The 49,190-nt window shown below is 71.6% G+C and carries 36 protein-coding genes and 1 pseudogene (1 of these 37 running past the window's edge); 12 read left to right on the top strand and 25 right to left on the bottom strand.

Annotated features, from left to right (window positions below; all coding sequences use genetic code 11):
• The 11 genes from ACFY3L_RS48645 to ACFY3L_RS48595 all read right to left on the bottom strand — a co-directional run.
• The coding region (locus tag ACFY3L_RS48645; RefSeq protein WP_389340690.1) for a carbohydrate-binding protein at positions 1-641 on the bottom strand (641 nt) is incomplete at its 3' end.
• Between the two features lie 122 nt (positions 642-763).
• Positions 764-1,606, bottom strand: coding sequence for a molybdate ABC transporter substrate-binding protein (modA, locus tag ACFY3L_RS48640; RefSeq protein WP_389340688.1), 843 nt, complete (start codon positions 1,604-1,606; stop codon positions 764-766).
• 91 nt (positions 1,607-1,697) lie between these two features.
• Positions 1,698-2,411, bottom strand: coding sequence for a lytic polysaccharide monooxygenase (locus ACFY3L_RS48635; RefSeq protein WP_389340686.1), 714 nt, complete (start codon positions 2,409-2,411; stop codon positions 1,698-1,700).
• 187 nt (positions 2,412-2,598) lie between these two features.
• Positions 2,599-3,258 (bottom strand): DivIVA domain-containing protein, encoded by a 660-nt coding sequence (locus ACFY3L_RS48630; RefSeq protein ID WP_389340684.1) that lies wholly within the window; start codon positions 3,256-3,258, stop codon positions 2,599-2,601.
• A complete protein-coding gene (locus ACFY3L_RS48625; protein ID WP_389340682.1) occupies positions 3,255-4,427 on the bottom strand; it encodes a globin domain-containing protein in 1,173 nt (390 codons plus the stop codon). Before ACFY3L_RS48625 ends, ACFY3L_RS48630 begins: the two co-directional genes overlap by 4 nt.
• Positions 4,427-4,588, bottom strand: a complete 162-nt coding sequence (locus ACFY3L_RS48620; RefSeq protein WP_389340680.1) for a hypothetical protein — start codon at positions 4,586-4,588, stop codon at positions 4,427-4,429. Before ACFY3L_RS48620 ends, ACFY3L_RS48625 begins: the two co-directional genes overlap by 1 nt.
• Positions 4,589-4,803: 215 nt before the next feature.
• Complete coding sequence (locus tag ACFY3L_RS48615; protein ID WP_389340678.1) at positions 4,804-9,471, bottom strand: diguanylate cyclase domain-containing protein; 4,668 nt, start codon at positions 9,469-9,471, stop codon at positions 4,804-4,806.
• Positions 9,468-10,628 carry a hypothetical protein gene (locus ACFY3L_RS48610; protein ID WP_389340676.1) on the bottom strand — a complete coding sequence of 387 codons (1,161 nt, stop codon included), beginning with the start codon at positions 10,626-10,628 and terminating at the stop codon, positions 9,468-9,470. The genes ACFY3L_RS48615 and ACFY3L_RS48610 overlap by 4 nt, the downstream gene beginning before the upstream one ends.
• Positions 10,629-10,636: 8 nt before the next feature.
• The gene (locus ACFY3L_RS48605; protein WP_389340674.1) at positions 10,637-11,596 is read right to left on the bottom strand and encodes an AAA family ATPase; all 960 of its coding nucleotides are present in this window, start codon (positions 11,594-11,596) and stop codon (positions 10,637-10,639) included.
• 1 nt (position 11,597) lies between these two features.
• On the bottom strand, positions 11,598-12,563 hold the full coding sequence (locus tag ACFY3L_RS48600) for an effector-associated domain EAD1-containing protein (RefSeq protein ID WP_389340672.1): 966 nt from the start codon (positions 12,561-12,563) through the stop codon (positions 11,598-11,600).
• 11 nt (positions 12,564-12,574) lie between these two features.
• The gene (locus ACFY3L_RS48595; protein WP_389340670.1) at positions 12,575-13,612 is read right to left on the bottom strand and encodes an effector-associated domain EAD1-containing protein; all 1,038 of its coding nucleotides are present in this window, start codon (positions 13,610-13,612) and stop codon (positions 12,575-12,577) included.
• A gap of 116 nt (positions 13,613-13,728) precedes the next feature.
• Here ACFY3L_RS48595 and ACFY3L_RS48590 point away from each other — a divergent pair, with 116 nt between their 5' ends.
• A complete protein-coding gene (locus ACFY3L_RS48590) occupies positions 13,729-14,670 on the top strand; it encodes a hypothetical protein (protein ID WP_389340668.1) in 942 nt (313 codons plus the stop codon).
• 63 nt (positions 14,671-14,733) lie between these two features.
• Here the strand turns inward: ACFY3L_RS48590 and ACFY3L_RS48585 are convergent, their stop codons facing one another.
• On the bottom strand, positions 14,734-14,958 hold the full coding sequence (locus tag ACFY3L_RS48585; protein ID WP_389340666.1) for a hypothetical protein: 225 nt from the start codon (positions 14,956-14,958) through the stop codon (positions 14,734-14,736).
• A gap of 255 nt (positions 14,959-15,213) precedes the next feature.
• Between ACFY3L_RS48585 and ACFY3L_RS48580 the strand changes: the two genes are divergently transcribed.
• Positions 15,214-16,743: a nucleoside hydrolase-like domain-containing protein gene (locus ACFY3L_RS48580; RefSeq protein WP_389340665.1), complete on the top strand. Its 1,530-nt coding sequence runs from the start codon at positions 15,214-15,216 to the stop codon at positions 16,741-16,743.
• A gap of 171 nt (positions 16,744-16,914) precedes the next feature.
• Here the strand turns inward: ACFY3L_RS48580 and ACFY3L_RS48575 are convergent, their stop codons facing one another.
• The 4 genes from ACFY3L_RS48575 to ACFY3L_RS48560 form a co-directional block, all read right to left on the bottom strand.
• Entirely contained in the window at positions 16,915-17,649 is a 735-nt protein-coding gene (locus ACFY3L_RS48575; RefSeq protein WP_389340663.1) for a phosphotransferase enzyme family protein, read from the bottom strand.
• Between the two features lie 56 nt (positions 17,650-17,705).
• Positions 17,706-18,635, bottom strand: coding sequence for a phosphotransferase family protein (locus ACFY3L_RS48570; protein ID WP_389340661.1), 930 nt, complete (start codon positions 18,633-18,635; stop codon positions 17,706-17,708).
• A 77-nt stretch (positions 18,636-18,712) separates the two neighbouring features.
• Positions 18,713-19,132 carry a PRC-barrel domain containing protein gene (locus ACFY3L_RS48565; protein WP_389340659.1) on the bottom strand — a complete coding sequence of 140 codons (420 nt, stop codon included), beginning with the start codon at positions 19,130-19,132 and terminating at the stop codon, positions 18,713-18,715.
• 179 nt (positions 19,133-19,311) lie between these two features.
• Complete coding sequence (locus ACFY3L_RS48560; RefSeq protein WP_389340657.1) at positions 19,312-19,563, bottom strand: hypothetical protein; 252 nt, start codon at positions 19,561-19,563, stop codon at positions 19,312-19,314.
• 226 nt (positions 19,564-19,789) lie between these two features.
• Here ACFY3L_RS48560 and ACFY3L_RS48555 point away from each other — a divergent pair, with 226 nt between their 5' ends.
• Positions 19,790-19,999, top strand: coding sequence for a hypothetical protein (locus ACFY3L_RS48555; protein WP_389340698.1), 210 nt, complete (start codon positions 19,790-19,792; stop codon positions 19,997-19,999).
• Positions 20,000-20,172: 173 nt separating this feature from the next.
• Here ACFY3L_RS48555 and ACFY3L_RS48550 read toward each other — a convergent pair.
• Positions 20,173-20,424: pseudogene (locus ACFY3L_RS48550) on the bottom strand (replication-relaxation family protein); the annotation flags it as partial.
• Between the two features lie 1,932 nt (positions 20,425-22,356).
• Between ACFY3L_RS48550 and ACFY3L_RS48545 the strand changes: the two are divergent.
• Together ACFY3L_RS48545 and ACFY3L_RS48540 are read left to right on the top strand one after the other, a co-directional pair.
• Positions 22,357-23,757, top strand: coding sequence for a glutamate decarboxylase (locus ACFY3L_RS48545; RefSeq protein ID WP_389340655.1), 1,401 nt, complete (start codon positions 22,357-22,359; stop codon positions 23,755-23,757).
• 97 nt (positions 23,758-23,854) lie between these two features.
• Positions 23,855-24,967 (top strand): hypothetical protein, encoded by a 1,113-nt coding sequence (locus ACFY3L_RS48540; protein WP_389340653.1) that lies wholly within the window; start codon positions 23,855-23,857, stop codon positions 24,965-24,967.
• A gap of 64 nt (positions 24,968-25,031) precedes the next feature.
• On the opposite strand, the gene ACFY3L_RS48535 is transcribed toward ACFY3L_RS48540, so the two are convergent.
• The 8 genes from ACFY3L_RS48535 to ACFY3L_RS48500 form a co-directional block, all read right to left on the bottom strand.
• Positions 25,032-30,527, bottom strand: a complete 5,496-nt coding sequence (locus ACFY3L_RS48535) for an AAA family ATPase (RefSeq protein ID WP_389340651.1) — start codon at positions 30,525-30,527, stop codon at positions 25,032-25,034.
• 119 nt (positions 30,528-30,646) lie between these two features.
• Positions 30,647-32,179 (bottom strand): GAF domain-containing sensor histidine kinase, encoded by a 1,533-nt coding sequence (locus ACFY3L_RS48530; protein WP_389340649.1) that lies wholly within the window; start codon positions 32,177-32,179, stop codon positions 30,647-30,649.
• A 306-nt stretch (positions 32,180-32,485) separates the two neighbouring features.
• A complete protein-coding gene (locus ACFY3L_RS48525) occupies positions 32,486-33,004 on the bottom strand; it encodes a GAF domain-containing protein (protein ID WP_389340647.1) in 519 nt (172 codons plus the stop codon).
• A gap of 306 nt (positions 33,005-33,310) precedes the next feature.
• Positions 33,311-34,249 (bottom strand): hypothetical protein, encoded by a 939-nt coding sequence (locus ACFY3L_RS48520; protein ID WP_389340645.1) that lies wholly within the window; start codon positions 34,247-34,249, stop codon positions 33,311-33,313.
• Positions 34,246-34,665, bottom strand: coding sequence for a hypothetical protein (locus tag ACFY3L_RS48515; protein WP_389340643.1), 420 nt, complete (start codon positions 34,663-34,665; stop codon positions 34,246-34,248). Before ACFY3L_RS48515 ends, ACFY3L_RS48520 begins: the two co-directional genes overlap by 4 nt.
• Positions 34,662-38,060: a CHAT domain-containing protein gene (locus tag ACFY3L_RS48510; protein ID WP_389340641.1), complete on the bottom strand. Its 3,399-nt coding sequence runs from the start codon at positions 38,058-38,060 to the stop codon at positions 34,662-34,664. The genes ACFY3L_RS48515 and ACFY3L_RS48510 overlap by 4 nt, the downstream gene beginning before the upstream one ends.
• Positions 38,061-38,200: 140 nt before the next feature.
• Entirely contained in the window at positions 38,201-39,337 is a 1,137-nt protein-coding gene (locus ACFY3L_RS48505; RefSeq protein ID WP_389340639.1) for an NAD(P)/FAD-dependent oxidoreductase, read from the bottom strand.
• Positions 39,337-40,479, bottom strand: a complete 1,143-nt coding sequence (locus tag ACFY3L_RS48500; RefSeq protein ID WP_389340637.1) for a LacI family DNA-binding transcriptional regulator — start codon at positions 40,477-40,479, stop codon at positions 39,337-39,339. Before ACFY3L_RS48500 ends, ACFY3L_RS48505 begins: the two co-directional genes overlap by 1 nt.
• A 215-nt stretch (positions 40,480-40,694) precedes the next feature.
• On the opposite strand from ACFY3L_RS48500, the gene ACFY3L_RS48495 reads away from it, so the two are divergent.
• The 7 genes in view from ACFY3L_RS48495 to ACFY3L_RS48465 are tightly spaced (at most 38 nt apart) and all read left to right on the top strand, a layout consistent with a single transcriptional unit that may run on beyond the window.
• Positions 40,695-41,723, top strand: coding sequence for an SIS domain-containing protein (locus ACFY3L_RS48495; protein ID WP_389340635.1), 1,029 nt, complete (start codon positions 40,695-40,697; stop codon positions 41,721-41,723).
• Positions 41,723-42,586 carry a PfkB family carbohydrate kinase gene (locus ACFY3L_RS48490; RefSeq protein ID WP_389340633.1) on the top strand — a complete coding sequence of 288 codons (864 nt, stop codon included), beginning with the start codon at positions 41,723-41,725 and terminating at the stop codon, positions 42,584-42,586. Before ACFY3L_RS48495 ends, ACFY3L_RS48490 begins: the two co-directional genes overlap by 1 nt.
• The gene (locus ACFY3L_RS48485) at positions 42,583-44,676 is read left to right on the top strand and encodes a hydantoinase/oxoprolinase family protein (protein ID WP_389340631.1); all 2,094 of its coding nucleotides are present in this window, start codon (positions 42,583-42,585) and stop codon (positions 44,674-44,676) included. Before ACFY3L_RS48490 ends, ACFY3L_RS48485 begins: the two co-directional genes overlap by 4 nt.
• A complete protein-coding gene (locus tag ACFY3L_RS48480) occupies positions 44,673-46,325 on the top strand; it encodes a hydantoinase B/oxoprolinase family protein (protein ID WP_389340629.1) in 1,653 nt (550 codons plus the stop codon). Before ACFY3L_RS48485 ends, ACFY3L_RS48480 begins: the two co-directional genes overlap by 4 nt.
• A gap of 32 nt (positions 46,326-46,357) precedes the next feature.
• Entirely contained in the window at positions 46,358-47,926 is a 1,569-nt protein-coding gene (locus tag ACFY3L_RS48475) for an ABC transporter substrate-binding protein (protein ID WP_389340627.1), read from the top strand.
• 38 nt (positions 47,927-47,964) lie between these two features.
• Entirely contained in the window at positions 47,965-48,915 is a 951-nt protein-coding gene (locus ACFY3L_RS48470) for an ABC transporter permease (RefSeq protein ID WP_389340625.1), read from the top strand.
• Positions 48,912-49,190, top strand: partial view of an ABC transporter permease gene (locus ACFY3L_RS48465; RefSeq protein ID WP_389340623.1) — the beginning only. The gene runs 612 nt beyond the window's last position; only the first 279 of its 891 coding nucleotides appear in the window; its start codon is at positions 48,912-48,914; the stop codon falls past the right edge of the window. The genes ACFY3L_RS48470 and ACFY3L_RS48465 overlap by 4 nt, the downstream gene beginning before the upstream one ends.

The following is a 49,190-nucleotide window of genomic DNA, read 5'->3' as shown; positions in this document are numbered from 1 at the left end:
TCGCCCCATTGGTAGAGGTACGGTGCGGCCTGCATCCCGGACGGGGTGGTGGTGCCGCCGGTCGTGGTGGCGGTGACGCTGTTGGACGCCGCGGACTCCCCGGCGTTGTTGTAGGCCTTCACGGTGTACGTGTGGGTGGAGCCGGCGGTCAGCCCGGACACGGTGGTGGAGGTGCCGGTGACGGTCGCGCGGACGGTGCTGCCCTCGTAGACGCGGTAGCCGGTGACGGTCCCGGTCGAGGCGTTCCAGGCGAGGGTGAAGCTGGTGTTGGTGGTCGCGGTGACCCGGAAGTTACCCGGCGCGGACGGCGTCCCGGCCGGCGTGGTCGGCGGGGGTGTGGTCGGGCCGCCGCCCCCGGTGCACGTGCCGAGATCCTTCCACAGCGACGGCGTGGTGGACGGGGTCCAGCCGGTCCCGGGATAGGCGGTGTGCGTCTGCAGCGCCTGGTAGGTGTGGCCCTGGTACGTGACCTGGGTGCCCACCGTGTAGGTGTTGCCCTCTGCCCAGACCGGGGCGGTGCAGGCGGCCTGGACGGCGGCGCTGCCGGCCTGTGCCTGGATCGTGGGCACGAGCACCATAGCCGTCATGACGGTGACGGCCACGCCCGCTGCCAGTGCGAACTTCCGACGTCGAGATCTCATTGGACTCCTCGTCATCGATGGACCGATGGGTCGGTGGGTCGATGGCGAGGAAACTATCAGTTAACACTGTTAATTGTAAGAGTCGGAAGCCTTTCTGGCTTTCCCGGTGGCCCGTCCGTGGGTCAGGTGGGTGACAAGCCGGCGTCGGCGAAGATGTGCCGGGCCAGGGCGGAGCCGAGAAACGCCACGAACGCGTCGGCGCCGACCGTGTTGGGGCCGGTCGAGACCTTGATGGCGGTGTACTGGTCGGCGATGAGCAGTGCCTGGGAGAAGTCGAGGGCGCGCAGGTCGTTGCCGGACGCGACGACGTCGGTGCGGTAGACCAGCGCGGCGTCGGCGGCCCCCGTGCGGACCCGGGTCAGCGCGGCGGCCGGGTCGGGCTCGACGGCAACGGGGCGCACGTCGACGGCGGCGGCGGTGAGCGCGGCGCGGCTCACCCGGCCGCACGGCGTGGTCTCGGCGCACAATGCCACCCGCCTGCCGGGAAGGTCGGCGACGCCGGCGATCCCGGTGCTCGACGGGACGGCGATGACGATCGGGTCGCGGGCGACGACACTGGGCGTGCCGCGGGCGTGTGCGGCCGTGACCTGGGTGGTGGCGACCGCGTCCGCGGACACGAACACGTCGACCGGTGCGCCGGCGAGGATGTGCCCGGCGTGGTCGGAGCCGCGGCCGTACTCCACCGCGACCCGGACACCCGGGAACGCCTCCTCGAACTTCGGCACGAGCTGGGTCAGCGTGGCGCGCAATTCGTCGGCGGCGTGCACGACGATGGTCCCGCTCGGCCCGCCGGACCCGACGGGCCCGCCGGCGGCGTGCTGGTGGTCGTGGCCGGCGGAGCTCGCCGCCGCGACAGGTGCCGGCCCGGGATCGGCCGCTGGGCCGGAACACGCCGCCAGGCCGAGACCGACGACAACCGCAGCCACCGCAACGACGGCCACGACGTTCTGGCTGCGCAAGTTCATCGGCGCGGCTCCGCTCGAATGGGTGCTCGGAACCGTCCGGCCCGGGATGCCCGGGCCGGACGGCCTGTTCGTGATCAGTAGGTCTGCCGGATCAGCAGGCGCCGTTGTCCTGCCAGGCGCCCCACTCACCGGTGGTGCCCGGCTCCTCGCCCTGGGTCCACCAGCGCGCGGTGTACTTGCGGCTCTTGTGCGAGACGGTCATGCCCCCGGTGTAGACGGCCGAGGCGCTCCACGCCGCGCCGCAGTTGCCGGTCGGCGGCGGCGGGGTGGTGGTGCCACCGCCACCGGTGCCACCCACGTTGACGTCGACGCAGGCGTAGAACGCCATCGCCGTGTCGTAGATGTTCCAGACGGCGAGGATCTTGTGCCGACCGCTGGGCAGCCCGGTGACGTTGTGGTTGACGATCTGCGGCGGCTGCGCGTTGCCGTTGGTGAACGTCTGGTGCAGGTTGCCGTCCACGTAGTACTGCCAGTTCAGCGTGCGGTGCATGGCGGTGTTGCGCCACGTGAACGTCTGCGAGCTGCTGATGTTCGTGACGCGCCAGCCCTTGTTGTCCTGGTCGAGCACCGTGTAGCTGCTGCCGCCGCTGCAGTTGCGGGAGCCTTTCGGAGCCTCGACGCTCTGCGGCTCGTACTGGATGGAGCCGCAGTTCGCCACGACACCGGTGGCGCACTGGTCCTGACGGCTCGGTGGACTCGTGACCCAGCCGTGAGCGCTGGCCGGCGAGGCCGAGAAGATCACGGTGAGCAGCGGGGCGGTGAGGAGGGCGGCCGCCAGGACCGCCAGTCTTCTTCGGAGGGTCATGTTGCTCCTTCGGCAGACGTGTCATCTGTTGACGACCGGTCCGCCCACCGGCGTCGACCTTCCCATCAGGGAACGTCAATCAGTAAGGTTTGTCAACAGTTAGGACGCCGCCGCGGGTCCGCGATCGCTCTGCCCAGCATGTGACCGTCGCGGTCACAGCTCTACTTGGCGACAGTCAGGCAACCGTTCATGGATGTCCGGCACGGGGGTTTCCGTCCCCAGGGTGAGACGCGCCGGTGCCGGTGTTGCCGGGGCCGAGGATGGGCGCGAGCCGGTCGAGGATGGAGGCCAGTTCCTGACGGGCTGCGTCATCGGTGGCATCGACCTGGGTGCGCAAGCCGGAGAATTGGCGGATCGCCCACTGCGCGAGGGTGGCCAGCCGCGCCAGTTCCTCCCGGTCGGGGCTGTAGCTGGTGCCCGACGTGGCGCGATAGTCGCGTGCGGCCTGCTCGGCTGCGGCGTGCGCGGCTCGGATGATCTCGTTGGCCTGCTGCCGGGACTGCGCCACGACGTGCGCAGCGTTGGTCTGGGCGGCAGCGACGATCTCGTCGACGTACTGCTGGGCCTGGATGCGCTCGGAGATGAGGGCTTCGTCCAGGCCGGCGGGAGCGTTGTCGGGCAGTTGGCCGTGGCGGCGTGCGTACACCTCCCGCTGGAGTCGTTCCACCTCGTTCAGCAAGGTGCTGATCTGCCCGTCGCGGGCGGCGGTCTCCTCGGCCACCCGCTGGAGCAGCGCATTGACCTCCGCGGGGTCGTAGCCCTTGCGGAAGCCGATCTGGCGCAGGCGTACGTTGCGGATCTCATGAGGCGAGAGCGGCCTACGCCGGGCGTTGGGTTCTGAGCTCATGGTCGGGTCACCTCCTCGAAAACCCGCTCCGGCGTCAGTGCGGCACGCAGCGGCGCATAGGTTTTGTCGTCGAACTGTTCCACGTGGACATTGGCCGAGGCGTAGCCCTCGTCGCGCAGCACCTGGCAGGTCCCGGCGACCATCGCCGGTGAACCGCATACGTAGATCTTGCGGTCGTGCCAGGAGCCGTTGCGCAGGGCGGCTTCGACCGCGGTGACCGGCGGTCCGGCGACGAAGTCGTCGGACAGGGCCGTGATGATCTGGACCCAGCGCAGATCGTCGGCGAGTTGGTTGAGGTCGGCCTGGTCGTACAGGTCCCACCGGCTCGCGGCGCCGACCACGAGGGTGACCTTGCGATCGTCCAGCCCGGCGGCCAACTGCTCGATGATGGCCTTCATGGGTGCGAGGCCGGTGCCACCCGCCAGCAACAACAGGTCGGGCCCGGGCCCGGCTGCCACGGTGAGGCGATTGCCGATGGGCGCCCCCAGGCGTAGCACGTCGCCTTCGCGGGACTGATACACCAGCGCAGGGGACAGCTGTCCAGCGGCCACGGCGCGGACATGGAAGTCGATCGTGCCATCCCGGCGGGGAGCATTGGCCGGTGTCATGTACCGCCACACCTTCGGGCGCAGGTGCGACTCCACGGCGAGGGACTGCCCGGCCCGGTAACGGATCTCGCCCTGCGGCCGCACGGTGAGCACAGCGATGTCACCGGCACGCCGTTCGTGGGACACGATCTCGGCATCCCACCAGGCCGGCTCGAACGGTTCGGCCGCCGCTGCGGCTTCGATCATCGCCTTCGACACGATGCCGTACGCCGCGGCCCAGTCCGCGGCCAACTGGTCGGTCCACGCGGGCCCCAGCCCGTGGGCCAAGGTGTGCAGCAGTGCCTGCCCGACAACGGGATAGTGCTGAGGCTGGACCTCGAACCGGCGGTGGTCGCGTCCCAACTGCTCCACGAAGGCGACCAGTGTGTCGGTGTCGTCGACATTGGACACGATGTGCCCGAGTGCGGTCAGCAGCCGATCGCGCTGGGCGCCCATGTAGGCGGGGAACATCGAACGCAGGCTGGGGTCGAGGCTGAACAGGGCGGCATAGAAGTAGGCAGCGGCCTGATCGCCCAGCGTCACGACCTGGGCCCAGCTCATCTTGAGCGCGGCGGTGTCCACTACTGCACGTCCTCCTCCGCACCGGCGACCACCGGCCGATGGACCGAGCGCAGGACGCCGTCTTCGGCCTGCAGGATGTCCATCGCGACGAACACCGAGGACGGATTCGCCTGCTGTGCTTCGGTGTCCAGCTGCCCCAGCAGGGCTGGTTCCTGCGTCATCGTCGAAATGGCCTTTCGTCGAGGGGAACCTGCCCATGGAGATCAGGGCTCTTCGCGGGCAGGCCGGTTTGACCGCCGAGAGCCTATAAGTCGCATATCCGATGGAGCGCCGGGCTTCCTGTGGACGCCGGATGGCCGAGTGCACTCCTCGCGCAACGACAATGTGCGGCTCCGGCGCCACCGCGTCCTCCTGGAGGCGCGCCCGTACCCTCGCGTCAGAGAACGTCGTCGATCGACTCGATGGCACGGAACTTTGCCGGCCCGAGCAACGGAGTGTGCAGATAGCGCCCTCGCCAGAGGACGGCCACGGGGGCCACCGTGGTGAACGACGCGGCGAGATCGCGGGCGCTGGAGATCCGCAGGCCGGCGTTGAGTTCCACCGCAGGTGTCGCCTGGCCCTCGGCAGTTCCTCGGAACCTCACCGTTGCCTCCGCGTCGGACGACGCTGATACGACGAGCAGGGCCGGGTGCCCGACCAGGACCTCCGTGACCACCACCCAGCGTGCCCCCCAGGACCGGCCGTTGCTGACGGCATGCAACATGCCCTCCTCGACGGCCGCCATGTCGGTGATCCGGTGCGGCTTCGCCGCCGCCACGTGGAGCACGAGCGCGCCGGATCGACTGAACTGGATCGAGAAGCTGGTCTCGCCGCTGCCCACGGCCGGCGCGCCGATCCGGCCGAGGAGCGAGCCGTCGACCACTGCGCCGTCGTGCGAGTGGTAGGTGAGAGTAGTCTCTGGGCCTACCTCGCTGTCGAAACCGATACCCAGCTCGGCCAGCGAGGTCTGTCGTCGCCAGCCGCCCTCCTCGATGACTCCGATGTCGCCGATTTGCATGGCCGTGCCCGGCGGCCAGACCGGAAGATGATGTCCGAGGCCGGTTCGGATCTCGTTCGACACCGTTTTGAGCAGGGCTTCGGTGGGCAGTCCGGCCGTCTCGGGTTCGAACAGCACCAGATCGAGGCCGCGGTGTTTGGCGCTGTACAGCGCTACGTCCGCCCGTCGCAGCAACTCCTGTACGTCCGCCGTATCACCGTTCACCGCGATGCCGGCCGCGGCGATGACGCTGCAGGTCCCGCCTTCGATCTGCACCGGACGGTCGAGCACCGCCAGCAACTCCCGTGCTCGCTGCACCGCCGCAACGGGCGGCACACCGGTCATCAGGACCGCGAACTCGTCCCCGCCGACCCGCATGACCCACTCCACGTCCGAGATCGACGCGGAGAGCCGCTGTGCGATGTCGCGCAGCACCTTGTCCCCGTTGTCGTGACCCAGTTGGTCGTTCACGAAACGGAAGCCGTTGAGGTCCAGCAGCATGACGGCCGCACGCCCGGGGCCGGAGGTGGCCAGCGCGGCGGCGCCGTGCTCCAGGAGCCAGGTGCGGTTGCGCAGTCCGGTGAGCGCGTCGAGGTGCTCGGGCGAGATCACGTCGGGGCCCAGCAGCGCCATCCATGCGAGCAGCGGTGACCGGTCCGCGCCGACATGCAGTGTGGCCGGTCGCAATGCCGCCCACGCGGCGCCGGATGCCGTGCCGGCGACGGCCGTGTGCAGGGCGTCGGAGACGACGACCGCGAGGTCGGCGGCGCTCGCGCCGCGCAGCGCCTGCCGGATCTCGGGCGCGTCGAGGACTGTCCGGTCGGCGAACAGGGCATCGTCCGTCAGGTACATCGCCGCGTGCAGTTGCAGCCGGCCCCCCGGCTGCGCGTTGTGGTTCGCCGCGGCGAGTCCGCTGGCGAGCGCGGTGAGCAACCCTGCGGCGCCGCCGGCGGTCGTGCGAAGCGTCAGGTCGCGCCCCTGGTCGCCGGTGATCCGCTCGATGTCGTACTCGCTCACGATCCGCTCGACGAAGGTGCGTTGCAGGCGTGCCTCCAGCTGCGTACGGTGATCGTCCTGCGCGATCCGCAGGTCCATCACCACGACGCGGGCGGAACCGGCGTCGGGTTCGTCCGGACCGGGCCGTTCGTCGCCGGGTGCGGAGGTGTCACCCGGCGTTCGCGACCGTACGATGGTCATCGATCCGGCCCCGGACGACTGGAACCTCGGTTTCGACTGGATGCCGGCTCGGGCCATTTCACGGTAGACGTATTCGTAGACGTCGCGGATGGTGATGACGCCATCGCCGTCGGCGTCCGCATCGCCCGTGGAGAGGCCCTTGACGACCGCCGCGGTGAAGGCTGACATCCCCGGTCTGCCGTCCTCGCCGACCGTCTCCCAGGCGTACTGCGTGCCCTGCGTCGCGGTGAGGATGGCTCGTCTGACATCCGACGCGAGGGCGCTTCTGCCGTCCGGGGCCGCGTCGCGCTTGTCCGTCATCGAGCCGCTGAAGCAGGTGTCGATGAGCACCACCTGCTGCCGTGCCCGGGAGTGGTCGAGCAGGTCCATGATCCATTGCGCGTCGATGGCGGTCGCCAGCAGCCTACTGCGATGGGTGTCGGTCGCTGCGAGGTACAGGCGATCTCGCGGATCCAGCATCCCGTGACCGGTGACATACACCAGGACCTGGTCGTCGGGCCCGCAGCCGGTGAGGACGTCGTCGAGGGTCCGCCTGATCGTCCGTTCGTCGCTGTCGTGGAGGACGGTGACGTCGTAGTTGCCGATGGACGGGCTTCGCAGCACCTCGGCGATGGCGGCGACATCGGCGGCCGCGCCAGGCAGCGGCGGCAGCCCCGGGTCGGCGTACGTGGACGTGCCGATGACGACGGCGAACCGGCGGCCGGTGGAGACCGGCCGCAGCGGGAGTTGCTGTCCGGCGCCGACGCCGGCCCAGCGGTCGCGGGCGGTCTGCCCGGTCCAGGAGGCGGCGATCCGCGACACCGACCGTTCAACGTGGTCGATGAGCGGGATGACGAACGGCACCCCGCCGGGGGCCAGGCCGTGACTCATGGAGCGCACCGTGTCGACGTACTGTCCGGGGTCGATGCGCGAATCGGCAGGATCGTCGAGGGTCGTTTCGAGCTCGATCTCGAATCGGTCGAGCGACTCCCAGGACGTCGCCGACACCAGCACCCGGATGCTCGACGTCGGTCCTGACCGGCGGATCTCCTCCACGAGCGGGAGGAGATCCGGGACGTCGTTCACGACCAGCACCGTGCTCGGCCCGCTCGGCAGCCGCCGGGCCTGCATGGCCCGCCGCACCCGGGCGATCAGGTCGGCGTCGGGCCGGGGAGCGTACTGCGCGACGTGCGGCAGCCCGGCGAGGTCGCCCAGGGGGTCGGCCGGGCCGACGATGAAGAACTCGAGCTGGTCGGGGCTCCGGCGTTGGGCGAGCGACAGGACCAGCGACAACAGGATGGTGCTCTTGCCCGAGTAGGTCCGGCCGACGACCGCGACATTGCCGGCGTCGAGGTCGACCGCGAACGGCTCGTGGTCTCTGTGGCTTGCCTCGTCGATGCCGCCGGCGACGCCGAGTGCCCGGCCGTCGGCCGGCAGCCGGGCGAGGAGCTCGTCCAGGGTCGGTCGATTGGCACGTGCCGGCACCCAGATCGGCGCCTGCCGGTCCGGATGGCGCGCGACCACCCGATCGATCAGCATGTCGGCGACCGTCCGGCGTTCGTCGTACGCCACGGCCGTTGTCGCGGGCAGCATCTGCACTGGCATTGGGCGCTCGCGCGTCTCGATGAGTACGTCGGCCAACGGTGGCGGGTTGTCGAGCGTTACCGCGAGCGTGGTGACTTCTTCGTCCGAGTCGTCGGCGGCGTGGGAGTGCAGGCTCGCCGCCTTGACGGCGTCGCTGCCGATGGCGAGCGTGACGCACTTCGGCTTCGGTGCAGGGCTACCGGCGCGATCGCGGATCGCCCGGTGCAGGCGGCGCCGGTCCTCCAGCCGGCTCAGGTCCGTGACGGCCGCGACGACGTGGGGCAGCACATGCAGGTCGTCGAATACCCGGTCACCTGTAGTGTCGAGCAGGACCAGGTTGACCTCGCTGGGGCGGTACGTGCAGGCGAACGCGAGCGCGATACTGCGGAGCATGTCCGCCCGGGCGTGCTTGGTGGAGCCCGCCACCGTCCCCACAAGCTGGTCGGTGACCAGCGCCAGGTACAGGGGCCTGCCTTCATGGATGCCGACTGGCACTGCCATCATCTGTGGTTGCGCGAGGGATTGGTCCAGCAAGAGGTGCAGCGGAACCGGCCGGTCCGTCTCTGCCGTCGAAGCGTCCACCGGTTCGACCCGGGCCAGCAGCCGCAGCAGCGGTGCCGCGGCGTCGTCCGCGAGGTCGAGCAGCGCCACCCGGATCGGTGCGACGTCCGCGCCGGGCAGCAGCGCCAGCTCGCCGAGCAGCGGCAGCACGCCGGTGTCGCCGGCGCGCAGGCGGGTGAGGGCGGCCTCGATCTCGTCGGCGACCCGGAGCGCGGGGTCCGGTTGTGCGGCCAGGCGACCGCGCATCGCCACGAACCAGTCCGGCGACAGTTGCACGGGGGCCGACGTCCCGTCGCCGGCCTCGTCGAGCCACCGGGACGCCGCGGGCGGGTCGATGATGCTCAGCGCGGTCAGCTGCTGGGCGTGCAGGAGCAGCGGCTGCCCGCCCCACACGCCGGGGCGGTCGCAGTACCGCTCCAGCAGCAGCGCCACCTGGACGGCGCGCTCCACCCCGTACCGGGTGCCCAGGCTCACCAGCAGGTGGCGGCGCAGGTCCGGCTCGATCTCGTACAGGTCGCCGCCGAGTTCACGGAACAGCGGCGAGCCCAGCAGGTCCGCCTCGACCGTCCACGGCAGCTCGTCCGGCGGGTCGAGGAAGAAGTTGATGCGCAGGAGGTTGAGCAGCGTCGGGTCGACGGCGACCGGCACCGCGGCGTGGCAGGCGAGGTCGAGCGCGCCGGGCGGCAGGGCCGAGCGGGCCTCGGCAAGGCGGGCGGCCGCGGCCGACGCGGCGGCGAGCGCGGTCACAGCGGGCGTTCCAACGTCGCCGGCCGGCCGCGGAGGACGTCGACGGCGGCGTACATGCCGTCCCGGTCGAGCGGGAACATGGGCACGTGCCGGGCCAGCTGGCCGGCCGTCGTGCCGGCCCAGCGTCCGCGGGCGAGCGGGTTCAGCCACGCGAGGTGGGCCCGGCGGGCGGCGACGGCGAGCGCGAAGGCGACCGCGTCGTACAGGCGGGTGATGGCGAACGAGCCGCGCATCGCACCGGCGTCGCTGATGACGACGACGGCCGAACCGGGGGTCGTGTCGGCCAGGAGCGCCGGCACTGGCCGCGGACCGGTGAGGTCGGGGTTGCTGTACACGCGGCCGCCGGGCAGCGGCGCGATGCGGTCCAGCACCGGGTCGAGCTCGGCGCCGAGCGGATCGGGCAGGTCGGCCAGCGGGCTGCGGTCGGGGCTGCGGCCGGGGGAGTTGTGGAAGTAGGCGACGGTGATCTCGTCGAGGCGGGCGGCGCGCACGATCGCCTGCAGGACGTGCTCGACGAGGCCGTGGAACGGGGTCATGGACCCGTTGAGGTCGACGAGCAGCAGCAGCCGGGCGGCGTTGATGCGGCGCGGGGCGAGCACGGGCGGCATGGCCACGCCGGTCGACGCGTAGCGCACGACGGTGGCGTCGACGTCGAGCTCCGCCGGCGGACCCTGGCGGACCGGCAGCCGCAGCCGGCGCCACACCTGGGCGACCTCCCGCTGCGACAGCGGGTACTGCGGCTGCAGCATCAGGAACGGCGCGGACCGGCCGGAGCGTGGCGGGCCGGGTCCGTCGCCGAGGCGGGCGGGTGCGGCGATGGTCAGCGCTTCCGGCACCTCGGCGTCGGCGGCGGGTGCGGGCATCTCGGGTGCGGGGCCGGGCGCGGGGGAGGCGACGGGCGGCCGGTCCGGCAGCGGTGCGGTGCCACCCTCCACCGGCCAGTCAGGCACATCCACGAGGTGCAGGGTCGACACGATGAGTTCGGCGTCGCGGCGGGACTTGGCCCACAGCGTGACGCACAGCGCGCGCAGCTCGTCGGGGGAGCCGAGACCGTGACCGGTGCTGAGCACGGTGCGCAGCGCCGCGCAGTCGTCCACGCCGATCGGCAGCCCACGGCGGCGCAACCGGATCACGAGGTCGTGGAGGAACGCCGGCATCGGCGGGCTCATGGTGTGCTCAACCGCTTGCGGGCCCGGTCCTGGTCGGCGCGCTGCTTCACCAGCGCGCCGATCTTCGGCAGCGTGGTGAGGCTCTGCGGGTCGACGTCGTCGCTCTGCAGGCAGCGGGCCCAGTCCAGCAGCTCGCTGAGGCCCGGTTTGCGGGCCAGGTCGACGCCGCGCAGGCGCTGCAGGACGCCGATGGCGCCGCCGCGCAGGGCGGCGTCGGCGATGCCGTGCATGTCGAGGATCGCGTCGAGGTCGTCTGGGTGCTCCGGGAACTCGACGTAGTGGAACGCGCATCGGCGCAGGAACGCGCCCGGCAGCTGCTTCTCCTCGTTGTTCGTCACGATGATGATCGGCCGCAGGTCGGGGCGGTCCGGCGGCACCTCGTACCGCAGGCCGGGGACCTCGTCGATGTCGAAGCGCAGCTCGTCGAGCTCCCGCAGCAGGTCATTGGGGAAGTCGAGGTCGGCCTTGTCGATCTCGTCGATGAGGACCACCGACCGGCGGCCGTGACGGGCCCGGGCGATGGCCCTGCCGAGCGGGCCGAGCCGGACGTAGCTGCGGTCGTCGGGCAGCGTCTTGGTCCACGGCCGGTGCAGCTGGGCGTCGGACAGGCGGCGCACCGCGTCGAACGTGTACAGCAGATCCCGGCCGCGGCTGGTGGACTTGATGTGCGCCTGTTCCAGCGGCAGCCCGAGCCGGTACGCGACGGCGTGCGCGAGGCGGGTCTTGCCGACGCCGGGGTCGCCCTGGACGAGCAGCGGCCGGCCGAGGGTGATCGCGACGTTGACCGCGTCGCACAGGTCGGCGGTGAGCAGGTACGGCTCGGCCGGCACGGTCCGCAGCCGCGGCCTGCCGAGCGTGCCGGGCGCCGCCTCGACGTCCTCGATCGGCCGCTGTGCCGGCACGTCATCGTCCAGGTCCAGTCGCATCGACGTGTCGACGCCCCGGCTGACGTTCACGTCATGCCTCCTTCACCAATTCGCCCTGCAACCATGCGCTGAACTGTGCGGGGTCCTCACATCTGCGGGCCGCGTTGATGCTGCTGCGCAGCGCCCCGTACGTGAGCGGGATGCTGAACCCGTCGCGCAACTCGGCGCGTTTCTGCACGTAGCCGCTCCAGGGACGGGCCAGATCGGCCGGCCAGCCGAGGCCGGCGAGCACGTCACGGGCCCACTTCGCCACGTCGAGCCGGGTGAACACGGGCCGGCCCAGATCGAAGACCCCGCACGGCGGGGGAGCATCGGTCGCGGTGACGAACAGCAGCACGAACCAGCGTTCGATCGGTCCGCAGCCGTCCCGGACACCCTGCCAGAAGCCGTCGACGGCGGCGGGCGTCGCGTCGTTGACGAGGACCTGGCAGACGATGCCGGTCTCGTCCAGCTCCGGCAGGTGCTGCAGGATCTGCTTCACCTTGTGGTCCGGGTCCGCGATGACGGCGCCGAGGCTGACGTCGTCCTTCTCCTCGAGATCGCCGAGGCAGTGCGGCAGCCACGCGCACAGCCGCTTCGCCGCCGCGTTCTCCTCGGCGGTCACCCACATGCCGAGCAGCCCGGCCTGCTGGTTGTCGAGCAGGTCGTGGATCGCGTTCTTCGCGTGGTCGAGGTCGAAGTAGGCGTCGTTCTGGTGGCGCACCTTCGCCGGCACGGCCCGCGCCGCCGCAAGCCCGAGCCCGTACGCCTCAGCGTAGGCCGCGACCTGCCGGTTCCCCGGCCGGCAGTCGATCAGCCGGCGGGTCAGCAGGTCGTCCCACCCCTCGGCCACGGCCTGCTCGACCAGCCGGAACGCGGTGTCGTGCAGCGGCCCGTCGCCGGCGATCACGGCCAGGTTCCGGTCGAGCTCGATGCGGACGAAGACGGCGAGCTGCTGGTTGCTCGGGTAGGCGCTCGTGAGGGCGTTGATCAGCAGGCGCATGCGGGTGCCGTCCACGGTGCCCGCCCTCAGAAGACCGTGAGACCCGGTGGCAGCGCCTGCCGGATCGCGGTGATCGGGACGGCGCGGTTGTGCGTCGGCAGGTGCCCGCGGCGCTTGTCCGGGTCGCCGCCCTGGTGCATCGCGACCACCGCGAGGGAGATGTCGAACACGGGGGCACCCGACGAGCCGTGCGCGGTGTTGACCATGTGCCGCAGCCGGGTGCCGTTGCCGTTGTAGTCGATGGTGTGCCCGAACGCCATGCTCAGCGGCTCGCCGTCGAGGTGCTGCAGCATCACCAGGTCGTCGTAGGCGGCGAGCGCGTCCTGCCGCACCGCCCGCAGCCAGCCGCCCGGTGTCCCGGCGGTGCGCAGGACGGCGAAGTCCAGCTCGCCGGCGGCGGGCAGGCGGTCGCCGGGATCCTCCAGCGTGTCCACCGGGCTCGGCGGCGCGGCGGCCGCGAGCCAGTCGTCGTGCAGCGGGAACGTCGCTCCCGCGTCGTCGCGGCGATGGTTGAACTGCAACCGGATCGCCGACGGTGTGGTCCCGTCCAGGACGTGGTGCGCGGTCAGGCACAGGTCCGGGCCGATGAGGAACCCGGTGCCGAGCGGGCGCAGACCGGCGGGCGTTTCGGCCGCGACCCGGCACACCAGGCCCTGCGCCGCCGCGAGCCGGGCGCGCCAGGTGTCGGGGTCGAGCTCCGGCGCGCGTGGGCGGACGGTCCGCTCGAAGACGTCGGCGGTCTCCGGCGGCAGGGCGACGTCCGCCCGCCACCCGGTGTCCGCGGCCCACGCCCGCACCCGCGGGTTGCCGGGGCGGTCGGCGAGGACCGCGTCGATGAGGTCCGGCAACCAGCCCTCGGACTCGCCGGCGGTGATCACGGCGAAGACGACCTCGCTCATGCCGACGTTGCCGACCAGGTCGGACAGCCGCCGGTCCAGGTCGAACCGCAGCACCTGCTCCAACCCGGCCCGGGCCGGATACGCGTGCAGCAGCGCCTCGGCGAGCTTCCGCAGCTGCCGGCCGCTCAACGCACGAGAGATGCCGCACCACCTTCGATCGAGCACCGCAACGACTGTCACTGTACGACAACGCACCGTGCCGCAACTCCTCCGCTCCGCCCACCCGGAGGTTCGGTCGAACGGCCAGGGTGGCGCAGTGGCAGGCTGGCGATAATGTCGCGATGACGTCGATGCGGCACGCGCGGGAACGGATCACGGTCACCGATCAGCAGCTGGCCGGCTGGACCGGCAGCAGGTCACGCACGGAGCTGTTGTTGTCCGGCGCCTGCCCCGCGTGCCATGAGCCGACGTTCATGAACCTGCCGCTGACCAGCACCTCGCTGGAGAGCGCACCCGGCCTGCCCGCCCCGACGACGCTGACCGCCTCCGTGCCGTGCGCCTGCCACGGCGAGCACCCGGACCGGCCGGAGGGCGTCGCGGAAGGCTGCGGTCGTACCTGGACGATCACCGCGACGTTCGTCTCCGGCACCCAGGTCGATGTCGGCGCCGCGAACGACCCCTACCTGACCGAGGCGGCCGAGGCGCTGCGAATGGAAACGGCCGGCCGGCTGCAGTCGGTCCGCACCGCCGCGGACCGGTGGACAGCCGCCGTGGTCACCCTCATCGGGCTGGTCGGCATCGTCCTACCGGCCCTGGGCCGCGACGACATCCGCTCGCTCGCGCCGTGGGCCCAGGCCCTCGTCGGCGCGTCACTGCTGGCCGCGCTCGCCGCCGCCGCGGTCGCCGTCGTCAACGGGTACTCGGCCGCCCACGGCCTGCCGGTCACCCGTCCGGTCGCAGACGACGAAGACCTCCGCGAGTGGTACGTCGCCCACCGCTCACGCGCATCGGCCGCCGCCGGACGCCTGCGCCGGGCGATCGTCGCCGCGGGTGTCACCATCGCCGCCCTGGCAGCGGCCGTGGGTGCGACGACATTCGCCCCGGCCGCTCCACCGGAGTCGACCCCGGTGCAGGTCACCCGCCCGGACGGGGCCACCGTGTGCGGCGTCCTGCTGTCCTCCACAGCCGATCAGGCGCTGCGGATCCGGCGCGCCGGCAGCGGCGACATCGAAACCCTGCCGACGTCCGACCTCGTCCGCCTGAAGCCGGTCAAGACCTGCTGACGCCCCGTTGGGCGCGTCGATTGGCAGGTCCAGCCCGGTCGCAGCGCTGTCGGTCCGGCAGGGTCATGCCGTCGTGAAGGCGCTGGTGGGCAGCAGGCTGGCGCAGCGACTCTCCGGCGGACTCCCGGACGGCTCGGAGCAGTGCCGCAGGATGGTGGGCACAGGGAGCTTGCGTGGGCCGGACCGTGCGGCGATGACCAGCACCGCCACGATGACCGCCGCGATGACCGCCAGGACAACGCCGGCGATGAGCCATCGCGCCGCCGATCGTCGCGCATTGACGGCCATGCGTACAAACTAGCGCGCCTTCTGCGTGTCAAGCGAACGAGCAGCCTGGCGGCTGCGACGGTCTTGACTTTTGTGTCGTGCTGATTAACGCTATATATCAAGTCAGATCTGAATATCTATTCACGTCGCGCGCGTGGCACTGAAGTCCGATGGCCGTCCCGGGGGACACCCTCCCTGGGATTCGAGGAGGATCTGTTGCGAATACTTCCTGGTCCGACCGCAGGGCGCGGCACGCGCCGGCACGCAGTGCGCACCATGACGGCAGCCTTGCTGGCGGGAATCATGATCGCGACCAACGGCGCATCCGCGTTCGCCGGCGACTCTGCCAGCCAGTCCGGCGGCGAGGGCGGCAAGCCCCGCGTCATCCTCATGCACGACCCGGAGCTCGACGACCAGAACACGCTCGTGCGCTATCTGATGTACAGCAACGAGTTCGACACCGAGGGGCTCGTCTACTCCAGCAGCGGCGTGCACTGGGCCGGCGACGGCAAGGGCACGCTGTGGTACGTGGCGGGCCGCGAGTACACCCGGTTCGGGCTGAACATCTGCCCGTGCACGTCGTGGCGCTGGAAGCAGGGCGAGCGGTTCATCGACGACGCGGTCGACATCTACGCACAGGTCTACCCCAACCTGCGCAAGCACGCCGGCGGCTACCCCTCGCCGAAGGAGCTGCAGTCGAAGATCTACACCGGGAACATCGAGTTCGACGGTGACATCTCCAAGGACTCGCCGGGCTCGGACCTGGTCAAGAAGAGCCTGCTCGACAACCGTCCCGGCCCCGTGTACCTGCTCACCGGCGCCGGCCAGAGCACGATCGCCAGGGCGCTGAAGTCCATCAAGGACCAGTACGAGAACACGCCGCAGTGGGCGCAGATCTCCAAGAAGGTGTCGCAGAAGGCCATCATCCAGTCGTTCGGCGACCAGGACGGCACCTACGCCAGCTACATCGGCAAGAACTGGCCCGACATCGAATTCCGTCAGATGTCAACCAGCATCTGGGGCTACGGTGCCCGCAACGCCGTGCTTCCCCAGGACGCGAAGTACCTGTCCGCCGAATGGACGAAGGCGAATGTGTCCGACGTCGGGCCGTTCGGCGAGTTCTACCGGGTCTGGGGCGATGGCAAGCAGATGGTCCCCGGTGACATCTTCGACCACTTCGGCTTCTCCGGGCTCACCACCGCACAGCTCAAGGCGATGGGGTACGTCGTCTGGACACCCCCGCAGGCAAAGGGCTCCTGGATCTCCGAGGGCGACACCTCGATCTTCATGAACCTCGTCGACAACGGCCTGCGTGGATACGTCGATGCCAGCTACGGCGGCTGGGGCGGGCGCAAGGGGACCGACACCGATCCCAACGGCGTCTCGTCGAGCAACTACGCCGCCAGCCGCTGGTTCGGCACGGCGCAGCAGGACTTCGCCGCCAGGTTGCAGTGGACCGTGGCCTCGCGCTATTCGGAGGCCAACCACGAGCCGACGGCCAAGGTCGCCGGCCAGGTGGACCGCACCGTCTCGCCCGGCCAGACGATCACGCTCACCGGCCTCACCGGCGACCCGGACCGGGACCAGGTGACCAGCAGCTGGTGGCAGTACAGGGACGCGGACACCTACCCGGGAACCGTCACGATCAACCAGGTCCCCGGCGGACAGCAGCAGAACGTCGTGAAGATCCGTGTCCCGGACGATGCCGCACCCGGTCAGACGATCCACCTCATCCTCCAGGTGACGGACAACGGATCGCCGGCGCTGACCTCGTACCAGCGCGTCGTGCTCACCGTCAGCAACTGACCCACCAGCGATCCCGCTACCCGTAAGGACTCGACAGCGGCCTGGCACGACGGCCCGGAAGGTTGCGCCTCATTCGCAACCGGCCGTCGTGCCAGGCCGCCCCGGGATGGACGACGGACACGTCGAGGCCGGCGAGGAACCGCATGCTTCGCCGGTACTTCGAACGCGTGCTCAGACCGCTCGGACTTCGGCGAGCCGCCGGACTGAGTACTCGTCGTCCCAGCAGACAGCGGCCTCCCACGCGGCCGACGCTTGCGCGGCGATGTCGTGCGCACCGTCGTCGAGGCCGCCGGCGTTGCCGGGCAGCACGAGGTCGAGGTCGGGGACGTCGACGTGCGCCTCGTCCCAGTCGATCAGCCCGACGTGGTTCGCGGTCATGCGGACGTTGCCAGGATTGTTGGGGTTGCCGTGCACGACGCAGGTCTGACGTCCGGCGAGCCGCGCCCACGCTGCCCGGCATCGAGCAACGCCCTCAGCGGGCATCGCACCGAGGTCGATCCTCGTCCCGGTCTCGGCGTGCAGGAGGTCGGTCGACGACCGCCAACCTGGGCGCTGCGGCCAGCCCCGCGTCAACCTATGCAGCTCGCGGAGCGCGCCGGCCACGCGACGCCAGTCGGCCGGCGTCTCGGGCGGTCCGCCCTCCAGGTAGGTCATCACCACCAGACCATCGGCGAACAGCCGGCCGTCCATGGCCGGGATCGGCACCGGCACGGTCAGACCGTTACGGTCGAGGTGTTGGAGAAGCCCGGTCTCCCACGCGAGATCAGCGTCGCTCCTGGTGCCGAGACGACCGACCGCGAGGCGCCCGTCGACGCGCACGCTCCAAACGTCGTTGGCGACTCCGCCGGCGAGCGGCTCGATGCGAGCGACGTCTTCACCCCACTGCCCGAGTGTCTCCCACCCCATCCGCCACACCTTACGGGCCAGGCCCGCGTTACGCCGCACGCACCACAGGGGCTGGGTCACTGGTACGTGAGCAGCTCCTGCAGTTCCGGAAGCCGGCCGAACAGGACGGGGAGGCCGCGCACGCCGTTGCGCGCGGACTCGTGCGACAGCGCCAGGTCAGGGCCGGTGCTCGCCTCGACACCGGCGAGGCAGCGCAGGATGTTCCACCTCGTGTGCCCCAGCCAGCCGCCGATCATGAACACGAACCAACTCGGACCCCAGGGCGGCAGCGCTCCGCCCGCTGCGACGTAGCCGTCGAGGACCGAGCGGAAGATGGCGGGCTCGATGTCGTCGAAGCCAGGTCCCTTCGCGAGGCTCAGCGCGGTCGAGCCGAGTTCACCGGACACGTCGAGCATCCCTGAGAGCTCCCAGTCGAGCACCACCGGCCGGCCCTCTCGAGCGAGCAGGTTCCACGGCTGGATGTCCCGGTGGGTCAGCACGGCGGGGCCCGGTCGCTCGCAGGTGTCGACGAACTGGGCGATCGCGAGGAACGTCCCGACCTGGGAGGTGAGCTCGCCGGCCCACGGCTGTCCGGTCGCCACTGCCCGCTCGGCGAGCTCGGGCCAGTCCCACGGCGTCGGCTCCTCGGCCGAGACGTCGGTCCACGCGACGTCGAGCGCGTGGATGCGAGCGAGGATCTCACCGATCTCGAACGCGTACTCCTCCGACACCGGTGCTTCGGGCACCTTCTCGCCCTCGACCCACCGGTGGACGAGCGTGTCGTGACTCGCCGAGATCGGCTCCGGCATCGGGATGCCGGCGGCGAAGGCCGCCCGCTCGAACCTGAACACGTGCTCGAGGTGGTACGTCGAGCGGCGGTCGAGGAGGTTCAACTCCTTCACCGCGAACGACCCTTGGTCGGTGTCGAGCCGGTACATCCGGTTGGCGAACCCGCCGTGGACACGGACCATCGGACCGAGCGGCGCGCCGAGATGTGCGAGGTCCACCCCGCGCAGTCTAGGGCTGGCAGTTCGTCGATACACCCGCATTACCCGGGATGCGTGCTGATGGAGCGGGTGGGCGGTTACCGGTAGCTGTCGGTGTAGTAGCGGCCGACCTGGTCGCGGTAGCCGGGCTGGGCGAAGGTGTCCGGGTCGTACGCGGGGGAGTCCTTCACCTGCTGCCGCGTCCGGTCGACGTGGACGGTGCGCTCACGGTGGTCGACGTGGTCCACGGTTCCGGCCGGGAGCAGCACTTTCCGGCCGAAGATCCACGGGCCGGTGTCCACCACCAGGTGGGCGGTGCCGGTGTCGTGGTTCGCCTCGTCGACGGTGCCGATCCGCCCGTCGGTCGCCTCGACGTGGTAGCCGGTGAGGTCGACGTCGGTGCGGCCGTCGGGGGCGGGCGCCGGCGCGGCGGTGTCCACGCCGAGGTCGTCGTCGGGGACGCCGCTGTAGCCGCCGGCGAGTGCCGCCGGGTCACGCCAGGTCCAGGGTTCGAACATGTCCACGGGTTACCCCGCCGGCGGCTGCTCATGCAGACAGGCCGGCAGTCCTGGACTGGACCGCGTCGATGAGGTCACTGGAACCACCACCGCGGCCGCGCCCACTTCGAGCAGCCGTCCGTGACCGGTGCAACTGCCGGCGACCGCAATGACCGACCCGCACCAACGGCACGGCATCGCTACTCCGGCTCGACCCCACCGGCGCGGAGGATCGTCCGGACTCGATCGCGGGAGTAGCCAGACCGCCGGATGATGTCGACCTGCGGGGCGCCGGCACGGGCTTCCGCGACGATCGCCGCGTGGAGCGCGGCCCGCGCATCCATGCGAGCCTTCCGTGCTGCCTCGATGCGCTGCGCGGCCTGCTCCTTAACCCTGGTCAGCGCCGTATCCGCTGCCCGGAATGCCTTTGCCGCGTCATCGAGTTGGCCCATAAGTCAAGGCTTGCACGGCACCTCACGCGCCTTGAGAAGCGGGCGTGAAAAGGCCTAGTATCTGTTGTTGATTAGGCCTTGTGATATCAGGCTGCAAGGCGTTCAGCCGTTGTCGTGTATGAGTACAAGGAGGTCCGATACCAGCGCATTCCACCCCGCGTGGTGTTCGCCCGAAGCATGCAGTGTCGCCGACCCGAGACTTGAGCCGTACCACCGTTCGGAGCCGGTGATCCTGCCGACCGACGACCCGGACGTCTCGCTTTACCTCTACCGCGAGGCGTTCGGCGACTGCTCGGCGGAATTCCTCGTGATGGCGAAGCTTGACGTCACCGACGAGGCGCCGTGGTATCTGACCGAGCCACAGGGCGGCCGGGAGATCAGCATGCTCAAAGATGAGGTGGAGAGCACCACGAAGGCGATGGCCTCATTGTTCTGATGCGCAGCCGGCAGGAGGCAGGGGCGTTCGACTACGGCCGGACGCCTCTTTGTCATACAGGCCAGCACGGTTGGATCGATCTGCGCATCCGGTCCTGCAGATCCCGGACTGCTCGAGGTCGGCGGCCGCTGGCCCTTCGACAGGGCGGACAGTTGCCCGAACACCCGGTGTGTGCCCAGGTGTCGCCGGTGCCGGACGGGAATGAGCCAGACGATGAACCCGAGCCGCCGCAGGACGTTGAGCCGGTTGCGGCAGGTGCGGGCGGCGGTGAACAGCACTCTGGTGATCTGTTCGGTGGTGAGGGTGCGGTGCTCGTCGAGCAGGTGGGCGAGGGCGCGGCGACGCCCAGCCGAGGGGCGCGCGCGGGTTGAGGGAGGGCTTTGAGCGTCGTACCCCCGGTCGGGAGATGTCCCCCTGAAGGACATGTCGGGTTTTGCCGGCGTCGTCGGTCATGGGCTCCTACCTGCGCTGTTGGCGTCGGTTGGGTGGCTGTGGCGGTGGATCCGCCCGCCTAGGGGTTCGCCCGGGGATCCGCCCGGGGCTGCGCCCGGGTCTGGGCCGATGTGCTGGCGGGCTCCCCGGGCAGTGCGTCGTCACGTCCGGCGTCGTGAACGCCGTGCCGGTCAGGAACCCCCACAGCAGGTCCAGCGACGCGGCGACCAGCTTCGCCAGCCCTCGATCGCCGCCGAGCGCAGCGGCTGATTGGACTTCTCCACCTCCGCCGGGTCACCGCCGGAACCCGCTGATGGTGAGGGACAGCGTCGCGCGGGAGGGCGGTGCCGTGCCCGGCCCGTCCTCCCGCCCGTACATGGCCTTGGTTGGGCGGCCAACCATCGCGGCCAGCGTCCGGCCCAGAGCCCGGCACTGCGGGAACGACCGGTCGTACCAGGCGTTGCCATGCGGGACGGCGCCGTGCCGTCGGTTCCGCCGTACGGTACGTCCGTACCGGGTCGGTCGGCGGGCCGCCGGTACGGCGACGACGGCAGCACCGGAACGGGTACGGGATCCGCCATCGACCCGACAGACCGCGGGGAGACCTGCCGGTAGCGGCGTCCGCCACGCTCGTGACCAGCCAGGACGTGCGGCGATCCCGTACCGGCCGTAACCGCCGTACCCGGGTCGGGACGGACCGATCCCGGCGGAGCGGCGCAGGGTACGGGCACGCCGCGGTCCGCGTTCCCGTCCCGTACCGAGGTCCCGGGACACGCGAGCTCGCGCCGTACGCGGTCGGCGTCCCCATCGTCCAGCCGTTCCCGTTCCGTCCAGCGCCGGACCGAACAGGAACGGGAACGGGTCCACCTCGCGGCGGAACGGGAGCGGGAACGGCCGTACCGGAACTCCGCCGTTCCCGGAACGAGGTCGCCCGTTCCCGTTCCACGGTCACCACAGCCGGCGACGCGGTTGGGCAACGACCGACACGTTGCCCAACCGGTTGCCCAACGCCACCGACCGCCCCGCCAACGGGTTGCCCAACGCGTTGGGTCGGCGTTGGGCAACCGGGTTCATGGTTGCCCGCGGTTGGACCGGTACCGGCCGCGGCACCGACCAACAGGGCCTTGGTTGGGTCATGCATACATGTGAACGCCACTCCACCGCCGCGGGAACCGCGGGCCTCGCGGCTCAGCAGCCGCAGCCGCCGGACGCCGCAGCGCCCAGCCCTCACTCCGACGTCGGCGATCGACGCCACCCCCGGTGCCCATCAGCCGTCAACCGCCGCCGGAGCTGAACCGGCACAACCGCCGCGTCCTGTTGTCGATCGGAAGGAACCAGCTATCGCCCCGGCCCGCCGTGGCAACCGGTACCCGTCATCATGCAGCGGCCCGCACCCGGCGGTAACGGCACGGTGGGCAACGCTGCAGACAAGGAAGCCGGCGCCCCCGGGCGAAATGCCCGGGGGCGGTCGTCCCCGGGGAACGACACCCGGGGACCCCGGACCGGCTTGGTACCGGGTACCCCGGACGCAATACCGCCCGCCGAACGTCCTGTACGTCAGGGAACGATCCTCACGCGCGCGAGCCGGACGGATCACGCGGCGCCGCGCTGCCCCGACACCCGACGTACCCCGCTGTCACGGCCATCGCCACGCCCCCGGGCCGGGTTCACAGCGTGAACACGACCGTCGAGATGCTGCGTGCGCCGATGCTGACGGTGACCTGGGCGCCGTTCACGGTCGTCGGCTGGGTGACCGCGTTCCAGTTCGCCTCCATCGACTTGTGCACCGTGCCGTGGGCCGCCGGCGGCGGTCCTGGACCACCCGGTGTGACGGCGCACGCAATGGGTAGTCGCGCACCTGCGGCGTCTCGGGTGGACGGGTGCCGCCGGCGGCGCGAGGACCAACTGACGAGGGTGGTGTGACGATGGGGTTGCACAGGCCACATCCACCACGGCGGCCGCGGGGCGCGGACAGCAACCCGTTCGTGACGCTGGCCAACCCGGCGCTGGCCCAGGAGGTGACCAGTCCCCGCGACGCGTTGGCCGAGGATCCGCTGCCCGCCGACACCGCGTGGCAGCTCGTGCACGACGAGCTGATGCTCGACGGCAACGCCCGGCTGAACCTCGCCACGTTCGTGACGACCTGGATGGAGCCGCAGGCGGCCCGCCTGATGGCCGAGTGCGTCGACAAGAACATGGTCGACAAGGACGAGTACCCGCAGACCGCCGAGTTCGAGCGGCGCTGCGTCAGCATCCTCGCCGATCTGTGGCACGCCCCGGACCCGGCCGACGTGATCGGCTGCTCGACCACCGGGTCCAGTGAGGCGTGCATGCTGGCCGGCCTGGCCCTGAAGCGGCGCTGGTCGGCGCGGCGTGCGGCCGGCGAGGTCCGGCGGCCCAACCTGGTGATGGGCGTCAACGTGCAGGTCTGCTGGGAGAAGTTCTGCAACTACTGGGAGGTCGAACCCCGGCTGGTGCCGATGGAAGGCGACCGGCTGCACCTGACCGCGCAGGAGGCGGTGGCGCACTGTGACGAGAACACCATCGGCGTGGTCGCGGTCCTCGGCTCCACGTTCGACGGTAGCTACGAGCCGGTCGCCGAGATCGCGGCGGCGCTCGACGCGCTGCAGCAGCGCACGGGATGGGACATTCCGCTGCACGTCGACGGCGCCTCCGGTGCGATGATCGCGCCCTTCCTGGACCCGGACCTGGAGTGGGACTTCCGGCTCGAGCGGGTCGCCTCCATCAACACCTCCGGCCACAAGTACGGCCTGGTGTACCCCGGCGTCGGCTGGATCCTCTGGCGGCACCGTGATGCCCTGCCGGAGGACCTCATCTTCAACGTCAACTACCTCGGCGGCGCCATGCCGACGTTCGCGCTGAACTTCTCCCGCCCGGGTGCGGAGGTCGTCGCGCAGTACTACACCTTCTTCCGCCTCGGCCGCGCCGGCTTCCGCGCCGTCCAGCAGGCGTCCCGCGACGTGGCACTGCACCTTTCCGGCGGGGTCGCCGCCATGGGCCCGTTCCGGCTGCTGAGCCGTGGTGACCAGCTGCCGGTGTTCGCGTTCACCACGAATCCTGACGTCGGCGCGTTCAACGTGTTCGACGTCTCCCGGCGGCTGCGCGAACGCGGTTGGCTGGTGCCGGCGTACACCTTCCCCGCCAACCGCACCGACCTGGCCGTGCTGCGGGTCGTGGTCCGCAACGGCTTCACCCGCGACCTGGCCGACCTGCTGCTCGCGGACCTGCGCCGGCTGCTGCCGGAGCTGCGGGCCCAGCCCGGACCGCTGCACACCGCCGGCGACGCCACCGGATTCCACCACTGAGCTCACCCCATGACCACGACGTGGGCGCCCAGCGGATTTCCGGTGTCGCCTTCGACGAGGGACCCGGGACGGCCCGACGCGTGCGACCGTGAGGGCTGTGACGACGCGCGACGTACGCTTCGGCGACGCGACGACCGGTACCGTGTCGCTGGACCTGCCGGTCCTGCGGCATCCGGCCAATCCGATCCTCACCGCGTGCCAGGTCAACGCGGTCTGGCGGGAGCCGCACCTTCAGGTGGTCACCGTGCACAACGCGGGCGTGGCGAGGCTCGCGGACCGGACGGCGCTGCTGTTCCGGTCGCACCTGCGCTGCGGGATCAGCGTGCTCGGCCTGGCGGTCAGCGCCGACGGCGTCACGAACTGGGCCGTGCACCCGCGGCCGGTGCTGTCGCCGGCGACCGAGCGGGACCAGTGCGTCGAGGGCGTCGACCGGTGTCACCTTGTCGAGGCCGAATCCGGCGGCGTCGAGGACGCCCGGATCAACCCGGTCGAGGGCACGTTCGCGGTCACGTACAGCGCCTACCACGCCGGGATCCGCAACCGGGTACGCGTGTCGCTCGCACTCACCGACGATCTCACCACGTTCACCAGGCACGGCCCTATGCTCGACCGGGACATGCGCAACGTGGTCGTGTTCCCGGAGCGGATCGGTGGGCGGTACGTCGGGCTGTTCCGGCCCAACGACGTCGGTCCGGGCGACACCGGCGGCGCGTACACGCAGGTCAGGATCGGATACGCGGACGACTTCCGAACCGGGCCGTGGGAGGTCGCCGACGAGCCGGTGCTGCGCACGGGCGCGGGCCCGAGCGCCTTTTCCGACAAGATCGGGCCGGGTGCGCCGCCGGTGCGTACGCCGCACGGCTGGCTCAACGTCTTCCACGGCGTGCGCACGACGATGGACGGCAATCCGTATGTGCTCGGCGTCGCCCTGCACGATCTCGACGACCCGAGCGTGGTCCGCGTGTCGAGCATCCCGATCCTGTTTCCGTCGCGCGCCGACTGCCGCGTCCCCGACACTGACTACGTCCACGTGCCGAACGTGGTCTTCTCCTGCGGCCTGGTACGCGAGGCCGACGGCACGGTCGTCGTCTACTACGCCGGCAACGACACGGTCATGAACGTGGCCGTGACGCACGAGGACGTGCTGGCGGAGCTGTGTCTGCGCTACGGCCAGGACCCGCTGACCGGGAGGCTGCTGTACGCCGTGTGACCGTGTGGAGACCGGCCAGGACCCGCCGGGAAGGCAGGTGGGAACCGCTTGCCCAGGGCCGGCGTCACCCGCAACCCACGGGTGCGCTGGGTGAACAGATCGTGCGCGACGCGGATCGACGGCCGACGTCCCACCCGGCAGAGGTGAGCGGGAGCTCCGCGCGCAGGGTGGTCCCGCCCCCGCGCGGGCTGTGGAGCACGATCCGGCCGCCGAGCGCTTCGGCGCGATCGTTGAGGCCGACCAGGCCGGTGCCGCGGGCGAAGTCGGCGCCGCCGATGCCGTCGTCGCTGACCACGACGCGCAGGACGCCGCTGGTGGTGTCGGATTCGACGGTGACGGTGACGGCTGAGGCGTTCGCGTGTTTGGCCGCGTTGGTGACCGCCTCGGCGATGATGTAGTACGCGCTGACCTCGATGTGCTCGGGCAGCCGTTCCTCCAGGTGCAGGTCGAGGTCGACGGGGATCGGTGAGCGGCGGGCGAGTGCGCGCAGCGCCGGGCCGAGGCCGGATTCTGTCAGGATGGCCGGGTGGATGCCGCGGGAGATCTGGCGGAGTTCGTCCACGGCGCTCGTCACCCCGGCGACGGCGCGGTCGAGTTGTGTGGCGAGCGTGTCGAGCTCGGGTGGCAGCGCCGCCTGTGCGGCGCGCAGCTGCAGGGCCAGGGCGATCAGCAGCTGCTGGGCTCCGTCGTGCAGGTCGCGCTCGATGCGCTGGCGGGTCTGGTCGGCGGCGGCGACGATCCGCGCGCGTGACGCGGTGAGTTCGGTCCTGGTCTCAGCGTTGGCGATGGCGGTCGCGATGAGCTCGTTGAAGTCGGCCAGCCGCTGCTCGGCGTCCTGGGGCAGCCGTTGACGCCGCGACCCGACGCGCATGACGCCCCAGAGCCGGCCCTCGACCTCGATCGGACCGGCGACCATGGAGCAGATGTCGGGCTCGATCCCCAGTGGCGTCGCTGCTGCCGGGTCGTCCACGTCGCGGCGGGCGGCACGGCCGGTGGCCTGTACCGTCGCCATGGCGCTGCGGGGGTCAGGCTTGCGGCGCCAACCCGGTGCGGACTGCTCGAGTCCGTAGCCGCCCATCGCCGTCACCTCCCCGTCCGGCTCGAATCGGAGGATCGCCGTGCCGTCTGCGTCGAAGAGCGCGCCGACCTCGTCGGCCACCGCGGCGAACACGAGATCGGGCGCCGCCCCGCGGGCGACCAGTGTCGCCACCCGCCGCAACGCCGCCTGCTCGTCGGCGATCCGGCGGAACGCCGTGTACAGCTGGGCGTTGTCGAGCGACACGGCGAGCTGGCCGGCGATGAGTCTGACGCCGTCGAGCCGTTCGGCGGTGAACGCGCCGTGGATGAGGCGGTTCTCGAGCAGCAGCACCGCCCGCAGCGTGCCGCGGTTGAGGATGGGGACGGCCAGCAGGGAGCAGGAGCGGAGGCCGGCGAAGTACGGGTCGCGGGCGAAGCGGTCGTCACGGGTGGCATCGTCCACGACCAGCAGCTCACGCATCCGCTCGGCGTATCGCAGCACGGACATGGGCACCGTGTGCTCGTGGCCGGCGCCGTCGGCCGGGATGATGTCGCAGACATCCCCGGGTGCGGGCAGCATCCAGTCGTGCCGGTCGTCGCTCCACAGCAGCAGGTGCACACCGGTGGCGCCGGTCATCGCGGAGAGCACCTGGACCAGGCGGGAGTACAGGCCTTCGGTGCTGGTCTCGGAGCTCAGCGCCTGCGACGCGGCCAGGATGCCGAGCAGGTCGACGGTTCCGGTCGTCATGGTGGAGCGACGCTGGGGAACGTCACCGGGGTGGCGGGCGTCGTGCTCGCCGATCGGCTCGTCGTGCGGTCGCAGGGCGGGGTAGGCCCAGTCCAGTTGGTCGACCTTCGCGGTCGCGCCCCAGGCGAGGTACTCCTGACGGGCCTCGGCGAGCAGTTCATAGCCGGCGTGTTCGACGCCGTGGGCGAGGTAGAAACGGGCCGCGTGCTCGGTGATGAGGGCCTGATGCCATGGCCGTACGTGGCCGGCGACCTCGTGCCGGGCGGCGTCGAAGCCGTGGACGGCGGCCGCGAAGTCACCGACGGCCCAGGCCCGCTCGGCCTCGAGCAACCGTAGCCAGTGCTGGAAGTTGGCCGGCGCGTCTGCGGCGCGTGCTGCCAGCCAGTGCGTCACCTCGTCCAGCTCGGACAGCAGGCCGTCGCGCTCGCCACCGCGGCCGGCCCGGGCCTGCCCGGCGAGGGCCAGTCCACGCAGCACGTGCGCCGCGGCGGTCGGGTAGAAGGTGGCAGCAGCCGACAGCAGGGGCATCGCCGCTGCGGTGGACCGGATCAGGCCGACCAGATCGTCGAGGATGGCGGCGGCGATCGCGCGGGTGACCTGGAGGTGGAACAGCGCCCACGGGCTCTCGGCGTACCTGTCGGCGGGGACCGTCGTGCCGGCAATGGCGGCGCTTTCGCCGCACAGCACACCGGCCAGCCGCCGGTAGCTGTCGTACGACTCGCCGATGTGCTCGTCGCCGGTCTGCCGCACGAAGGCGAGCCCGGCCTCCATCTCGGCGACGCAGGCGTCCAGCGATGGCGCGCAGTCCAGCAGACCGACCATGGCCGTGTAATAGGTGTATCCGGCGTTGGCCAGATCACCCCCCGCGATCAGGCCTTCACGGGCCCGCCGGCTCGCGCGGACACCGTTTTCGATCGGCTCGAACCAGCAGCTCAGCAGCGTGGACAGGAAGCGCACCTGCGAGGTGTCGGGCTCGTAGCCGCGGGCCTCGCCCAGTGCCAGGATTCGACGTATCGCCTGGTACCCGGCGGCGTAGTCGCCGCGCACCGTCACGGCGGCGAAGCCGACGTGGCCCGCCGGGCCGAGGAGCGGGCCGGCGGGGCCGTGCTCGATCCAGATCCGCAGCGCTTCCAGGCTCAGCCAGGCGAGCCTGGCGTGGTCGGCGGCGAAGTACACCGCGGGCAGGATCGCGTTGATCAGGCGGGCCACGGCCAGCACCACCGGCTCGGTGACCTCCGGCCGGGCCGGATCGTCCACGACGTCGTCGTGCTCCAGCCACCGGTACATGAGGTCGAACTGGCGGTCGAGCTCGGTCGGGAGCCGGTCCGCGGCCGGTACGGCGCTGTCCAGCTCACGCAGCGACTTCAAGCCGAGCCCGATCGCCTCGACGTAGCGGTTGCGGTGGGTCAGGCCGCGCACCTGCACCGCCATGGCGGGCGCGCATTGCAAGGCGGTGGGGTGCAGCCCTTCGATCGTGCGGAACTCCTCGTCCGCCTCCTCCAGGAGCCCCAGGCTGTACAGCGCGGCGTGCCGGCCGGTGTGCACCTCGATGAGCGCGGCGGTCTCGTCCGGGCCGATCAGCCGCAGCGCGGCGGTCAGCAGCGCGTTCACCAGCGAGTATTCGCCGATCATCGTCGACTGTTCGGCGGCGTCGCGGAACAGCTCCACCGCTCGGCGCCGTTCCGCGGGGTCGTCGACCGCGTCGACCACCGGCAGGTACTGTTCCGCCGCGACCGCGAACGACTCCGCCACTGCCGCCAGCCGCCGCGCCATCGCCAGCTGCAGGCTGCGCCGCCGGCGCGGTTCCACCCCGCGGAGGACCACCTCACGGATCCGGTCGTGGCGAAACAGCACCGCCTCCCGCACCCCGGGCTCCAACACCAGCACCCCCTCGTTGAGGGCGGGCGCGAGCCGCTGTTCCACCACGTCAGCCGGCTCGCCGACGGCGGTCTGCAGCACGCCCAGCTCGGCTCGCCCACCGAGGCACGCCATCGCCTCCACCATCAGCCGCGTCTGCGCCGGCATGGCATCGACCCGCGCCGCCGGCAGTTGCGCGACCTCCGGCTGGCGCAGGTGAGCGCGCACCTGCGCCGCATCCCACCGCCACCCGGCCCCCGCCGCCAGCACACCGTCACGGCGCAGCGCGTTGAGCAGCTCCACCGTCTCGTACGGATTCCCGGACGTGTACGGACTGATCGCTTCCCCCAGGCTCGCCGCCGCGGCCTCGCCCACGTGGAGCATCTCCGCCACCATGGCGATCGTCCCGGCGACCGGCAGGTTGGCCAGCCGCAGGTGCCGCACCTCCGGCCGGTCACACCACCGGGACCGCGCGGCTGCCAACGGATGCACCGCGTCCACGTCGCCTTCGCGGTAGGCGGCCACCAGCAACAGGCCGTCGACCGGCTCCGCGCTCAGCACCAGGTCCACGAAGCCCATCGGCGTACGGCCCGCCCACTGCAGGTCATCGACGAACATCACCACTGGCCGTTTCGGCGAGGCGACCGCACGCAGCACGTCGAACGCCACCCGCTGTGCCCGCGCCTGCGCGGTCAGCGGATCCCCCGGATCGGGCGGCACCCGCAGCAGTGCCGCGAACTCCGGCACCAACGCGGTCAGCAGGCGCGCGTTCGCGCCGACCGCCGCCAGGATCCGCTCGCGGGCCTCGGCCAGCTCGTCGTCCGGCCCGGCCAGCAACAGCCGGCCCACCGCCCGCAACCCCTGGTGCACCGCGTCGAATTCCAGGTCCCGCCGGTACTGGTCGAACTTGCCCGCCACGAACCAGCCGTCCCGGCCGGTCACCACCGGCCGCAGTTCATCGACCAGTACTGTCTTTCCGACCCCTGGTGCCCCGTAGATCAGCACGCCACGGCACCGGCCCGAAAGGGCCTCCTCGAACGCCGCGGTCAGCACCGCCACTTCCGCATCGCGCCCCACCAGCCGCGACGGCGGCAACAGCCGCAGCGGAACATCGCGCTCGCCGACGCGTATCGTTCCCGTGCGCGGGCCGGCGTCCCGTAGCCGCTCCAGGTCGTAGACCAGGCCCTCCGCGGTCTGGTACCGGCTGTCCGGCTCCTTCTCCAGCAGATGCATGATGATCTCGGACAGCGGCGCCGGGACGGCCCGGTTCGCCTGCGCCGGCGGCACCGGCACCCGGGCCAGATGATCATGCGTGAGCCGCAGCGGGTCGCCCCAACCGAACGGCGGCGCGCCCGTCGCCAGTTCGTACAGTGTCGCGCCCAATGCGTACAGATCGGCCCGCTGATCCACCGACCGGCCGGTACGCCCGGTCTGCTCGGGCGCCAGATATGCCAACGTCCCCGCGATCTCGGTGTAGTGCGTGAACCCGGGACGATGCTCGGCGATCGACGTCGCCAGCGCGAAATCCACCAGGCAGGGGGCGCCGTCGGGGGAGACCACGATGTTCGCCGGCGTGATGTCGCGGTGCATCACACCCCGGCGGTGCATCCCCGCCACCGCGCGGGCCAACTCCACCGCGAGCCCGATCAGGTCATCGGTCGCCAGCGGCTTGGCCGATCCGGCCAGGCTCGTGCCGGCGACATCCTCCACCACGACCGACCCCGGGCACCGCGGTGCCTCCACCAACTGCGCGACACCCGCCACGCCGCGCAGCCGTCCCAGAATCGCCACCTCGTGCCGCACCCGCCGGTGTGCGTCCGGGCCCGACGGCTCCTTGCGGATGACCGTGCGCCCGGCGACGAACAGCCGAGTGACCCGCGTGTGCTCGCTCTCGTACAGTATTTCGCCCCGGCCGGGTGGATCTCGGCGATGCAGCATCCCGGCGTTCTGCATCTGTCACCTCCGCACACGATCCGACCCACCTCATAGCGTACTTAGCTCCTGTTCCAGGGCAAAGCCGACTATTCGCGCGGACGCGATGTGGTGAGCCCGTCGACCTATGACGCTTCGTCGATAGGGATCTTGACCAGGAGGGCGGTGCCGTGCCTTGCCGGGCTCACGACTTCCATGTGGCCGCCGAGGACCTCGACGCGGTCCTGCAAGCCGATCAGTCCGGATCCCCCGCCGATGCTGGCTCCGCCGATGCCGTCATCCTGTATCGAGAGCCGGAACACCGCGTTCTCCGCCTCGGCGCTGACGTGCACCATGGTGGCCCGGGCGTGCTTGGTGGCGTTGGCGAGCGCTTCGGACACGATGTAGTACACGGCCACTTCGGTATGGTCCGGCAGCCGCCGGCTGATGTTCAGATTCAGGTCCACCGGAATCGCGCTCCGGCGGGCGAGCGACCTGATCGACGCGCCGAGCCCGCCTTTGTACATGATCGCCGGATGGATACCCCGGGAGACCTCCTGCAGGCTCTCGAACACGCCGTTCAGGCCCTGCGCGATATGCGACAGCTGCGCCTTGTACCTGGCCAGCTCCGGTGGCATCGATGCCTCGGTCATGCTGAGTTCGAGCCCGAGCGAGACGACACGTTGCAGTGCGCCATCGTGCAGATCGCGTTCGAACTGCCGTCGAGCGTTGTCCGCGGCGGCGACGATGCGGGCACGAGACGCGGCGAGCTGAGCGCGATGCTCGGCGTTGGCGATCGCGGCGGCGATGAGGTTGCTGAAGTCGGCCAGGCGCCGTTCGGTCGCCGGCGGTATCGCCTCGGCCGTGAAGGACAAGACAGCGAGCATGCCCCAGAGATGCCCTTGGACCATGACAGGAACGCCCACCGCTGAGCGTATGCCCAGCCGGCGCTCGATCGCCGTGGCCGGACCGGTGAGACCGTCGTAGCTGTCGATCCGGGCCGGACGCCTCGTGCGCAGCACCGTCCCGACGACGCTTTCCCCTTCGATCGGGATGGACGTCGGGCCGTCCAGCTCGCTCAGACCCGCAAGGCGGGTGGCGGTGTGTTCCGGCTCGTAGCGCATCAGCACCGTGCGGACGTGACCGAGGGTCCGGCAGAGCTCCTCCGTCATCGCGTCGAACACGTCATTGAGTGACGCCCCGCGTGCGACGAGCGTGGCCACGCGCCGCCACGCGGCTTGCTCTTCCACGAGCATGGCGACCTCGCGGCCCGCAGCCAGCGAGTCCACGATCGCCGCACGGTCACGTGCCGCGAGCAGCAGCCGCTCCAGCGTCGGCACCACCCGGTGCCGCAGGCGTTCCAGCGTCCGGTCGGGAAGATCGGCCGGCACCAGCAGCGTGCCCAGCCGAGTCGCACCGTCACACAGTGGGAGGGCGGCCCGCTGCCCGTCCCCGGCGATCACGTCCACCTCGATCGCGGCGGACCGCAGCTCGAGCACGTGCGCGAGCCGCTGCGCCGCCGAGCCGAGCGCCGAACGCAGATCGTCCGCGCACAGCATGTGTTCGGCCAGCTCGGTGGCGAGGGACACTTCCTGAGCGCGTTCAGCCGCGTCGAGGGCGCGGGAGCGGGCGAGAACCGCCAGGCGGACGATTGCCAGCCCAGTCGCGATGAACGCCACAGCGATGATCAACCCGAGCCAGGACGGCGGCGGCCTCAGCCACAACGGAACCAGGTTTGCGGACACCGGCGACCGTCTCTCACCTCGCAGTCAACACGACGCCTGCCCCTGAGGTCGTGCGGGGTGCGAACAGTGGATCGCTGATCGTGCTGACACAGCTTCCTGTACGGGCATTCTACCCCAAAAGTGGCGGATCGATTGGGGGCGGCTTCCTGCCGACCGCGCAGCGGACGTATGCGAACCGCCGTTCCGGTCTGGCCCGCATCGACAAGCCGGCTCGGCCCGATCGCATGATGACGCGTCGTGCTACACGAGTGCGCCGGCCGCACCCGAGCCCACCAGACGGGCCGACGGTGACGCCATGAGACGTGTCAACGCCGCGCCGGCGGCTTCGGCCAGCGACTGGAGCCGGGCCAGTTCCTCGTCGGTGACCCGGTGTGGCTGAATCCAGTAGGCGCCGATCGCCCCGAGCGGATCCTCGACGCGCATCGGGACGATGACGAGGCTCTTCACGAACGTCGGCCGGTACGCCTCCTGCGGCACCCGGTCATCGGTCTGGATGTCCGGCACGATGGCGGGCTGACGATTGAGGATCGACCACCCGCTGATGCACTGCCGTACAGGGAACCGTTGCCCTTTCCACAGCGGGCTCACCGCGTCCTCGTCGGCGTAAAAGCAGCACCCCTCTTCCAGCAGCACCACGGTGGACCCGTGAGCATCCGCCAAACGCCTCCCGGCGCTCCGGATGATCTGTTGAGCCTGCTCGACGTCCTGCGCCAGCCCCAGGTCAGCCACCGAGGTGTCCAGCAGCTCCGACACATCCATGATCGATGGTCCTTTCCGGCGGCCCGGTTGACGACCTCGGTTCCAGTCTTCGACGCTCCGGCGTCGTCGACAACGTTCGGCCATCATCAGCGGCGCGTAGTCATCCTTTGTGGATGAACGTCGCCACCCCGTCCGCTGCGGGTGGGTCAGCGCGCCGTCCAGTCAGCCCGCGGCTCGGCGGAGCATCGGCCGCCAGCCGATCTCGGTACGCCAGCCGGCCGGGTCGCCGGTGTCCAGTTGACGAACATGGCAGATCTCATGGATCGGCCGACCAGCAGGGCGCCGCGCCGGCACGATCGCACCCGGCTATGTGGGCGGGTGCTGGTACGTCAGCGCGACCGGCACCCCTTGCCGCCACAGGTCGCACAGCCCGCGCGCGGCGGCGATCTCGTCCGCCCGGGTCGCGGGCAGGGGCAGGCGCAGCGCGGTGTGCAGCTCGAAGCGGTGCAGGTCGAAGGCGACGCGCACGGCTTCGCCGTAGGCGAGGGCCGCCTGGAGCGCGCCACGCCACGCGAGGAAGCCGACGCCCAGGGGCACCAGTGCCAGCGGAAGCCATCGCGGCGAGGGGCAGAGCAGCAGGGCGGCGGCGATGGCCGTCGCGGTCGCGGTCGCGGTCATCGTGGCGGCGAAGTCGAGACTGTTGCGCCGGGCGTCGACGATGGTCCTGGTCGGCCCGGGCAGCAGCGGGTAGAGCCGGGGCCAGGCGACGACGGCGTCCCATCCGTAGTCGGCGCCGGCGGTCTCCTCGGCGGCGGCCAGGATGTTGCCCAGCGCCGTCGGCCGCGGCAGGCCGCTCGGGTAGAGGCGCCGTCGCAGCGTGCCCGCACGGCCGGCGTCCTGGACCGCCTGGGCGTACCCGGGCTCGTCCGGACCCGCGGGCAGCCGCTCCTCCAGGGCGGTCAGCCGGTCACGCCGGTGGCGATGCCATCGCCGCAGCGGCACCGCCAGCGGTGCGAGCCAGCGCGGCCACTGACCTTCCAGCAGACGGACCAGGGCGAGTTGCAACGGGTGCACCAGGAGCGCGGCGAGCACTGTCACGACGGCGACCATGAGGACCGCGCCGAACCCGGGCTCGGCCGAGGAGGTCCGCCAGACCTGCTGGAAGCGCAGTTCGTGCCCCGGCGCTCCGGCCCGCACCAGGGTGAACAGGAACAGCCCCGCGGCGGCGGTGGGCAGGTAGGCCACGAGGAAGAACCGGCTCGCCGGGCCGTCGCGCATCGACTGGATGAGCGGGTCGAGGCTCATGCCGCCACCGGCCGCAGCGATCCATGCCCGTTCGGGCAAGCCGGCATGGCGCGTTCGTCGACATGTACGCGGAGCAGGCGGGCCGCACAGGTGGGCTCGGCGCAGCCGAGCACGACGATGCGGTATGCGCCGGAGTGGCCGGGCAGCGTGGCGCCGTCCCCTGCGCCCACCGTCCGGGTCTCGATCAGCTGGTGCCGGGTCGAGCGGCCCAGCCGGTGACCGCCGACAAGGAGGTCGACCGCCGACACGCCCGCCTGGGTCCGGAACAGGTCGTCGAGGGCGCGCGCCGCGTCGAGGACCGCGAAGCCGGCAGGAAGGTCGAGCGTCGCGTCGGACTCGCCGGATGGGCTGGGGTCGAGCAGGATCTCGAACAGGTCGTCAGGTGGCTCGTCGCCGGGTGTCTCGCGGTCGGTCATCGGGCTCCCTCGTGCGGCAGGTCGCCCGGCGCCGGCTCGTCCGGTCCGAAGTGGACGTGGGACGCCCAGTGGACGGGCTGGTTGCGGTAGGCGTCGCGCATCTCGCGGACCGCCTCGTGGACGGCGAGGGCCGGCTCGGTGCCCGCGCCGAAGCGCCGGTACACGCGCTGGGCGAACTCCGGTGCGACCGCGTCGGAGATCGGCCACAGCGTGCCGACCACGTGCGTGAAGCCCGCGAGTTGAAACGCCGACGCGATGTGGATCGCCTCGTCAGGCAACGCCGTGCCGCCGTGGGCGGTGGTGCACGCCGAGAGGTAGGCCAGGTACGGCCCGTCGAGCTCATACGACATCAGCTCCCGCACCGTCAGCCCCCGGTCGTGCAGGGCCAGCCGGCTGTCGCCCGGATCGGCGGCGGGAAGCGCGTGGCAGGCGAAGTGCGCCCACGTCGTGCGCCGGAGCCCGGCCACCACGGCCGCATGGGTCGCCTGCTCGTCGAGCAGGAGCGTCGTGTCCGGCCCGAGCTGCTGCCGGACCTGCTCGGCCTCGGCCGCCGCCTGCTCCAGCCGGGGTCCGCTGCCCGGAGCCTGGTCGACGCCCACCACGAGCGGATGCGGGCCGCGGCCGGGCGACCGGGTGCGGAGGGTCTGCCGCAGCGCGCGCACGGTCGGCGTGTACGAGGAGATCACCCGGTCGAGCACCGTCCTGCGGCGCTGTTCCTCGGTCCGCTCGTGGTGAACTCCCGCGGCGTGCAGGGGCAGGACGGTGAGCGGTCCAGTCGGCAGCCACCAGATCCGGGGCCAGGGCAGGCCGTCAGGCGGTGTCCGCTCGTGGCCGAGGGCGGCCAGGACCGGTGCCGCCACGGTGTCCCACAGCCACCGCAGTGTCCCGGCCACGACCACCTGGTCGGCGAAGCCCGCCGGGCCGCGCACCGCGGCGAGGAAGGCGTCCGCTCGCCGTGCCGCCGTCTCGAGCGTCAGATCGGGCAACGGCACGTGCCCGGCGCCCTCCCCGGTCAGCGTCAACGCGTCGCAGCGGCGTGCGCTGACGTTCACCGCCACGACGACGCCGCCGGCGGCGGCCGCCCGAAGTTCGTCGGCGCTCGGCGGCAGGCCGAACCGGGCGAACCCCGGGACCTCGCGGATCCTGGCCAGCAGCCGGGTCCAGCCGGCTGCCGCGGCAAGGCTCCGCGCGGTCGGATCCGCGTCGGGTCCCCCGGCCTGGTCGCCGGCCGGGTCCGCCGCGCCGCCGGTGTTCAGCAGGTGGCGCAGCCGGTCGACCTCGTCCGCGAGGTCCGGACGCACGGCGCGGAGCTCGTCGGACTCGCCGCGGCCCTCGAGCGCCTGGCCCAGGAAGACACCCCGGCCCTGTTCGAGGACGGACCAGGCCCGGGCGATGTCGCCGCGCTCGATGGCGACGGCCGCCGCCTCGGTGGCGACCCCGGCCAGGACGGCGAGATGGTGCTGGCGGTCGCGGTCGTCCAGGCCGCGGTCCGCGACCAGCGGCAACACCTCGAACACCTGGTCCCAGGCGGCCTCGGCCTCGTCGAGGCGGCCCAGGTCCGCGGCCAGCCGGGCCGCCGCCTGACCGGCCCGGGCCCGCACCAGCGGCGCCGAGGCGGCCACCGCGGCGGCCGTCCGCAGCACCGCCACGGCCCGTGGGCCGGACGCGCGGTCGCCGAGCCGCTCGAACCGCTTCGTCAGCGCCGTCCCGAGGTTGAGCAGAAATCCGGCGCGGGCCGGGTGCCCGTCCGGGGTGGCCTCCACGGCCCGGCGCAGCGTCCGGATCGCCTCGTCCAGATCGGCGGCGGCGCCGGTGGCCTCGAACTGCGTCTTCAGGAGGTTGCCGAGGCCATTGAGGTACATGCGGCGGTCCGGGTGGTCGGGTGGGGTGCCCTCGACCGCGGCCCGGCCGGCCTCGACCGCTTCGTCGAGGTCATCGGGCCGGCCGCCGCGCTCGTGGCGCTCGCGCAGCGCGATGGCGAGGTTCGCCAGGCAGCCTGGGCGGGCGGGGTGGTCGGCCGGCAGCGCGGTGATCGTCTGCCGCCCGACCTCGATCGCCTCGTCGAGGTCGGACGCCGATCCTGTCCGCTCGAACCGGGTCTGCAGCGCGATCCCGAGGTTGTTGAGGTACATGGCGGCGTCGGGATGGTCCGCCGGAGTGCTGCGCACCGCCCGCCGCCCGACCTCGACCGCCTCGTGCAGGTCGTCCAGCGTCCCGAAGCGCTCGAACCGGGCTATCAGCGCGTTGGCGAGGTTGGACAGGTGCCCCGCGCCGCCGGGGCGCCCGGGTCGGGCAGCCGCCCGCCGGAAGGCGGTGATCGCCTCGTCCTGGTCGTCCCGGGCGCCGGCACTCTCGAAGCGGCGGGCGAGGGCGATGCCGAGGTTCGCGAAGAAGGCATCCCGGTCTGGATGGTCGTCGCCGGCCGCTTCCACCGCCTCGCGCCCGAGGCTGATCGCCAGGTCCAGATCGTCAGGACGGGCGGTCCGCTCGAACCGGGTCTGCAGCCGGTTGGTGAGGTTGCTCAGCAGCCGGGCGCGGTCGGGGTGGCCCGGCGGGGCGGCCGCCACCGCCTGCCACCCGACCTGGACGGCCTCGTCGAGGACGCTCACCGCATCGGTGCGCCAGAATCGCCACCACAGGGCGCTGCCGAGGCTCGACAGCATCTTCGGCCGGTCCGGATGCCCGTCCGGGGCGGCCGCCACGGCCTGCCGTGCGACGGTGACGGCCTCGTCGAGGTCCTCCGGCGCGCCGGCCCGCTCGAACCGGGCCAGCAGCGCGACGGTGAGGTTGGACAGGCATGTCGCGCGGTCGCTCCCGCCGCCCGCCGCGGCCACGGCGCGCCGGTGCGTGGTGATCGCCTCGTCGAGCGAGACCGTTGCGCCGGTGTGGGCGAAGGCGATGCGCAGCGCACCGCCGAGGGCGGACAGCCGCGCGGCGCGGTCGGGATGGTCGTCGCCGGTGACCGCGACCGAGCGCCGCATCAGGTCGACGGCCTGGCCGATCAGCCCGGCATCGCCCGCCGCCCGCCCGGCGTCGAGCAGCCGCTGCGCCTGAGCTCCCCACGCCTGCGCGGCGAACTCGGCGTGGCCGGCCCCGGCACGTCCGACGGCGTTCATCCCGGCGGCGAGTCCGCTCCCGACGTGGGCGCGGGTGAACGCCGCGACCGCGGTGTCGAGCTCGGCCTGGTCCTCGCCGTCGGGCAGCAGCTGGTGCCGCAGCCAGGCCAGTGCTCCGAGCAGAGTCTGCGCCTCGGCGTCGCCGGCCGCGGCCACAGCGGCGAGTTGCGCCGCCTCGGCCACGGCGGCGGGCTCGCGCACCACTGCCGGGTCGCCGCCGGGCCCGGTGGCCAGGCGCAGCCGGTCCCGGGCGGCGGCGACCAGCTCGTCGCGAGTCACCCGGCACGCTCAGAGCGCGACATCGACAGGGCTCCCTCCGGCGGGGCGGAACCTCATCGTACGAATTCCGTCAAGGGCAGCGGCCCCTGCGGCGGCGGGGGATCCGACCCGTCAGCACGCCGGCCGGCAGCGTCCGCTCGTCAGGCCGGCTCGGACGTGGCGAACCGGGTGAGGCGGTAGGCGGCCAGCTCGTCGTGGGCCGTGCCGTCGAGGATCTCCGCCGCGGCGTGCCGGGCCAGGAGCGGTGCGAGGGTCATGCCGCTGTGGGAGACGACGAGGTACGTGTTCGGCAGCGTCGGCAGCCAGCCGGTCAGCGGGTGCCCGTCGACGGGCAGCGGGCGGACGCAGCACACGTTCTCGACCGGCTGGCCGCCGAGGCCGGGGATGACCTGTCCGGCGCGGCGCAGCAGGGTTTCGCCGTGCCGGTCCAGGTCCTCCTGCGTGGTGTGGACGTCGACGAGGTCGTTGAGGTCGCCGGCCTCCAGCTGCAGCCCTCCGCCGAGCGCCGGGCGGAGGCTGAGGCCCGGCGGGTGGACGACCCGGGTGACGGGGCTGACCGTGCCGTGCCCGCCGACGCGGGTCACCACGCACGGCGCGCTCGATCCGGGCGCGTCGCCCGGCACGATCGGGACCGCCACGCCGACCGGCTCCAGCAGCCGGCCGGTGCGCCACCCGGCGCAGCAGACGTAGACGTCGGCGTCCAGGCGACCGCCGTCGGGCAGCCGGACCGCGCTCACGCCGGCGTCGCCGGCCTCGACGACCACGTCGCCGCCGGTGACGACGACGCGGGCACCGGCGGCCTGCGCGTGGGCGACGAACGTGTCGACGGCCGGGCCGCCGTGCACGTAGCCCTCGCCAGGGAAGTAGGCGACCAGGGCGGTGTCGGGCACGTGGAGCGCCGGCTCCAGCTCGACGGCCTGCCGGGGGGTGAGTTCGACGGCGGGGTAGCCCCAGTCGCGGAGCCGGTCAAGCCGCTCGGCGAGCGCATGCCGGCCACCGTCGGACTCCGCCCAGCTCAGCCCGCCGGTCGGCACGTACCAGTCCGGCCGTCCGAAGCCGTCGGTCAGCTCGCGCCACTCGTGCATCGCCCGCACCGAGTAGTCGTGGTAGTGGCGGGGCAGCTTCTGGTTGGCGTTGAGCCAGGCCAGGCTCGTGGCGCTGGTCGCCGCGCCGGGACGGCGGGCGTCGACGAGCGTCACGTCCGCTCCGGCCCCGGCGAGGCGGGTGGCCAGCGTGGCGCCGATGATCCCGGCGCCGATGATCACGATGCGACGCATCAGCGCAGATCCAGTACGCGGTCGGCGGCGTCGACGGCGGAGGGGACCGGCATGGTCGACTCCCGTTTGATCAGCCGGGCGCGGAGCCTGACGTGCTCCGGCGCCGAGTCCTGGTCCGGCGTGCCGTCGTGCTGGCCGCCGGCCGCGGTCGTCATGCGGCGCAGCAGCAGCCCGCCCGCTCTGGCACCGAGCTCGTAGCTGGGCTGGCGGACCACCGTCAGCGTGGGGCGGACGATGGTCGTCCAGTCCTGGTCGTCGAAGCCGACCATCGAGATGTCCTGCGGGAAGCGCCGGCCGCTGGCCTGGATCGCCTGATACGTCCCGGCGGCCAGGACGTTGTCGGTGGCGAAGACCGCGGTCACCGTCGGGTCGGCGGCGAGGAGCGCCAGGATGGCCTCGGTGGCCCGGTCCCGCTCGTACGGCGCGTAGACGACGAGCGCGGGATCGACCTTGATGCGCGCCGCCTGGAGCGCCAGCAGGTAGCCGGCGAGGCGGGCCGCGCTCGGTCGCATCGTGGCGCTGTCGACCAGACGGTCCGCGATGCGCGGCAGCTCGCGGGCGGCCTCGGTGATGACCGCGATCCGGCGGTGCCCGAGGGTCAGCAGGTGCCGCACCGCCGTGCGGGCGCTGTCCGCGTTGGCGATCGTCACGCTGTCGACGTCGGGCCGGCCCGGCACCGGCCGGTCGAGCAGGACGACCGGGATCCTGCTGTCGCGCAGCGAGTCCAGGTGGTCGGTCTCGGTGGGGGAGCCCGTCGCGATGATGATGCCGTCGGCCCGCTTCTCCGACAGCACCCGGATCGCGTTGCGCTCGGCGGGCAGGCCGGAGTCGGTGTTGAACAGCACGACCTCGTAGCCGGCCGCGCGGACCTTGTCGCTGATGCCGCGCACCGCCTGTGCGAAGAACGGGTTGCCGACGTCCGTCACGACCACGCCGATGGTCTGGGTCGAGCCGTGGATGAGGCTGCGGGCCAGCGCGTTGGGCCGGTAGCCCAGCCGTGTGGCGGCGGCGTGCACCCGCTCCGCGGCGGCGGCGCTGACCTGGCCGTATCCGCCGAGGACCCGGCCGGCGGTGGCGGTCGAGACGCCCGCCTCGGTGGCTACCTCGATCAGGCTCGGTGTTCGTGATGGGCGGTCCCGCATGGCTGTCCCCGTCTCCAGCACGTGCCCGGCTCCGGGGTCGTGCGCTCGTGGTGGTCGGGCCGTCCCGGTCCTCGAACCCGCCGGGTGTCTGCTCCTGGGAAATCTTCGCCCGGGTGACTTGACGTGGTCAAGTAGGTCCTGAGAAGGTTCTCACCGTCGCCACAGAGAAGGTTCTCAGTCGTACATCGGCCGAGCCACCGTAAGGAGCAATTCGCATGACGTTCACCGCGGTCGAGCCGACCCCGCTCGCAGCGGACCTGGTCCCGACGCTGGAACACACGGTCGCCCAGCTCGACAAAGCGCGAGCATTTGCCCGCGAGGTCGTCGCCGAGGGCGTCACCAAGGTCTTCTTCATCGGCTGTGGCGGCTCCTTCTACTCGACGTTCCCGGCGCTGGATCTCATGGAGACCTCCACCACAGAGCTCACCGCCGCCAAGATGACCAGCGCCGAGCTCATCCACCGCAAGCTCGCCGGCCTCGACGCCTCGTCCCTGGTGATCGCGTCCTCGCACTCCGGCGCGACGCCGGAGACGCTGGAGGCCGCCCAGCTCGCCCGCAAGGCGGGCGCGCGCGTCGCCGGCATCGCCCGCAGCGGTGACACCCCGCTGGCCCAGGTCGCCGACGTGCTGTTCGACTACCCGAGCAACGTCACCGTCACCGAGCCGAAGGCCATCCACTTCACGCAGCTCGCCCTCGCCCTGCTGGACGCGGTCGGCGACCTGTCCGACGCGGAGGAGCGCTGGCAGGCCGTCGCCGCCATCCCGGCGGCGATCCCGGCGGCGAAGGCGGCCGTCGCCGACCTCGGCCGCTCCGTGGCCCGTCGGTGGAGCGACGCGGACCTGGTCTACGTGCTCGGCGCCGGCCCGAACTTCGGTGCCGCCAACGCCCTCGCCGCCTGCTACCTGCAGGAGATGAACTGGCTGCACGCCTCCGCGGTGCACGCCGCGGACTTCTTCCACGGGCCGTTCGAGATGGTCGGGCAGCGCCCCGTGCTGGTGCTCGTCGGCGAGGACCAGACCCGGCCGATCGGCGAGCGCACGGTCAGCTTCGTCAACCGGTACTACGACAACGCCGACGTGCTGGACTCCCGCGACTTCGAGCTGCCCGGGGTGCCCGCCGCGCAGCGCGGGCTGATCAGCCCGCTCGTGGTGGCCAGCCTGACCCGGCGCCTGCTCGACTTCGTCGCGGCCGAGCGCGGCCACAACACCGCCGCCCGCCGGTACATGTACCGGGTCGACTACTGATGCGGATGTTCGGATCCGGCGCCGCCGTGCGGGTGCTCGGTGCCGGTGACAACGTCGTGGACCGCTACGTCGACGCCGGCATCATGTACCCGGGCGGCAACGCCGTCAACGTCGCGGTCTACGCGCGCCGGTGCGGAGCCGAGGCGGCGTACCGGGGCGTGCTCGGCACCGACGTGGCCGGCGACGTGGTGCTGGCCGCGCTGCGCGACGAGGGCGTCGACGTCTCGGGCGTGCAGCGGGCCGACGGCCCCAACGCCTACGCCGAGGTGGCGATCGTCGACAACGACCGGGTGTTCAAGGACTCCGGCGACGGGGTCTCCGAGTTCGACCTCACCGAGGCGGACTACGCACGGCTGTCCGGGTTCGACGTGGTGCACACCGCGTACAGCGGGTCGCTGATCCGCTCGGTGCCCCGGATGGCCGCGTACACCCGGGTCTCGTTCGACTTCTCCAACCGGCTCACCGAGCCGTACGTGGACTGGATGCTGCCGAGCCTCTACCTGGCCACCTTCTCCGGCACGGGCCTCGACGACGAGCAGACCGAGGCGTTGCTGGCGCGCGGCCTCAGGCGTGGCGCCCGCCATGTCCTGGTCACCCGGGGCAGTGCCGGCGCGTGGCTGGCCACCACGGACGGCGTACACCGGCAGCCGACCACCGCGTCGGCCGTCGTCGACACCATGGGCGCCGGTGACGCGTTCATCGCCGGGCTCCTCGTCGGCCTCGTCGGCGGTCAGGACCTCACCTCGTCGCTGGCCAAGGCGGCGAACTGCGCGGCACACGCCTGCTCCGTCGCGGGCGCGTTCGGCCACCCGGCCGCCGTCGCGGCCACCACGCTTCCGCACCTGCCAGGAGAGCCAACATGAGTCTGCGAATCGGTGTCGACACCGGAGGCACCTTCACCGACGTGGTCGCCTACGACGACGAGACGGGAGCGATCCACGTCCGCAAGGTGTCCAGCACCCGCGACGACCCGGGCCGGGCGATCATCACCGGCGTCCTCGAGATCCTCGAGCAGATCGGCGGGCGCACCGCCGAGGAGGTCGGCTACTTCGCCCACGGCACCACCGTCGGCACCAACGCGCTGCTGACCTACCGGGGCGTGCCGACCGCGGTGATCACCACCCGGGGCTTCCGTGACCTGCTCGAACTCGGTCGCGGCCGGCGCCCCCGCCTGTACGACCTGCAGGCCGACAAGCCGGAGGCCCTGGCCCGGCGGTCGGCGCGCTTCGAGGTGACCGAGCGGGTCCGCCACGACGGCCGGATCGAGACGCCGCTGGACGAGGACGACGTGCGCAAGGCCGCCGCCGCCATCGGCGCGCGGGGCATCCGTTCGGTCGCGGTCTGCCTGCTGTACAGCTTCCTTCGGCCCGAGCACGAGCGGCGCATCCGGGAGATCCTGCACGAGGAGCTCGGCGGGGACGTCTTCGTGACCCTGTCCTGCGAGGTGCTGCCGGAGTTCCGCGAGTACGAGCGGCTGTCGACCACGGTGGTCAACGCCTACGTCGGTCCCGTCGTCGCCGACTACCTGGCGGCGCTGCGCAAGCGGCTCGCCGACATCCGGCTCGGCGTCGTGCCGCACGTGACCCAGAGCAACGGCGGCATCATCCCGTTCGAGGCGGCCGAGCAGTTCCCCGTCCGCATGGTCCTGTCCGGGCCGAGCACCGGCGTCGTCGGCGCCGCGGGCATCGCGGCCACCGCCGGCCACCCCGACATCATCACCTTCGACATGGGCGGCACGTCGTCCGACGTCTCGCTCGTGCAGAACGGCCAGCCGAAGGTCACCAAGGGCATGGAGCTCGACGGCCGGCCGATCCGCAGCCCCATGCTCGACATCCACACCGTCGGCGCCGGCGGCGGCTCCATCGCCTGGATCGACGCGGGCAACCACCTCAAGGTCGGTCCGGCCAGCGCCGGCTCCGACCCCGGGCCGGCCTGCTACGGCAAGGGCAGCGAGGCCGCCGTCACCGACGCCAACGTGGTCCTGCGCACGCTCAACCCCGAGTACCTGCTCGACGGGCAGATGCGCATCGACTCCTCCGCGTCGGAGAAGGCGGTCGCCGCCCTCGCCGACCGGCTCGGCCTGGACGTCCGGGCGGCGGCGCAGGGCATCATCCGCGTGGTGGTGGCCAACATGGCCCGCGCGATCCGGGTCATCTCGGTCCAGCGCGGCTACGACCCCCGCGACTACACGCTCGTGCCGTTCGGCGGCGCCGGCCCGCTGCACGCCTCGTGGCTGGCCCGTGAGCTCGGCATCAGCACGATCCTGGTCCCGCCGACGCCCGGCGCCCAGTCGGCGCTGGGGCTGCTCATGACCGACGTGCGGGCCGACTTCACGCGCACCGCGATCCGCCGGTTCGACGCGGCCCACGTCGCCGACATCCGGCAGGTGCTGGTGGAGCTGACCGAGCAGGCCACCGAGTGGTTCGCCGACGAGGACATCCCGGAGGAGCGCCGGCACCTCGGGTACGCCATCGAGATGCGCTACGTCGGGCAGAACTACGAGCTGCCCGTCACCCTCCCGGCCGGTGACCTTACCGAGGACAGCCTGCCGGAGGTGCTGGCGCGGTTCGCCGTCGAGCACGAGCGCCTTTACGGCTACTCCGCCCCGGGCGACCCGGTGGAGGCGGTCACGTACCGGGTGCAGGGCATCGGCGACGTGCCGACGGCGGAGCTGGCGGCGAAGACGACGGACGGCAGCCCGGTCGACGTCGCGCTCATCGGGCAGCGGGACCTGCGGGTCGCCGAGGTGGACGGCTCGGCCGTCGTGCCGGTCTACCACCGCTCGAAGCTGCAGCCGGGGCACCGGATCGACGGCCCGGCGCTCATCGAGCAGATGGACACCACCACCGTCGTGCTGCCCGGCGACCGGGTGGTCGTCGACGAACACCTCAACCTCATCGTCAGCGTGGCGAACGGTCTCGTGGCGTCCTCGCGGAATGGAGCACAGGGATGAGCGAGCAGCCCGCAGCCGGCATCGATCCGATCCTCGTCGAGGTGATCGGGGCGGCGCTGGCGTCCATTGTGGAGGAGATGGGGGAGACCCTTGTCCGGGCCGCCTTCTCCAGCAACATCAAGGAGCGCCGGGACTGCACGGCGGGCCTGTTCGACGCGGCGGGGCACATGAGCGCCCAGGCGGAGCAGGCATCACCGGTGCACCTCGGCTCGCTGATCGGGGTCGTCTCGGCGGTGCTCGACCGCTACCCGCTCGACGCGATCCACGAGGGTGACACCTTCATCAGCAACGACCCGTACTCCGGTGGTGGCTCGCACCTGCCCGACATGGTGCTGGTCTCGCCGATCTTCGTCGACGGCGAACTGACCGCGTGGGCGGCCAACCTCGCCCACCACGCGGACTTCGGCGACCGCGGGCACGCGCACATCTTCCAGGAAGGCCTGCGCATCCCGCCGGTCAAGCTGATCAGCCGGGGCGAGACGAACGAGGACATCTTCCAGCTCGTCCTCACCAACTGCCAGGTGCCGCACGAGCGCCGGGCCGACTTCCGCGCCCAGCTCGCGGCCAACCGGCTGGCGGTCACCCGCTACGTCGAACTGGCCGGCCGCTACGGCCGGCAGCGGCTGATGGACATGACCGCGGCCCTGCTCGACTACACCGAGCGGCGGACCCGGGCAGCGATCGAGTCCATCCCGGACGGCGAGTACGCCTTCACCGACCGGTTCGACTGCCCGGAGCTGGACGAGGAGCTCGAGCTCAAGATCCGGGTCGCCGTGTCGGGCAGCGAGGTCACGCTGGACCTGCGCGACAACCCGGCGCAGGTGCGCGCCTCGGTCAACATGGTGTGGACAGCGCTGTACGCCACCGTGTACTACGCCATCAAGACCCTCGTCGACCCCGACGTGCCCTCCAACGCCGGGCTGCACCGCCCGATCACGATCCAGGCGACCGAGGGCACCATCGTCAACTGCGTCGCCCCGGCGGCGGTCAACGGCCGCACCGAGACGTGCCAGCGGGTGGTCGACCTGATCCACGGCGCGCTCGCGCCCGCCGTGGCGGACCGGGTCACCGCCGCCAGCAACGGCGCCAACACGGGCGTGCACTTCTCCGGCTGCGACACCAGCACCGGCAACTACTTCGTGTACCTGGAGACCATCGGCGGCGGCTCCGGCGCGCGGGCCACCAAGGACGGCATGGACGGCGTGCAGGTCCACGTCACCAACACCTCCAACCTGCCGGTGGAGAGCCTCGAGACGGAGTACCCCCTCGTCATCGAGGCCTACGAACTGGTCCAGGACTCCGGCGGCACCGGGCAGTGGCGCGGTGGCATGGGCATCCGCCGGACCGTCCGGGTCGAGGAGCAGGACGTGCAGTTCTGGCTCGACACGTCGCGGCAGAAGTCCGCGCCGTGGGGCCTGTTCGGCGGCGGGCCGGGGACCCCGGCCCGGGTGGAGCTCTCCGAGGGCGCCCGGCCCGTGGAGCACGGCCACACCATCCTGCAGCCGGGCGACCGCGCATCGATCATCACCGCCGGCGCCGGCGGCTACGGCCCACCAGAGCAGCGGCCCCGCGAGCTCGTCGAGCAGGACCTGGCCGACGAGGTCATCTCCGCGGAGACCGCTCGCTCCGTCTACCAGCTCGACGTCTGACACCCACCCCCTCACCTGAAGGAAATCCGTACATGACCTCACAGCACACGCGGCGGTCGTTCCTGAAGGCCTCGGCACTGTTCGGCAGCGCGCTCGCTGCCGGTCCGCTGCTCGCCGCCTGCGGTGGCGGCGGCGGCAGCGAGTCGGCCTCGGGCGCCAAGGGCGGAACGCTGACCTTCGGCCTCGACAGCGACGTGCCGAACCTGCAGACCCCGCAGAACCAGGGCAGCGCCTCGATGATGCTCAACGGCGTCCTGCACCGTGGCCTGGTGCAGTACGACGCCAAGGGCGACATCGTCGCGGCACTGGCGGAGAAGTTCGAGACCAAGGACTCGCAGACCTTCACGTTCACCCTGCGCGGCAACCTCAAGTTCCACGACGGCAGCCCGGTCACGGTCGACGACGTCAAGGCGTCGCTGGAGTGGATGACCGACGCGTCGAAGACGCCGAAGCTGTACCCCGCCACCAAGGGCATCGACAGCGTGACCACCGAGGGCGACAACACGGTCGTCGTCAAGCTCAAGGCCCCCGACGCGTCGTTCCTGGCGTTCCTCGCCGACGTCAGCGGCGCGATCCTGCCCAAGAAGACCCTGGGTCAGCAGGCTCCGACGTACGTGGGAGCCGGGCCGTTCAAGTTCGTCTCGTACGAGAAGGGCCTGGCCTTCAACGTCGAGAAGTTCGCCGGCTACTACGAGGCGGACAAGGTGAGCCTGGACAAGATCCAGTTCAAGATCCTGGCCGACCAGGCGGCCCGCGACAACGCGCTGCTGACCGGCACCGTCGACGCCATCTCCTTCGTCGGCTGGAACGACTACGACCGGGTCAAGCAGAAGAGCGACCTGGTGCTCGACCCCACCGACGGCCCGTTCATGTACCTGCTGTTCAACACGGCGCAGGGCCCGTTCAAGGACGCCCGCGTCCGGCAGGCCGTGGCCTGGGCGGTCAACCGGCAGAACGTGGTCTCCAGCGCGCTGGCCGGCCAGGGCTCGCCGCTGGCCGGGATGCCGCTGCCGGAGTCGAGCGCGTTCTACAACGCCGAGCAGGCCGACTTCTACAAGCAGGACGTGGCGAAGGCCAAGGCGCTGCTGGCCGAGGCGGGCTACGCGAACGGGTTCAAGGCCCGCATGCTGTCGTCGTCGCAGTACGACTTCCACCAGAACACCGCGATCTCGGTGCAGGCCGACCTCAAGGCCATCGGCATCGAGCTGGAGATGAACCTGCCGGACTGGCCCACCCGGCTGCAGCTGGGCTCGAAGGGTCAGTACGATATCGCCGTCTACGGCACCGTCGGCATCTGCAACGACCCAGCGTTCCTGGAGCAGATCCTCACGCCGGCCGGGTCGCAGAACGCCTCGTTCGGCTACGACAACATCGAGCTCAAGGCGCTGCTCGACAAGGCGAAGCAGGAAGTCGACGAGGGCAAGCGCAAGGATCTGTACAAGCAGCTGGGCACGATGGTGCTCACCGAGGCGCCCATCGTCGGGCTGGCCTGGCGCTCGCAGGCGTACGGCCACAAGAAGTCGGTGACCGGCTTCACCAACATCCCCGGCTTCCTCACCTTCGAGTCCGGCTACACGCTCGCCGGAACCGCGAAGTCGTGACCCGGGTCTGACGACAGCCAGCAGGAAGGACGCGACAGGTGCTCTTCTATGTCGCCAAACGTCTGGCCACCGGCGCGGCGCTGCTCCTCGTCGTGGTCACACTCATCTTCATAGCGGTGCACCTGGTGCCCGGTGACCCGGCCCGGACCATCCTGACCGGCACGGGCTCGACACCGACCGAGGAGGCAGTGGCCCAGCTCCGCACAGAGCTGGGCCTCAACCTCCCGCTCGGGGAGCAGTACACCCGCTACCTGTCGGACCTGGCGCACGGCTCGCTCGGGCACTCCCTGCAGGACGGGCGGCCGGTCACCGCGTACATCGGCGAGCGGATGCCGCGGACGATCCAGCTCATCGTGGCGACGACCCTGGTGTCGGTCCTGATCGGGGTCACGCTCGGCGCCCTGGCGGCCCGCCGGGGCCGGTTCCTCGACCGGTTCGTGCTGTTCGGCAGCAGCCTGGGCATCGCGATCCCGGCCTACGTGGCCGCCATCCTGCTGATCTTCGGCGTCGGCGTGCAGCTGCAATGGCTGCCCTCCGGCGGCTACACCGACATCAGCGAGGGATTCGGGCTGTACCTGCAAGGGCTCATCCTGCCGGTCGTCGCGCTCTCGATCGGGTTCACCGCGATCGTCGCGCGGATGACCCGCGCGTCCGTGCTGGCGACGGCCCGCCAGGACTGGGTCCGCACCGCCGAGGCGGTCGGCCTGCGCCGGCGGACCGTCTTCATCCGGCACGTCGTCCGCAACGCGCTGACCCCGGTGCTGACCGTGACCGGTCTGCAGATGGGCGCCCTGCTGGGTGGCACCGTCATCGTCGAGCGGGTCTTCAGCTGGCCCGGCCTCAGCGGCCTGCTGATCGACGGCGTGACCAACCGGGACTACCCGCTCGTGCAGGGGGTGGTGATCGTGGCTGCCGCGATCTTCATCGCGCTGAACATTGTCGTCGATGTCTCCTACGGGCTGCTGGATCCGAGAGGACGCCGGTCGTGAAGCTCTTCCGTGCACTGGGCCGGGGCGGCTCGTTCCTGGGCAGCACCGTCCCGGCGGCCTTCCTCGCCGTCCTGGTCCTCGTCGCGCTGTTCGCCCCCTGGGTCGCCCCGATGGACCCGCTGGCCCAGGGGCCGGACAAGCTCGTCGGGCCGGGCGCCCACCACCTGCTGGGCACCGACCAGTTCGGCCGCGACATCCTCTCCCGCCTGCTGTACGGCGCCCGCGCCGACCTCATCGTCTCCGTCGGCGCGACCGCGGTCGCCGCCGTGCTGGGC

This window comes from Dactylosporangium sp. NPDC000521, assembly GCF_042898305.1.
Taxonomy (GTDB): Bacteria; Actinomycetota; Actinomycetes; order Mycobacteriales; family Micromonosporaceae; genus Dactylosporangium.
This window is presented reverse-complemented; position numbering and strand designations above follow the sequence as displayed.

What these genes read in the sequence shown, in the direction of transcription:
- modA (WP_389340688.1), bottom strand. Translation starts at nt 1,606, where the DNA reads ATGAACTTGCGCAGCCAGAACGTCGTGGCCGTCGTTGCGGTGGCTGCG.
- ACFY3L_RS48635 (WP_389340686.1), bottom strand. Translation starts at nt 2,411, where the DNA reads ATGACCCTCCGAAGAAGACTGGCGGTCCTGGCGGCCGCCCTCCTCACC.
- ACFY3L_RS48630 (WP_389340684.1), bottom strand. Translation starts at nt 3,258, where the DNA reads ATGAGCTCAGAACCCAACGCCCGGCGTAGGCCGCTCTCGCCTCATGAG.
- ACFY3L_RS48620 (WP_389340680.1), bottom strand. Translation starts at nt 4,588, where the DNA reads ATGACGCAGGAACCAGCCCTGCTGGGGCAGCTGGACACCGAAGCACAG.
- ACFY3L_RS48610 (WP_389340676.1), bottom strand. Translation starts at nt 10,628, where the DNA reads ATGCCGGCGTTCCTCCACGACCTCGTGATCCGGTTGCGCCGCCGTGGG.
- ACFY3L_RS48590 (WP_389340668.1), top strand. Translation starts at nt 13,729, where the DNA reads ATGACGTCGATGCGGCACGCGCGGGAACGGATCACGGTCACCGATCAG.
- ACFY3L_RS48585 (WP_389340666.1), bottom strand. Translation starts at nt 14,958, where the DNA reads ATGGCCGTCAATGCGCGACGATCGGCGGCGCGATGGCTCATCGCCGGC.
- ACFY3L_RS48580 (WP_389340665.1), top strand. Translation starts at nt 15,214, where the DNA reads ATGACGGCAGCCTTGCTGGCGGGAATCATGATCGCGACCAACGGCGCA.
- ACFY3L_RS48575 (WP_389340663.1), bottom strand. Translation starts at nt 17,649, where the DNA reads ATGGGGTGGGAGACACTCGGGCAGTGGGGTGAAGACGTCGCTCGCATC.
- ACFY3L_RS48565 (WP_389340659.1), bottom strand. Translation starts at nt 19,132, where the DNA reads ATGTTCGAACCCTGGACCTGGCGTGACCCGGCGGCACTCGCCGGCGGC.
- ACFY3L_RS48560 (WP_389340657.1), bottom strand. Translation starts at nt 19,563, where the DNA reads ATGGGCCAACTCGATGACGCGGCAAAGGCATTCCGGGCAGCGGATACG.
- ACFY3L_RS48545 (WP_389340655.1), top strand. Translation starts at nt 22,357, where the DNA reads ATGGGGTTGCACAGGCCACATCCACCACGGCGGCCGCGGGGCGCGGAC.
- ACFY3L_RS48535 (WP_389340651.1), bottom strand. Translation starts at nt 30,527, where the DNA reads ATGCTGCATCGCCGAGATCCACCCGGCCGGGGCGAAATACTGTACGAG.
- ACFY3L_RS48525 (WP_389340647.1), bottom strand. Translation starts at nt 33,004, where the DNA reads ATGGATGTGTCGGAGCTGCTGGACACCTCGGTGGCTGACCTGGGGCTG.
- ACFY3L_RS48520 (WP_389340645.1), bottom strand. Translation starts at nt 34,249, where the DNA reads ATGAGCCTCGACCCGCTCATCCAGTCGATGCGCGACGGCCCGGCGAGC.
- ACFY3L_RS48515 (WP_389340643.1), bottom strand. Translation starts at nt 34,665, where the DNA reads ATGACCGACCGCGAGACACCCGGCGACGAGCCACCTGACGACCTGTTC.
- ACFY3L_RS48505 (WP_389340639.1), bottom strand. Translation starts at nt 39,337, where the DNA reads ATGCGTCGCATCGTGATCATCGGCGCCGGGATCATCGGCGCCACGCTG.
- ACFY3L_RS48500 (WP_389340637.1), bottom strand. Translation starts at nt 40,479, where the DNA reads ATGCGGGACCGCCCATCACGAACACCGAGCCTGATCGAGGTAGCCACC.
- ACFY3L_RS48495 (WP_389340635.1), top strand. Translation starts at nt 40,695, where the DNA reads ATGACGTTCACCGCGGTCGAGCCGACCCCGCTCGCAGCGGACCTGGTC.
- ACFY3L_RS48490 (WP_389340633.1), top strand. Translation starts at nt 41,723, where the DNA reads ATGCGGATGTTCGGATCCGGCGCCGCCGTGCGGGTGCTCGGTGCCGGT.
- ACFY3L_RS48485 (WP_389340631.1), top strand. Translation starts at nt 42,583, where the DNA reads ATGAGTCTGCGAATCGGTGTCGACACCGGAGGCACCTTCACCGACGTG.
- ACFY3L_RS48480 (WP_389340629.1), top strand. Translation starts at nt 44,673, where the DNA reads ATGAGCGAGCAGCCCGCAGCCGGCATCGATCCGATCCTCGTCGAGGTG.
- ACFY3L_RS48475 (WP_389340627.1), top strand. Translation starts at nt 46,358, where the DNA reads ATGACCTCACAGCACACGCGGCGGTCGTTCCTGAAGGCCTCGGCACTG.